This window comes from Serratia sp. H402Y (assembly GCF_051172415.1).
Taxonomy (GTDB): Bacteria; Pseudomonadota; Gammaproteobacteria; order Enterobacterales; family Enterobacteriaceae; genus Serratia; species Serratia ureilytica.
The window spans coordinates 226,164-276,960 of the sequence record NZ_JBPIYZ010000004.1 but is presented as its reverse complement, the minus strand read 5'-3'; the positions used below and the strand labels follow the sequence as shown (position 1 = coordinate 276,960).

The window sequence follows — 50,797 nt, the reverse complement described above, 5'->3', positions numbered from 1 at the left end:
GGCGATCTGCAACGCGTGCTGCCCGGCCTGATCGATCTGCGCCAGCGTCAGCATGCCGGCGCCTTGCAATAGGCAGCCGGCGATCAGCAGCGGCCGCGGGCCGAGGCGATTAAAGCTTTTGCCGGTCAACGTGATGGCCAGGAACGACGCCAGCGCCCAGGGCAGCATCAGGCCGCCGACCTGCGCGGCGGGCATCCCCAGCTGGTTTTGCAAATACAGCATCGCCACCAGGCTGACGCCGATGAACAGGCCGGGAATGCACAAATAAACCGCCATGGCGTTGCGCAGCAGCGGATCGCCGACCAGCCGCAGGTTCAGCAGCGGCTGCGGGGTGCGCAGGCTATGGCGCAGATAATAGGCCAGCACCAGCAGCCCGGCGGCCAGCAGCGCCGCGCCGGAAACCTGATGACCGGCTTCGCTCAGCCGGGTCAGGCCGAGCAGCAGCAGCGTCAGCGCCGCGCAGGCGCTCAGTAATCCTGTCGCGTCGAGCGGTTTGCACGCCGCCGTCGGCGTTTCCGCACGTAGCCACAGCGCCGCCAGCGCCAGGGCCAGGGCCGCCAGCGGCAGGTTGGCGAAAAACACCCAGCGCCAGTCCAACCGATCGACGAGCCAGCCGCCCAGCGCCGGTGACAGCGCCGGCGCCAGCAGCCCCACCAACATGATGGCGGCCGACAGCCCGGCGCGTTCATGGCTGCGGTACAGCTGATAGGTCAGGGTCTGGCCGATGGGGATCAGCAAACCGCCGCCCATGCCCTGCAGGGTGCGCCAGCCGATCAGCGCGCCGATGCTGTCGGCGTTGCCCGCGCCGAGGGTGGCCAGCATGAACAGCGCCAGCGAGAGCAGAAACACCCGCCGCCCGCCGATGCGTTGCGCCAGCCAGGCGCTGAGCGGGATCACCAGCGTCAGGCCGAGAATATAGCCGTTGCTGACCCACGCCAGCTGGCTGACCGACGCCGCCATCGCCTGGCCGATGGCGGGGTAGGCGACGTTGGCGATAAACATATTGATCAGATCGACGAAAAAGCCGAGCAGATAGACGATTGCCACTTTGCTGCGATAAGACATGGTGCCTCCGGTTGAAGGCGAGCAGTGTATCGGGGGGAAAAGTGCGGATAAATCGGCGGCGGGCGATTACACTGTCAAAATGATTTTGACAATAAGGGCGGCGAAATGCTGAATTTGCAGCGTCTGGCGATCTTCGCGGCGGTGGTGGAAGCGGGCAGCTTTACCGCGGCGGCGGCGGCGCTGGGGCAAACCAAGGCGGTGGTGAGCTTTAACGTCAAGCAGCTGGAGAATGAGCTGGGGGTGTCACTGCTGGCGCGCAGCACCCGCCGATTGTCGCTGACCGATGCCGGCGAACGCTTCTACCAGCGCAGCCTGCAGCTGTTGCAGGAGGCCGAGAACGTGCTCGACGACGTGCGACGCGATCATCACGGGCTGAGCGGCGTGCTGCGCATCACCAGCACGCCTGAGTATGGCGCGCAGGTCGTGGTGCCGGCGCTGGCGGCGTTTTCGCGGCAGCATCCGCGCCTGCGCATCCAGCATGTGTCTTCCTCTTATCATGCCGATCTGATCTCTGAGCGCTTCGACGTGGCGATCCGCCTGGGCCAGCTGGCGGATTCCAGCCACCGCGCGGCGCTGATCGACAGCTTCGCCATCTTTCCGGTGGCGGCGCCGAATTATCTGGCCGAGCGGCCGATTCATTCGCTGACGGATCTGGCGCAGGCGCAGTGGATCGCCCACAGCCGGCTCAGTTCGCCCCTCAGCTGGCAGGTGGTCACGCCGCAGCGCGACGCGGTGCTGTTCAAGGTCGCGGATGCGGCGACGCTCACCGGCGACAGCGCCGCGGCATTGCTGGCGTTCGCCCTGCATGGCGCCGGGGTGGCGCTGCTGCCGGCGTGGCTGGCGCAGCCCGACATCGACGCCGGCAGGCTGCAACGGTTGCTGCCGGATCACCGTTTCCCCGAGCAGAGTATCTATGCGCTCTACCCGAACACCCGCCACGTGCCGGAGAAGGTGCGGGCGTTTATCGATTTTCTGCGTGCGCGGGTGGCGGCAAACCGTTAGCGAAATAATAATTCGTTATCACTCTCTCATTTATCATCAAATCTCGTCGGGGTATGCTGGAGGGCTTCGTCTACCCCGTCCGATGCGAGCCGCCTTCGATGACCGCAGAAAATAACCTCCAACTGAACCGACGTATTTTGTCCGTGGTGATGTTCACCTTCGTCTGCTACCTGACCATCGGCCTGCCGCTGGCGGTGTTGCCGGGGTTTGTGCATGACCACCTGGGCTACAACTCGGTGCTGGCGGGCCTTATCATCAGCGCGCAGTACTTCGCCACGCTGTTCAGCCGCCCGCATGCCGGGCGTTACGCCGATCAGTTGGGGCCGAAGAAGGTGGTGCTGTTCGGCCTGGCCTGCTGCGGCGCCAGCGGCCTGTTTTACGCGCTGGCGTTCGGCGTTGACGGTTGGCCGTGGCTCAGCCTGCTGCTGCTGTGCGTGGGACGGGTGTTTCTCGGCGTCGGCGAAAGCTTCGCCAGCACCGGCTCCACGCTGTGGGGCATCGGCCGGGTTGGGGCGATGCACACCGCGCGGGTGATCTCCTGGAACGGCGTCGCCACCTACGGCGCGATGGCGGCCGGCGCGCCGCTCGGCGTGTATCTGAATCAGCAGTGGGGCTTGGCCGGGGTGGCGGCGCTGATCGTGCTGGCGGTTGCGGTGGCGCTGTTGTTGGCGAGCGGCAAGCCGGACGTCTCGATCGCCGCCGGGCAACGCATCGCCTTTCGCGCGGTGTTCGGCCGCATTTGGGCCTATGGTCTCGGGCTGGCGATGGGCACCGTCGGCTTCGGCGTGATCGCCACGTTCATCACCCTTTACTACGCCGACAAAGGCTGGAGCGGCGCGGCGTTTTCGCTGACGCTGTTCAGCTGCGCCTTCGTCGGCATTCGCCTGATCTTCAGCAATGTCATCAACCGCCACGGCGGGTTGAAGGTGACGCTGGCGTCGTTTCTGGTTGAGATCGTCGGGCTGCTGTTGATTTGGCAGGCCGGCGAGCCCTGGATGGTGCAAACCGGCGCATTGCTGGCCGGCGCCGGTTTTTCGCTGGTGTTCCCGGCGCTGGGCGTTGAGGCGGTGAAACAGGTGCCGCCGCAGAATCAGGGCACGGCGCTCGGCACCTATTCGGCGTTCCTCGACCTGGCGTTGGGCATCACCGGCCCGCTGGCCGGGCTGCTGATTGGGCAGGCGGGCGTGCCGTCGATTTATCTGGCGGCGGCGCTGCTGGTGGCGCTCGGGGTGTTGCTCACTCTGCGCCTGCTGCAGCGCAGCCGGGCCTGATTCAGGAATAGTCCGAAACCCGGATTCCTCCCCAGAAAATCATTGTTTCGGTGAATGATTACGGTAAGGTCGCTCAGCGGTCCAGAATGAGAGGAGGAATCGATGTATTTACGGCCGGATGAAGTGGCTAAAGTGTTGGAGAATACCGGCTTTGAGCGTGATTATGTCACCGATCAGGCCTATGGTTACCGCAAGGGCGCACACTACGTGTATGTGAATCGCGAAGCGCGGATGGGCAGAACCGCGTTGGTGATCCACCCGGCGTTGAAAGAGAGAAGCGTGCATTTCGCCACGCCGACCTCGCCGGTGCGCACCAGCGAGCAATATCTGGAATTTCCCCTGGATTTAAGCAGCGACGCGCCGAATCAGCGTTACGGCATCGCACACGGCTTCAGCTCGCGCGAAGCGCTGTCGCGTTACCTCTACAGCATGTTCCTGTAAACGGTCCCCCGCCAGGGGGACGCTATCAGCCGTGGGCCAACGCTTCGCGGTTGAAACGCTCGTTGTAGGCGCGGCGGAACTGCGCCAGTTCAAACGCATCGATATCCAACTCGGCGAAGTAAAACAGCGCCGCTTCGGTGTGCTCGGCGTGCAGCTCCGGCGACAGCCCGGCGCGCAGCAGCACGTCGCGCCAATGGCCAATCTGCTCGTCGTCCGCCTGTTTGATGAACGTCAGGTAGATGAACAGCAGGTAAGCGGCCTGGTGCATCTCTTCGGTATAGCCGTTGTTCAGCATGCGGATAAAGGTCTGGCTTTGGCGGCCGCCCATTTCCTGGATCATCGATTCGATCAGCATCGGTTTGACCCTCAGCAGATGGGCCAGCGAATCGATGGCTTTACGGGTGTCGGACGTCAAAATGCGGTAACCGATGATGAATACGACGATCAGGGCGGCGAGGATGATCCAGGTCATTTAGGCTTTATTACACTCTCAATACGCCAGAAGAGGGGCGGGAGGCGCTGTGCGACAGCGCCCGCTATCAATGCTGTTCGCCGCTGAAATTACCGACCGCGCTCTGTTGGCGCAGGTGGTGATTGAAGGTGGCCGCGTCTTTGGCCAGCGCGTCCAGATGGGCGCCGAGCATTTTGATCTGCTTGACCAGCGCATGCTGCTCCGGCACCGAACTGGCGGTGCTCAGTTTGCGCGCCAGTTGTTCATTCTGCGCCCGCAGCGCGGCTTCGCGCTGTTTGGCTTCTTCCAGCAGTTGCTGCAGCGCCTGGTAGCTCCGCTGCCATTCGCGGTGTTGCCGTTCGAAGCTGCTCTGCAACTCATTCATCGCATTTTGAAACTGGATTTCCAGCTCGCGCATTGTCATGGGCTCGATCCTTTGCGGCACTCAATGATGGCTTAGCAGTATAGCGAAAACTGCTCGCAAGCTCACCCGTTGACGACAATTGAGACAAATGCCGCTGACAATTCCCGGCTTGCAACCGCGCCAAGGCGTCTTACAATCGTCCCCATCCCCGGCCGTAAAGGCTGCCGTTCAAGAGAGGTGGAACATGAGCGAGCAGGAAAAAGACTTTTTTGAACAGGCGATGGCAGACGTGGTGCCGCTGGCGAGCAGGCGGCAGACGCTGTACCTCAAGCCGCAGGAGGCGGTGGACAAAAGCGCGCGGCGCGAAGCGCAGCGGCTGCGGCAGGAAAACTTCCTCAGCACCGATTTCCTCGAGGTGATCCCCTGCGATCGGCCGCTGGAGTTCAAAGGGGAAGGCATTCAGCAGGGCGTGCTGGACAAGCTGCGCAATGGGCGTTACCCGCCGCAGGCGTCGCTGAATTTGCTGCGTCAGCCGGTTGAAGCCAGCCGGCAGGCGCTGTTCCGCTTCATTATGCAGGCGGAGGCGCAAAACCTGCGTTCGCTGCTGATCGTGCACGGCCGCGGGCGGCAGAACGAAAGCCATTCGAATATCGTGCGCAGTTACGTCGCCAAATGGCTGGCGCAGTTTGAACAGGTGCAGGCGTTTTGCCGCGCCTTACCGCGCGACGGCGGCGAGGGCGCCTGCTATGTCACGCTGCGTAAATCGGCGCAGGCCAGGGCGGAAAACTTTGAGCGCCACGCCAAGCGCAGCCGGTGAAAGGATAGCCGAAATAAAATGGCCGGCGCATATCGCCGGCCATCGATGAATTATTTATTAAATATTTTATAGTCCAGCGAATAACGGCCGGCGCCGGTCACCGCCAGCAACAGCAAACCACCAATGATGCTGATGTTTTTAAAGAAATTAATTTCGTTGCCCATCATTTCCATACCGGTCATTTTCCAGAACGGATGGCCGATAAACGCGGTGCCCAACACATACAGGGCGAAAATGACCGCGATAGGCCGAGTAAACAGGCCGAGAATAAGCGCGATGCCGAAAATAAACTCCACCACCACGGCGATAATCGCCGCCAAATAAGGCATCGGCGTGCCATAGCCTTCCATCGCCGTGACGGTCGCACCGAAGTTGACCAGTTTCATCCAGCCGAAAATGATAAACAGAACCATCAGTAGAATACGGGACAGCAGAATTACGCCGTCTTTTGAGCTATCACCCATTTCGAACTCCTTAGCCACTGTCGGAATTATCTTGTCTTGCTGAATAAAGATTAGAACAATTTACGTTTTTTTCTAGCGGCGACGGGCGGTTGCGCCACTTTTTTCGTTGGGTGAGACGCGTGGTGAAGCCGACGGCATTGCCTATACTTGAGCCTGGAGCAAAAACAATAAAACAGGCAATGTGAGGCCATGATGGATGAGGAACTGACCGCCGCCGGCTACCGCCGTTATTCCGGCGACAAGATTGACGTTTATTTTAACAGCGCGATATGCCGCCATTCCGCCAACTGCGTGCGTGGCAACGCGGCTATTTTTACCCTGAACCGCCGGCCGTGGATTATGCCGGACAATGCCGACGCGGCCGAAGTGAAACGCGTTATCGATACTTGCCCCAGCGGCGCACTGAAATATAGGGAGAAATAATATGGATCATAAAATACTGGCGGACGAGAAGCGTTTTTATATCAATGACGAGCACGGCAAGCTGATCGCAGAGATCTCTTTCGTGCCGAGCGGCGACAAGCTGACCATTATCGATCACACCTGGGTGGATGAGTCATTGAAGGGGCAGGGCGTCGGCAAAAAGCTGGTGGCGTTGGTGGTGGAGAAAATGCGCGCGGAGCCGCGTAAAATCATTCCGCTGTGCCCGTTCGCCAAGCATGAGTTCGATACCACCCCAGCCTATCAGGACATTCGCGCCTGAGGCGATAACGGGGCGCGGCGCGCCCCGGTCATTCAGCAGACGCCGAAATCGCCGTCTTCGTGGTACAGCGCCACCTCGTTGGCCTGCACTTCCGTGCGCTGCTCTTTACCCAGTTCATTCCAGCTGCAAACCAGGGTTTCGCCGTCGATCGCCACCACGGTCATCTTCGGGCCGCCGGTGGTGCGTTGTACAAAATCACCGATATTGAATGCCATGCGTTCCTCCACAACAGATTAAACCTCATCTATTGATAACACAGAATGGCGCCGCCGTTGGCAGGTGTTTCGTTATGTATTAAATTATACAGCGATTATTACCAGGGAGAGCAAACTAACATGCCGGGATTATTGATGTTTTATGTGGGCGGTACGGCGCCGGGCGCCAATATTGAGTTGCACGACGTGCAGTTCGCGGCGGCGGATCGGCCGGAAGAAGCGTATCCGCTGCTGCGTGAAAAGTGGTTCGGCGATAAGCGTAAGGTGCATGTCGACGGCTATGCGCGCATCGACTGGGCGGACGGTTACGACGTGAGCCTGGAGCCTGCGCCGTTTGCCGGCGAAGAGAGGCTGTTTTTCGTCAACGTGGGCGGCTACCGCAGCGATGAGCTGGCGGAATTGCACCAGTTCGGCCTTTTTGTGGCGCGCTCCGCCGACGAGGCGAAGGAGAAAGCCAAACGGGCGCTGCTGACGGACAGCGCGCAGCAGCACAAGGATGACCTGGCCGAGGTGGACGACTGCCTGCTGCTGCAGGCGCTGCAGGGCTACCACGTTCATCTGCGCGCCAACCCGCACGGCGAACCGGCCCGGCCGCTGTGGCAGGGGTATCTGCCGATCGGCGAACCCGCGTTATAACGCCGCTTCGAACACCCGCGGCAGGTTGAGAGCGAGGCGTTTCAAATCCAGATGCATGATATTCATTGCCTGTTGATGAAAATGCCGTTCATGCAGCATGAGAGGCGCTGTATGCTGGCAAGCACGGCCATCAACTCACACGGGACTTGCCATGACCATTGAGATTTACCCGGCGCAAAAAAGCGACGCCAAACTGATTCTGGATATGATTATCGAGCTGGCGGTGTACGAAAAGGCGCGCGAGCAGGTGCGGGCCAGCGTGGAGGACATCGAACGCAGCCTGTTTGGGCCGGGCGCCTGTTCCGAAGCGCTGATTTGTACGGTGAACGGCGAGCCGGCGGGTTATGCGGTGTTCTTTATGAGTTACTCCACCTGGCTGGGTAAAAACGGCATCTATCTGGAAGACCTGTACGTGGCGCCGAAGCATCGCGGCGCGGGCGCCGGTAAAACGCTGCTGCGGCACATCGCCCAACTGGCGTGCGAGCGGCAGTGCGGCCGCCTGGAGTGGAGCGTGCTGGACTGGAATCAGCCGGCTATCGATTTCTACCTTAGCATCGGCGCGCAGCCGCAGGGCGAGTGGGTGCGTTATCGCATGGAGGGCGAGGCGCTGACGCACTTCGCGGCGCACGGGGCGGCGCTGCCGGTACAATAGCCGTTGGGGGGAGGCGGCCTCCCCAACTGTGGTGGTGTGAACGGTTTACTGCGGATAAATCAGGCGGGTTTGCGGGCGGCGAGAATGAAGATCATCGGGCGTTCCCGCTCTTCGTCCAGCGCCGGGGTAGCGGCGATTTGCTGCGCGCTGGGACCCCATTCGTTCAAATGCTGGATGATAAACCCTTGCTGCGCCAGCGGGTTGATATAGCTGCCGAGCGTGCGGTGCTGCTTGATGACGCCTTCCGCCAGCCAGTTGGAGACGCGCCGGCCTTCCCGTTGGTAGCCGTTGACCGGCCAGGATTTCTGCCCGTTGCCGTCGGTCAGCCAGCCCTGCTGCGCCGGGGCGGTGTAGATCGGGTGCTCGGCGGTGAAGATGAACTGCCCGCCGGGTTTCAGCGCGGCGTACACCGTGGCGAACAGGGCGGCCAGATCCTCGAGGTAGTGCAGCGTCAGCGAGCTGTAGACCAGACCGTAACTTTCCGGCGGCAGCTGCAACTGCGCCAAATCTTGCCGACGGTACTCGATGCCCGCATCGGCGGTCATCTCCCGCGCTTTGGCCAGCATCTTTTCCGAAACGTCCAGCCCCAGCACGCTGGCTGCGCCCTGTTCGCGGGCGCTGCGGCAGAACCAGCCGTAGCCGCAGCCGAGATCGACCACGCTTTTGCCCTGTAAATCCGGCAGGATGCGGCGGATGGCGGGCCATTCCGGCGCGCCGTCCAGGCCGTGCTGCGAGCGGCTGAGCTGCGCATAGCCGTCGAAGAAGGCCTGATTGTCATAGATGTTTTGCGTCATGATGACTCCTTGGGGTGAATGACGGCGGCGGAATGCCGCTGCCATACCGTGCATATTGCTGCATAATTCTACGCTGACAACATGAATAACGGGAATGACGATGGACATGATTTCGGTGCGGCAAGCGCCCGAACTGGCACCGCGCGCCATTGCGTATTTTCAGCAGCACTGGGCCACGGCAGAAACGCTGATGATGTATGAAGACGCCATCAACCGCAGCCTCGGCGCCGCCAACCCGCTGCCGCAGTGGTATCTGTTGATGGCAAATGACCGGATCCTCGGCTGCGCGGGGCTGATTACCAACGACTTTATCAGCCGTGGGGAATTGTATCCCTGGCTGTGTGCGCTCTACGTAGAAGAGACGCAGCGCGGCCGGGGCTACGGCACCAAGCTGATTGAGCATGTGGCGACGGAAACCCGCCGGCTGGGCTTCCCGCAGTTGCACCTGTGCACCGATCTGGAAGGGTACTACGAACGCAGCGGCTTCGTTTATAACGGGCTCGGCTATCACCCCTGGGGCGAAGCCTCGCGGGTCTACTCGCGGGCGCTGTGATCGCCTTCGCCGGGGGCGGGTAAGACAAACCTGACTTTTCTTTCACCTCATCGCGCATCGTGGGTTACACTGGCCGCTTGTTCGCCACCGACCGGGTTAATTCGCCGCCGCGATGAGAGTGCCACGTCAGCTACAGCAACGCTTTACCGCCTGCATCGCCATTATGGCGGTGCTGTTGCTGTTTGTGGCGCCGGTGGTGTCGAAATCGCTGACGCACCACCCGATGATGGGCGGCATGACGCAGTCGGCAGCCGCCATGCCGCACGACATGCACGGGATGGCGATGCCCGCCGCCGAGCATGCCGGCCACCACGGCATGGACCCGGCGGAGATGATTTTCTGCGGCTATTGCGAGCTGCTGATCCACGTGCCGCTGCTGCTGTGGACATTCGTCCCGCTGCTGTGGCTGATGGCGCGTATCGCGCGCCTGCCTTGCGCGCCGCGCATCGTTTCTCCGCCCCTTCGGCGCCTTACTCTGCGGCCGAGCCCGCGCGGGCCGCCCGGCCAGCCGTTTTTCCCTATTGCTTGATCATGGGTAACGCCGTCCGTATCGCTGCGGACGGTTTGCCTGCGCGCACAGTTTGAAAAACGAGAAAGGCCATGTCTTCAATAACCAAAAATCCACCTGCCGCATCGCCGCGTGGCGCGATGCTGAACCTGATCAGACGGCTGCATTTTTATATCGGCCTGCTGGTCGCACCTTTTATTCTGGTCGCTGCACTGTCCGGCACGCTGTATGTGCTGACCCCGCAGCTTGAAGAGGCGCTGTATCGCGATGCGCTTTTCACCGAACCGCACGGGCAGGCGAGATCGCTGGCTGACCAGATCGCCGCCGCCCGCCGTGCGGCGGGTGACGAGGCGCGCATTTACGCCGTGCGTCCGGCTCCCGGCGCAATGGACACCACGCGCGTACAGTTCACGAGTGCCGATCTGGGCGCTTCCGAGTCGCGTGCGCTGTTTGTCGATCCCTATACCCTGGCGATCAAGGGCGATATGACGGTGTACGGCACTTCCGGCGTACTGCCGCTGCGCACCTGGCTGGACAAGCTGCACAGCAGCCTGCTGCTTGGCGATCTGGGCCGTAATTACAGCGAGCTGGCGGCCTCCTGGCTGTGGGTAGCCGCGCTGGGCGGCGTGGCGCTGTGGCTGGCGACGCGGCCGAAGCGCAAGCTGAAAAGGGTGAAAGGGGGCTTCGCCGCTAACCGCCATTGGCATATCACGCTGGGCGTGGCGCTGCTGGCCGGGCTGCTGTTCTTCTCGGCTACCGGGCTGACCTGGTCGCAGTGGGCCGGCGGCAACATCGACGCGCTGCGGGCCAACCTGGGCTGGCTGACGCCGCAGGTCAACACCAGCCTGCAGGCCGATGCGCCGCAGACGCCGACCGATCCGCACGCCGAGCACCGCGGGATGATGCCGGGCATGAAGATGAGCCCTGCCGCGCAAAGCAATGCGCTGAACGGCGATTGGGATCGGGCGCTGCACGCCGCGCGCGCCGCCGGAATAGACGCCGCTAAGGTCGAGCTGCGCCAGCCGAAAGGCGAGGGCAAAGCCTGGACGGTGACCGAAGTAGATCGCAGCTGGCCGACGCAGGTGGACGCGGTTGCCATCGCGCCGCAAAGCTTCGCCGTCGTCGACCAGGTGCGGTTCGACACCTTCCCGCTCATCGCCAAGCTGACCCGCTGGGGCATCGACGCCCACATGGGCATTCTGTTCGGCTTGCCGAATCAGCTGCTGCTGGCGGCGTTCGGCCTCGGGCTGTGCTTAACGATCGTGCTGGGTTACCGCATGTGGTGGAGTCGCCGCCCGGCGGCGGGGACGCAGCATCCGGTGCAGACCCTGGTTGCCGCCTGGCTGGCGCTTTCCCTGCCGGCACGCGCCGTCACGCTGCTGGTAGCAGCGGCGCTGGGTTATTGCCTGCCGGTAATGGGCGTGAGCCTCGCGGCGTTGCTGCTGGTGGACGTAGGGCGCTGGCGCGGCCAGCGGCAAGGGCTTCGAGACGAAACGCCGGAAGCGGCCGCCCGCCGCGCCGAGGTGCGCAAGTTCCGCGCGGCGGTGGCGACAGTGGCGGTGGCGGTCGGCTGCGTGATGGGCCGGGCGATCCTCGGCGGCACCGTCGAACAATTCCAGCTGCCGATCGGTGACTGGAGCGCGCAGATGGTGATCATGCAGAGCCTGATGGTGCTGCTGTATACGCTGGTGTTCACCCTGCTGCTTTCCATTCCGCTGTGGTATTTCTTCCTGGGGGAAAAAGAGGGGCGGTGAGGTATTTTGCGCCGATGTGATGCGTTAAACCCCGCTGCGGCGGGGTTTTTCTTGGCTATATCAGCCGGTGTGCGTGCAGTTTGACGCTTTCCATGATGCTGTCCATCGTCACCTGCACGCGGTGCGGCAACACGCCGCGCCGGCGGTAGATCAGGTAGGCCTGCATATCGATGCCGCGCTCGCGCGCCAGGCAGGGCAGCAGCGTGCCGGCATCGAGCTCGGCGGCGACGGAATAATACGGGGCGTAGACGATGCCCAGGCCCTGTTTGGCCAGCTCGATCGCCGGCAGAATGTTATCGCAGACGCTGGCGCCGTTGATCTCGACCTGCACCAACTCCCCCTGCGCACTGTAGCCGCTCCAGGTATTGCGAATGCCGCCCAGCATGCGCAAGGTAATGCAGCGATGCTGCGACAGTTCATCCAGCTCATTCAGCGGCGAGCGGGCGATGTAATCCGGCGCGGCGAACAGCCCGACGCGAAAACGGGTAAAGGGCCTGGCAATCAGGCTTTCGTTTTGCGGCTGGAAAAAGCTGATCAGCAAATCGCAGTCGCTGTCGAATACTGCGCCATATTTTTTCTCGCGTTCGTCGGGGTTGCGGGTTACCAGATCGACAGTCAGCGCCGGCGCAGCGTGCAGCAGCGGCGGCAGCAAATAGCTGGCCAGGAAAGCGTGGATGCCGATCGGCGCGCCGAGCGTGACCATGCCGTTCAGGCTGCGCTTATAGGTGCCGGCCATATCGAGCAGATCGCTATGCTCGTTCAGCAACTGCGAGGCGCGCCGCAAGAATTGTTCGCCGAACTCGGTCAGTGACAGAGTGCGCGGGCCGCGCAGGAACAGCTCCAGTCCGAGCCGCCGCTCCAGCGCGGTGAGGGCGCGCGACACGTTAGACTGCGGCATATCCAACAGCTGCGCCGCTTTGCTGACGCTCGCCGTTTCGGCAATGACGCGGACAATCCTGAGTTCTTCAATGCGGAAGTCTTTCTCTTTCACTGGCCGGCTCGTATGAGTTTGTATATCAAAAATGATATACACCTTTGGCGGCATTGTCATATGACTTATCACGGGTGGGTGGGTATCATTCGATTTGATTATTTGCTATCCACAAAAATAAAGAGAAACCCGTCAATGAAAGTGACAAGAGCGGTTATTTTACCTGCGCTGTTATTACTGGCCGCGTGCTCTTCCGCCGTGACCGAAAAAGAAAAATACTCGACCTTTCTGACCAATTATAACGATATCAATAAAGGTCAATCCGCGTCCGGCAAAGACGTTTTATATTGGAAGGATAAGAACGTCGATTTTTCCCGTTATCAATATCTGGTGTATCAACCGATGATCTATTTCCCGCGGCCGAAACCGAGCGAGATGGTGAGCCAACGTGCGCTCGACAATATCCTGAATTACACCAACCAGCAGTTTAAGCAGGCGATGGGCACCCATTTTACGCTGGTGGACATGCCGCGCGAGCATACCCTGATTTTCCGCGGCGCCATCACGGCGATCGACACGCAGAAGAAAGGGCTGCAGGTCTATGAAGTCTTGCCAATCACGCTGCTGATCGCCGCGACGCAAAGCGTCACCGGGCACCGTACTATGGAGAGCGCGGTCTATATGGAAGGCGAATTTATCGATGCCGCGACCAATCAGCCGGTCATTAAAGTGGTGCGTAAGGCTTCGGGGGAAAATCTTAATAATGAGAAAGCACAGCTGAAAGTCACCGACGTGAAGAATGCCATCGATACCATCGCCAACGACATCAGACAATATAACACGCTATAGAGATTATTTATTTCCATTATTCTCAACCAGGACTTTACATGTTTCTTAACTATTTTGCTTTAGGCGTACTGATCGCGGTATTCCTGATATTATTCTACGGCGTCATTATTATTCATGACATTCCTTATTTGCTGGCGAAAAAACGCCGCCATCCGCATCAGGATGCGATTCACGTCGCCGGTTGGGTCAGCCTGTTTACGCTGCACGCCATTTGGCCGCTGCTGTGGATCTGGGCGACGCTCTATCGGCCGGAACGCGGCTGGGGCATGAGTGAAAGGCCGGAACCCTCAACGGATCTGCAGGCGCGCATCGCAGTGCTCGAAGCGGAATTACAACGCCTGCAGGAAAAGCCGACGGCGGTTCCCGGCCCCACGGTAAGTTGAGCGTAGCCTATGGATTTGCTCATTATTCTCAGCTACGTGGCGCTGAGCTACGGCGTATTTAAACTGTTCCGCATTCCGGTCAACAAATGGACCGTGCCGACTGCGGTGCTTGGCGGAATATTTATCGTCGGCGCCTTGATTCTGACGATGAACTACAACCATCCGTACAGCGATCGGGCGCAGAAAATTGCCGTGTCGGTGCCGATGGTGCCGCAGGTCTCGGGCATGATCGTTGAGGTGACGGAGAAAACCAACGTGCTGCTGCGCAAAGGCGAGGTGCTGTTCCGGCTCGACGACAGCCGCTACCGCGCGCGGCTCACCAAGCTGGAAGCGGATCTGGCCGGGGCGGAGGCGGAGATCAGAACGCGTCGGGCAGCGCTTAGCGAGTCCGCCGCCAACGTGCAGCGGGCGAACGTGGAGTTTGAGCGCGCCCGTAAAGATTACCAGCGCTACGCGAAAGGGGCGGCCATGCCGGTCAATCCGTTTTCGGAGCAGGACGTCAGCCATGCGCAGCAGCAGTATCAGGCGCAATCCGCCGCGCTGCAGGCGGCGAAAGCCCAGTTTCAACAGGAACAGGCGCGGTTGTCCGGGCGCTATGACGGCGAAGACGCCACGATAGCCAGCCTGAAATCGCAAATAGCCGAAGCGCGTTACAACCTGGAACAAACGGTGGTGCGTGCGCCGAGCGATGGCTATGTCACGCAGGTGCTGGCGCGGCCGGGCACGGCGGCGGTTCGCCTGCCCTTCAAGCCGGTGATGATTTTTATCCCGCAGCAAAAGCGCCAGGTGGTGGCGGTGTTCCGCCAGAACGCCATCCTGCGCTTGGCGCAGGGGGACCAGGCAGAGGTGGTGTTCAACGGCTTGCCGGGGCAGGTTTATGGCGGCATCGTAAGCCGGGTGTTGCCGGCGATACCGGACGGCAGCTACCAGGCCAGCGGCGCACTGCAGGGCCTGAGCGCCACGCCGGGCCGGGAAGGGGTGTACGTGATGATCGATCTGGCGGCCAACCCGGATCTGGATCATCTGCCCGACGGCGTGAGCGCCCAGGCGGCGGTCTATACCGGGCACTTCGAGCACGTCTCCGTGATGCGCAAAGTGCTGCTGCGCATGACCAGCTGGCTGCATTACCTCTATCTGGATCACTAGCCTGCATCGGCCCGGGGAGTCCGGGCCAAGGGGTTTCCCTCTGAATGTGACAAAAACAAAAAAGCCCGCAACCGAAGTTGTGGGCTTTTTCGCTATTATCGCCGGGTCTATCTGGTTCACTGGCGACGTATTTGGTGGAGCTGGGGGGATTTGAACCCCCGTCCGAAATTACTACACCGTCGGCACTACATGCTTAGTCCAATCTTTACATTCGCCGGCCAGCTGCGGATGGACACGCTACTGACAGACTAGCCTGATTGAGTTTAACGCTTCAGCCCCAGGCAGGACATCCACGCGATCTCTTTTGGGTTTGACCTCTCTTGATCCCCGTCCTAAGAGCGGAGGCTAGGGAGAGAGGGCTCTAAGCAGGGTATTAAGCTGCTAAAGCGTAGTTTTCGTCGTTTGCGACTATTTTTTTGCGGCTTTTTACGAGGCCAACCGCCCCTCGGCATGCTCCTAGGGCTTCGCAAATCCCGTCGAATCCAGAATCAGCCCCAAGTAACTTTGTGCAGTATACCAGAAGTTTACCTCGATAAGCCAGCGGCTTAACGATTGGCGTGCTTCATGATACGGGCTTTCGCCGTCTGCCATTCGCGATCTTTGATGTCATCGCGTTTGTCGTGCTCTTTCTTGCCTTTGGCTACGCCGATCTTGATCTTGCTCCAGGCATTTTTCCAATACAGGGACAAGGCCACCACGGTGTAACCGTCGCGGTTGACGCGGCCGAGCAGGGTGTCCAGCTCGCGTCGGTTCAGCAGCAGTTTACGGGTACGCGTCGGATCGCACACCACATGCGACGAAGCCACGTTGAGCGGGGTGATGGTGGCGCCAAACAGGTAGGCTTCACCGTCACGGAACGTCACGTAGCTGTCGCTGAGGTTGGCTTTGCCTGCACGCAGCGATTTAACTTCCCACCCTTGCAGCGACAGGCCCGCCTCGAACTCTTCTTCAATGAAGTATTCGAAACGCGCGCGCTTGTTTTGGGCAATGGTGGCGGAACCGGGTTTGTGTGCTTTTTTCTTTGTCATAGTGCGTTCATTATACTGGATGCTTCAGCGAAAGAAATCCTTTCCCGTTCAGCACCTGCGCAATTTTTCGCATTTTTGGTGCCCTCATCCCTTAGCAGATTTTTTGTTTGCCGCCAGATAAATGGTATTATCTGTACGTTTTATGTCTTACAGGAAATGATATGCCCCAGATCAGTCGGTCTGCATTAGTGCCGTTCAGCGCCGAGCAGATGTATCAGTTGGTTAACGATGTTCATTCTTATCCCGATTTTCTGCCAGGCTGCACCGGCAGCCGGGTGCTTAACGCTACCTCCAACGAGATGACCGCCGCGGTGGACGTCGCCAAGGCCGGTATCAGCAAGACCTTCACCACCCGCAATACGCTGCTGGATAACCAGAGCATCAATATGCAACTGGTCGATGGTCCGTTCCGCAAGCTGATGGGCGGCTGGCAGTTCACGCCGCTGAGCGAAGAGGCCTGCAAGGTGGAGCTGCACCTGGACTTCGAGTTCACCAACAAACTGATTGAGCTGGCGTTCGGCAAGGTGTTCAAAGAGCTGGCGGGCAGCATGGTGCAGGCATTCACCCAGCGGGCGAAAGAGGTCTACAGTGTCTGACATCCAGGTCGAGGTGGTGTACGCCTTGCCGGAGCGGCAGTACCTGCGCAAGGTGAAGCTGGCCGAGGGCAGCAGCGTCGAGCAGGCGATTCAGGCTTCAGGCCTGCTGGAGCTGCGCCAGGATATCGATCTTAAAAGCAACAAAATCGGCATTTACAGCCGCCCGGCCAAGCTGGGCGATACGCTGAACGATGGCGACCGGGTGGAGATTTACCGGCCGCTGATCGCCGATCCGAAAGAGCTGCGCCGGCAACGGGCAGAAAAGGCAAAAAAATAAGGCGCTTATAGCGCCTTATTTTTTATCTGAAACTGATTTTCTCTTCCGCGTTGCAGCCTGCGACTGTCATGAGGAACACCATGCCCCCTCATGGGCCGGAAGAGCGGGCAGCGCCGATTACTTGGTCAGCGCCGGTTTGTTCTGGATGTCGGTCAACACGCCTGCGCTGTCGAAGGTCAGCGTCAGCGTCTGCTGGGTGATATCTTCATGGCCAGGCTGCTGGCGGAACACATAGAACCATGTCTGAGTTCCGAACGGGTCTTGCAGCATTGGGGTACCCAATGTGTAAGCGACCTGTTGTTGGGTCATCCCTTTCTGAATTTTCGCCACGTCGGTCGACGTCAGGTAGTTCCCCTGGTTGATGTCAGGACGATAAACCACCTTTTCAAAAGTAGAACAGCCTGCAGTCAGCATCACAAGAACTACAGCGGCGGCAGTCAGCGTTTTACAGCGCATAGTAATCACATTCCTTTAGGGCATAGGATGCCGATGATAATAGACCTTGCGGCAGTTGGAAACCTTTATACCCTTCATCTTTCACGTTGCGACGCGTTGGCTTTCCTTCAACACCTCAAGCGCTTGGCCAGTTTCAGGCTGTTGAGATGGCTTTGGATCACCGCCGCGCCGCACTTTAGATATCTTTCGGGCCAACAGCGTCAATGTCAGACCGCAGGAAAGTGAAAAAGTTGAGCTTTTTTATGCCGCCAGCAGTTCTTTGGCGTTCGCCAACGTATTGCGGGTGACTTCGCTGCCGCCGAGCAGGCGCGCCAGCTCCTGCAGCCGGGCGCGTTTATCCAGCGGCGCCATCTGGGTTTCGGTGACCGTGCCGTCGGTCTGCTTGCTGACGAACAGGTGCTGATGCCCGCATCCGGCCACCTGCGGCAGGTGGGTGACGCACATCACCTGGGTGGATTCGCCGAGCTGGCGCAGCAGGCGGCCGACGATGGCGGCGGTCGGGCCGCTGATGCCCACGTCCACCTCATCGAAGATCAGCGCCGGGGTTTCCATCTTGCGGGCGGTGATCACCTGAATGGCCAGCGCGATGCGCGACAGCTCACCGCCGGAGGCGACCTTCGCCAGCGGCTGCAGCGGCTGCCCCGGGTTGGTGGAGACGCAGAACTCGGTGCGGCTGGCCCCTTCGGCGCTCAGGTGCTGCGGTTCGAAGCGCACGTCGATGTTGAATTTGCCGTGCGGCATGGAGAGCGCCTGCATGCTGTCGGTGATGAGCGTGGTCAGCTCGGCGGCGTAGTGCAGGCGTTTCTGGTGCAGCTGTTCCGCCAGCGCCAGCGCCTGCTGGTGATGCAGGGTAACCGCCTCGTTCAGGTGCTCATGGTCGCTTTCCTGCTGCATCAGCAGCTGCTGTTCATCCAGCAACTGCTGATGCAGCTGCGGCAGCTCTTCCGGCGCGACCTGGTGTTTGCGCGCCAGGCTGATTTGACGCGACAGGCGCTGTTCCAGCTCGTGCAGGCGATTGGGATCGAGATCCATGCGATCGGCGTAATGGCGCAGTTCGTCGCTGGCTTCGCTGATCTGGATAGAGGCCTCTTCCAGCATGTCCAGCAGACCGCTGAGCTTATCGTCCAGCCCGGCCAGCTCAAGCAGCAGGTGTTTGGCGCTGTAAAGCTGGCTGAGCATGTTGTTCTCGTCGCTGTCGGCCAGCAGCTGCAGCGTTTGCTGGCTGAGGGTCAGCAGCTGGCCGCTGTTGGCCAGGCGCTTGTACTCGGCGTCGGTCTGTTCGAACTCGCCGGCCTGCGGCGCGAATTCGTTCAGCTCTTTCAATTGGTATTGCAGCAGCTGCTTGCGCGCTTCGCGCTCGATGGTCTGCTGCTGATGGTGCGCCAGCTCGCGGCAGCTCTGATGCCAGCGTTGGTAGGCCTGGCTCATCGCCGCCAGCAGGGCGGGTTCGTCGGCGTAGGCGTCGAGCAGCGCTTTTTGGTGCTCCGGCTTGAGCAGCAGCTGATGGGCGTGTTGACCGTGGATTTGGATCAGGCGTTGCCCCAGCTCACGCAGCTGCGACAGCGGCACGGCGGTGCCGTTGATAAAGCCGCGCGAACGGCCGTCGGCGTTGATCACCCGGCGCAGCAGGCATTCGTTGCTGTCGTCCAGCTGGTTTTGCTCCAGCCACGCGCGCGCGGACGGGGTGTCCGCCAGCGAGAAGCGGGCGCAGATGTCGGCGCGGGCGGCTCCCAGGCGCACCACGTTGCCGTCGGCGCGGTTGCCGAGGCACAGCCCCAGCGCATCGATGGCGATGGATTTGCCGGCGCCGGTTTCACCGGTGATCGCCGTCATGCCCGGTTGAAAATCGATTTCCAACTCACGAACGATAGCAAAGTTGCTGATGGTTAATTGCGCCAGCATGGGAACCTTCCTGTGTATAAACACATAACTGTAGTTTCATACAGTATAAACTGGTTTTATATACAGTAAAGTGGCCGATGCAGATTTTAGAACAATTTTTTCGACCAGCCCAACTTGGTGCTTAACGTGTTGAAATAGCTGTAGTCTTTCGGGTGAATCAGGTTCAGATGGAAGTTGCTGCGGCGGATCAGCACTTCTTCGCCTTCCTGGATCGGCAGTGCGATCTGGCTGTCGCAGCTGATCTCCAGATCGCTGCCGATCTGCGAGAATTTCAGGCGGATGGTGCTGTCGCCGTTGATCACCAACGGCCGGGCGGAAAGGGTGTGGGGGAACATCGGCACCAGCGCGATCGCCTCCAGCGACGGGGTGAGGATCGGCCCGCCGGCGGAGAGCGAGTAGGCGGTGGAGCCGGTCGGCGTGGCGATGATCAGGCCGTCCGAGCGCTGCGAGAAGGCGAAGCGATCGTCGATGTACACCTCGAATTCGATCATGTGCGCCACTTTGCCGGGGTGCAGCACCACTTCGTTGATGGCGGTGCTGATGCGGCACTGCTGGTGCTCTTTATGCACGATGGTTTCCAGCAGGAAACGCTGTTCGTCGATGTACTCGCCTTCCAGCACGTCCGCCAGCTGCTGCAGGGCGTTGTCGGGATCGAGATCGGTGAGGAAACCGAGGTTGCCGCGGTTGACTCCGATTACCTTGATGTCGTAGCGCGCCAGCACGCGCGCGGCGCCGAGCATGTTGCCGTCGCCGCCGACCACCACCGCCAGATCGGCGCGCTGGCCGATATCCGCCAGGCTGCCGGTGACGGCGTCTTTCAGCTCCAAATCATGGGCGATTTGGCGTTCGACCATCACCGAATAGCCGCGGGCCACCAGCCAGTGGAACAGCATCTCGTGGGTTGCCAGCGCTGAAGGGTGACGCGGGTGGCCAACAATGCCAATACAGGCGAATTTTTTATTCATTTGTTGTGATTTTCCTCACCGGGACCCGTTTATGCCCCACATTGTGACCGGTTGACTTGAAACCCCGGTTTTGATCCCCATAATAAGCCAAGTTGCGAGATTAATGCTAAAACGCGGAGATATTCATGAGTAGTAAAGAACAGAAGACGCCAAACGAGCAAGTCTCGGAAGAAATGGAACAACACGCTCATCACGAGGATACGCTGCCGGAAGCGGCGGAAGGCGTCGATCTGCGCGATGCGCGTATCGCCGAACTGGAAGCCCAACTGGCGGAAGCTCAGCAGCACGAGCGCGACAGCCTGCTGCGCGCCAAAGCGGAAGCGGAGAACATCCGTCGCCGCGCCGAACTGGACGTCGAGAAAGCGCACAAGTTCGCCCTGGAGAAATTCTCCGGCGATCTGCTGCCGGTGATCGACAACCTGGAGCGCGCGCTGGATCTGGCGGATAAAAACAATCCGGAACTGGCCGCGATGATCGAAGGCATCGAGCTGACGCTGAAATCGCTGCTGGACGTGGTGCGCAAGTACGGTATCGAAATCGTCGGCGACGTCAACGTGCCGTTCAACCCGGAAGTGCATCAGGCGATGAGCATGATGGAATCCGCCGATCACCAGCCGAACCACGTGATGATGGTGATGCAGAAAGGTTATACGCTGAACGGCCGCCTGCTGCGTCCGGCGATGGTCGCGGTCTCCAAAGCCAAGGCGTAATCGCCCCGGCAACGGCATAAAGAAAGGCACCCGAGGGTGCCTTTTTTGTCTCTGGACTACGCTTGCGACAGGCGCGGCATCCAGTCGATCGGCGTGAGCCCTTGCTGCTCCAGCAGCTGATTAGCCTGCGAGAAGTGGCGGCAGCCGAGGAAACCGCGGTGCGCGGAGAGCGGTGACGGGTGCGGCGCTTTCAGCACATGGTGGCGGTTGCGGTCGATAAAGTTGCCTTTCTTCTGCGCGTGCGAGCCCCACAGCAGGAACACCACGCCTTCGCGGTTCTCGTTCAGGGCGGCAATCACCTTATCGGTGAAGGTTTCCCACCCCAGGTTGGCGTGCGAGTGCGCGCGGCCGCCTTCCACCGTCAGCACGGTGTTGAGCAGCAGCACCCCCTGTTCGGCCCAGCTTTGAAGGTAGCCGTGATCAGGGCGTTCGAAACCGGGAATGTCGGTCGCCAGCTCTTTATACATGTTCACCAGCGACGGCGGCGCCGGCACGCCGGGGCGCACCGAGAAAGAGAGGCCGTGCGCCTGATTGGGGCCGTGGTAGGGATCCTGGCCGAGGATGACGACTTTGACGTCCGCCAGCTCGGTAAAGCGGAACGCGTTGAACACGTCTTTCTGCGGTGGATAAATGGTCTTACCGGCCTGGCGCTCAGCGGCAACAAAGGCGAGCGTTTCAACAAAATAGGGCTGCTCTTTCTCTTTGCCGATCACGTCATGCCAGGTGAGGGAGGTGGCCATAAACGCTCTCCTTTGTTTTCTTTAGCAATTCATGGACTATAGCTTACCGTGTCGGCCCGCGCAGCGAAACCCGCTTTTCATTTCTCGCCGCCGTTTGCAATGCAATTATTTTTTAAAATTTACAAAAATAATTGTTTTTTAGCGCGACGGGAAAATTGATATAAAACATAAATTTGCCCCTTCACGCCTTGTGCCTACCCGGTAAAAATTGACTTTAATCAAAGAACTGGCCCGGTCAGACTGGTATACAGAACAACAAGACAACAATGGTTTTACCAAATGGCCGAAACCAGAATTGGGTTTTCTCACGATGTGAATTTTTACGCCCTTGTACGGAGGCAACATAATGATTACCGGTATTCAAATTACCAAAGCGAACGACCAGGCGCTGGTGAATTCTTTCTGGCTGCTGGACGATGAAAAAGCGGAAGCTCGCTGCGTGTGCGCCAAGGCCAACTACGCGGAAGATCAGGTTGTCGCGGTCAGCGATCTGGGCCAGATCGAATACCGTGAAGTGCCGCTGGAAATGCAGCCGACCGTGCGCGTGGAAGGCGGCCAGCACCTGAACGTCAACGTGCTGCGTCGCGAAACCCTGGAAGACGCGGTCAAGCATCCGGAAAAATACCCGCAGCTGACCATCCGCGTGTCCGGCTATGCGGTGCGTTTCAATTCCCTGACGCCGGAACAGCAGCGCGACGTTATCGCCCGCACCTTTACCGAAAGCCTGTAATCGGCGGCGCAGTCAATCAGGGAGCTTCGGCTCCCTTTTTTGCGCTTGATGGCCGAAAACTGAAGGCGGATCACATTCTGCACAAAGATAAGCATTCCTGATACAGAACTCATCCGACCTGCCGATAGCTAAATCAGCACCTATTCAGGTGCTAAATAAAAAAGTCTATCGACAAGGAGTCGGCATGAGTATGCCTTTAAGTTTTACCTCTGCAGTATCCCCGGTGGCCGCGATCCCTACACCTCGCGCCGCTGCCGAAACGGCGACGGCATCGCAGCCTGCGGCAGCGCCGGCAAATCCGGCGCCGGTGGCCACCCCTTCTCAGAATACGCTGAACGCGCAGAACCTGTTGAATACGCTGGTCGGCGATATCTCCGCGGCGGCGCCGACGGCGGTTGCGCCGGGCGTGACCCGGGGACAACAATCTCAGGAAGGCGATTATGCGTTGGCGCTGTTGGCCAAGGACGTTTACTCGCTGAACGGCCAGGGCGCCGCCGGGTTCAACCGTCTGAGCGACAGCGCGTTGCTCGGGTTCGGCATCGATCCCGCCAGCCTGCACGACGCGGGCAGCGGTTTCCAGGCCGGGATTTACAGCAACGACAAGCAGTATGTGTTGGCGTTCGCCGGCACCAACGACTGGCGCGACTGGCTGAGCAACGTGCGGCAGGCGACGGGGTATGACGATGTGCAGTACAATCAGGCGGTTGCCGCCGCCAAAAGCGCCAAGGCGGCCTTCGGCGATGCGCTGGTGATCGCCGGTCATTCGCTCGGCGGTGGTCTGGCGGCCACGGCGGCGCTGGCGACCGGCACCGTCGCGGTCACCTTCAATGCGGCCGGGGTGTCGGATTACACCCTGAATCGCCTGGGTATCGATCCGGCGGCGGCGAAGAAAGACGCCGAAGCCGGCGGCATTCGCCGTTACAGCGAGCAATATGACATGCTGACCAGCACCCAGGAATCGACTTCGCTGATCCCGGACGCCATCGGCCACAACATTACCCTGGCCAACAACGATACCCTGACCGGCATCGATGACTGGCGGCCGAGCAAGCATCTGGATCGCAGCCTGACGGCGCACGGCATCGACAAGGTGATAAGCTCGATGGCGGAACAAAAGCCGTGGGAGGCGAAGGCCAATGCCTGAAGGGCGTCGCTTGCGGCGGGCGCTGGCGATAGCCTTACTGGCGCTGGTCGCGGTGACCGGTTTACTGATGATGGCTAAGGAGCAACAGATGGGGCAGGAGATTTCACCGTTTGACGGCCGCAGCAACCAGGCGCTGGCTCAGGCGGTGGCGCGCGGCGATACGCAGGGCATCGGTGCGCAGGCCACGCAGGATCGCTTGCGCGAACGGGGCGATCGGCAGGTCACGCTGTTGCAGTGGGCGGTGCTTTCGCAACAGCCGGCCAGCGTGCAGACGTTGCTGGAGCTCGGTGCCGACCCGGCGACGGCGGGGCTGGACGGCAACAGCGCGCTGCACACCGCGGCGATGTTGCAAGACGCGCAGTATCTGCGGTTGTTGCTGACCGAAGGGGCGCAGGTGAATGTGCGCAATGCCGTTACCGGCGCCACGCCGCTCGCGGCGGCGGTGCTGGCCGGGCGTGAGGAGCAGCTGCGGCTGCTGTTGGCGGCCGGGGCGGACACCACGTTGAGCGATCGGCTGGGGGATACTCCGCTGCATCTGGCGGCGAAGATCAACGCGCCGCACCTGGCGCTGTTGCTGTTGCAGGCCGGTGCCGATGCCCGGGCGCGCAATCAGCAGGGTTATGCGTTCCAGTTTTATTTCTCGCAAACGCCGGCGCATTTGCAGAATGACGAGCTGAAGGCGCAGTTCCGCGAGCTGGATAAATGGCTGCAGGGGCGCCGCCTGGCCACGCATTACGCGCAGCAGTAAACACCCATAAAAAAACCGCCTGTACAGGCGGTTTTTTCTTAGGCAGCGGCGGTTATTGCGCGTCGCCGGTTGGTTTGGCCTTCGCCTGACGGCGTTTGCCGACGTTTTTGGCGTCGCGATGGCGCACTTTCACCTTGGCCTTTTCTTTGTTCTTCGCCTTGTCTTCCGCGCGCTTGGCCAGCACTTTCTTCGACGGTTTACCGTTGCTCTTCTCGTTCGGCACCTTGGTTTTCGGCCGCAGTTCGTCGATCACGCGCGCTTTCAGCGGCTCGTTCAGGTAACGGCCCACTTTGCCCAGCAGCAGATGGTCGTGCGCTTCCACCAGCGAAATGGCGGTGCCTTTGCGCCCGGCGCGGCCGGTACGGCCGATGCGGTGCAGGTAGGTATCCGCAGTGCGCGGCATGTCGAAGTTGAACACGTGGGTGATATCGAGGATATCCAGGCCGCGCGCGGCAACGTCGGTGGCTACCAGCACGTTAACCCGGCCATCCATCATGCGTTTGACCGCTTCGTTGCGTTTGGCCTGCACCATTTCGCCTTCGAGATAGCAGGTGTTGATGCCCGCTTCGCGCAGCCAAGTGGCCAGTTCGTGCACGCGCTCGCGCTTGCGCACGAAGATCACCGATTTCTGCACGTCCGGCTGCTTCAGCAGGTGGATCAGCAGCGCGGTTTTGTGCTGCACGTCATCGGCGCGATAGTACCATTGCAGGATCTTTTTGCGTTCGCGGCGCGACGGATCGGCTTCCACTTCCACCGGCTCTTTCAGGATGCGCTCGGCGAATTCGCGGATCGCTTCGCCTTCCAGCGTGGCGGAGAACAGCAGCGTCTGGTTGCGCCAGCGGGTTTCGGCGGAGATGGTTTCGATGTCCTGCGCGAAGCCCATGTCGAGCATGCGGTCGGCTTCGTCGAGGATCAGGGTTTCCACCGCGCGGCAGTCGAAGTTCTCTTCTTTAATGTATTGCAGCAAGCGGCCGGTGGTGGCGACCACCACGTCCTGGTTTTCGCTGAACACTTCCGCGTGGTTCATGTAAGCGACGCCGCCGGTGATGGTGGCGATATCCAGCGAGGTATGAGCAGCCAATTCACGCGCCTGGTCGGCGACCTGCATCGCCAGTTCACGCGTTGGCGTCAGGATCAGCACGCGCGGCGGGCCGGATTTCTTGCGTGGAAAGTCCAGCAGGTGCTGCAACACGGGCAGCAGGAAGGCGGCGGTTTTGCCGGTGCCGGTCGGAGCCGAACCTAAGACGTCGCGCCCGTCCATCGCCGGCGGGATCGCAGCGGCCTGAATGGCGGTGGGGCGATCGTAGCCTTTGTCGCGCAGCGCGTCGATCAGGCGATCATCGAGTTCGAGTTCGGAAAAAGTGGTTGCTGTCATGGTCTACCTCTACTTGGGGCGCCGATTATAGACGGGTTGGCCGCGATCTTCACCTATTTAAGCGGAAAGCCGCTCTTTTCCCGCCGATCAGATTGCCTTATGCTACGCCAGTTTTATAGCCAGGTGGTGAGTGTGAGCAAGCGATCGAAAGCCGATTTTACCCCGCGCCGCGGGGGTTTTACCTTTAAACAATTCTTTGTCGCCCACGATCGTTGCGCCATGAAAGTGGGCACCGACGGGGTGCTGCTCGGCGCCTGGGCGCCGCTGGGGCAGGCGCGCCGGGTGCTGGACATCGGCAGCGGCAGCGGGCTGATCGCGCTGATGCTGGCGCAGCGCAGCGGCGACGAAGTGACCATCGACGCGGTGGAGCTGGATGACGCCGCCGCCGGCCAGGCGCGCGAAAACGCGGTGGAATCGCCGTGGCCGCAGCGCATCCGCGTGCATGCGCAGGATATTCACCATTATGCGCAGCAGCATGCCGCTGAGTATGATCTGATCGTCAGCAATCCGCCTTATTTTGAGCCGGCGGTGGCCTGCCGCGATCAGGCGCGCCACAACGCGCGCTACACCGAAACCCTGACGCACGAGGCGCTGTTAGCCTGTGCAGTACAGCTGCTGGCGGAACAGGGTACGTTCTGCGTGGTGCTGCCGCACGACATCGGCGCCGAATTCGAACGCCTGGCGCAGCAAAGCGGTTGGCACACGGCGGCGAAAGTGAACGTCAGCGATCGGGCCGATACGCCGCTGCACCGGGTGTTGCTGGCGTTGACGCGCCGGGAAACGCCGCTGCGGGAGCAGGCGCTGGCGATCAAACAGGCCGACGGCAGCTATACCGACGATTTCCGCCGGTTGATCGCCGACTTCTACCTGTTCTACTGAAAAGAAAAGGGCGCCGATAAGGCGCCCTGTCGCAGAGTTTAAGGCTGCAAAATGGTCGGCAGCGCTTCCGGCAGCAAATCCGGGTAGTCCAGCGTGTAGTGCAGGCCGCGGCTCTCTTTGCGCGCCATGGCGCTGCGCACGATAAGCTCGGCCACCTGCACCAGATTGCGCAGCTCCAGCAGGTTGTTGGAGATGCGGAAGTGAGCGTAGTACTCGTCGATTTCCGCCTGCAGCGTGTTGATGCGGCGCAGGGCGCGCTCAAGGCGCTTGGTGGTGCGCACGATGCCGACGTAATCCCACATGAACAGCCGCAGCTCGTGCCAGTTGTGTTGAATCACCACCCGTTCGTCCGCATCGTCCACCCGACTTTCATCCCAGTGCGGCACCTGTTTGGCCTGCTGGATGAACGGCAGGCGCTGCAGAATGTCTTCCGCCGCCGACCAACCGTAAACCAGGCACTCCAGCAGCGAATTCGACGCCATGCGATTGGCGCCGTGCAGGCCGGTGTAGCTGACCTCGCCGATGGCGTACAGCCCGTCGAGATCGGTGCGGCCGTGCTGATCGACCATCACGCCGCCGCAGGTGTAGTGCGCCGCCGGGACGATGGGGATCGGTTGCCGAGTCAGATCGAAGCCCAGCGTCAGCAGCTTTTCGTGGATCATCGGGAAATGCTGGGTGATGAACTCCGCCGGCTTGTGGCTGATGTCCAGGTACATGCAGTCGGCGCCCAGGCGCTTCATTTCATGGTCGATGGCGCGGGCGACGATATCGCGCGGGGCCAGTTCGCCGCGCGGGTCGAAATCCGGCATAAAGCGGCTGCCGTCCGGACGCTTCAGGTAAGCGCCTTCGCCGCGCAGCGCTTCGGTCAGCAGGAAGTTGCGCGCCTGCGGGTGGAACAGGCAGGTCGGGTGGAACTGGTTGAACTCCAGGTTGGCGACCCGGCAGCCGGCGCGCCAGGCCATGGCGATGCCGTCGCCGGAGGAGATGTCCGGGTTGGTGGTGTATTGGTATACCTTGGCCGCGCCGCCGGTGGCCAGCACCACCGTTTTGGCGCGGTAGGTTTCCACCCGCTCGAGCTCGCGGTTCCAGACGTAAGCGCCCACGACTCGGCGGGTGCCCGGCAGGCCGATTTTGTTCGAGGTAATAAGGTCAACCGCGTTGCGGCGTTCCATCACGCAAATATTGGGGTGAGCGCTTGCTTTCCCCACCAGCGTGGTCTCTACTTCCTTACCGGTAGCGTCCGCGGCGTGCAGGATGCGGCGATGGCTGTGGCCGCCTTCACGCGTGAGGTGATAATGCGCCTCGCCCTGCGCGTTGACCTCGGTGTCGAACAGCACGCCCTGATCGATCAGCCACTGCACGCAGTGGCGCGCGTTGCCGGCGATGAATTCGACGGCCTCTTTGTCGCACAGGCCGGCGCCGGCAATCAAAGTGTCATCAACGTGTGAGGCAATGCTGTCCGTCTCATCGAACACCGCGGCGATCCCGCCTTGGGCATAAAAGGTGGCCCCCTCGCTGAGCGGCCCCTTGCTGAGAACGGTAACCTTGCAATGCTGCGCCAGGCGCAGCGCCAGTGACAGGCCCGCAGCGCCGCTGCCGACGATCAGTACATCGCTAACATGTTCAGATGATGGTTGCATAACGTATGATGTGTGCAGAAGAAGAGTGAATTTCATGTTAGCCTAACTGTCCGGGCAAAAGCCACGGATAGGGTGACATCAACAGAAAAAACAATGGCGATATGGAACTTCGTGTTCTATATGAACTCCAAGCGAGTGCTTGCTCAGGAAAATAATGTATGGCTGGCAGTACAATTTTACGCGTGGAGACGGATTTGGGGAGAGTTTACCTCGGATGAGCGAGCAGTTAACGGATCAAGTTCTGGTTGAGCGGGTCCAAAAGGGCGACCAGAAATCGTTTAACCTACTGGTAGTGCGCTATCAGCATAAGGTGGCGAGTCTCGTTTCCCGCTATGTGCCGCAGGGCGATGTGCCCGATGTGGTGCAGGAGTCGTTTATCAAGGCCTATCGCGCACTGGAATCGTTCCGTGGCGACAGCGCTTTTTATACCTGGTTGTATCGAATCGCCGTGAACACGGCAAAGAATTATCTGGTTGCTCAGGGGCGCCGTCCGCCATCCAGTGATGTGGACGCCAACGATGCGGAAAATTACGAAAGTGCGGGCGCACTGAAAGAAATTTCGAACCCTGAGAACTTAATGTTGTCAGAAGAGCTGAGACAGATAGTTTTCCGTACCATTGAGTCTCTCCCTGAGGATCTTCGCATGGCGATTACCCTGCGGGAGTTGGATGGTCTAAGCTACGAAGAGATAGCCGCCATCATGGATTGCCCGGTCGGAACCGTACGTTCGCGTATTTTCCGCGCCCGGGAAGCTATCGATAATAAAGTTCAACCGCTGATCCAGCGTTAGCAATGGCGGGCACAGGAAGGGTACTTAGGCATGCAGAAAGAAAAGCTTTCCGCTCTGATGGATGGTGAATCGTTCGACAGCGAGCTGTTGAGTTCTCTGTCGCAAGATCGAACGCTTCAGCAAAGCTGGCAGAGCTATCACCTGATACGTGACGCACTGCGGGGTGATATCGGACAAGTGATGCATTTCGATATCGCCGATCGCGTCGCCGCTGCACTTGAGAAAGAACCTGCCCGGCTGGTGCCTTCCGCCGTTCAGGAATCTCAGCCGCAGCCTCACACCTGGCAGAAAATGCCGTTCTGGGACAAAGTGCGTCCTTGGGCGAGCCAGATTACGCAAATCGGCATGGCGGCCTGCGTGTCGCTGGCGGTCATCGTCGGCGTGCAGCACTACAACCAGCCTTCTGCGTCATCGAACGCGTCCGAATCGCCGGCCTTCACCACGTTGCCGATCATGGGCCAGGCCTCACCGGTCAGCCTGGGCGTTCCTGCCGACAGTTTCTCCACCGGCAGCGGCCAACAGCAGCAGGTGCAGGAACAGCGTAAGCGTATCAACGCCATGCTGCAGGACTATGAACTGCAACGTCGCCTGCATTCGGATCAGCTGCAGCTTGAGCAAAGCAATCCGCAACAGGCTGCCATTCAGGTTCCCGGAACTCAGTCTTTAGGAATGCAACAGCAGTAATGAAGCAAATCTGGTTCTCCGTTTGTTTATTGACGGGCAGCCTGCTCTATTCCAGCATCGCCCCGGCGCAGCCGACTGCGTCCGGGGCGTTATTGCAACAGATGAGCAGTGCCAGCCGTTCTCTCAATTACGAGCTCGCCTACATCAGCATCAGCAAGCAGGGAATCGAGTCGTTGCGCTATCGCCATGCGGTGATCGGCAACGTGCCGCTCGGCCAGCTGTTGCACATGGACGGCCCGCGCCGCGAAGTGCTGCAGCGCGGCGGCGGGATCAGCTACTTCGAACCCGGCCTGGAGCCGTTCACGCTCACCGGCGATCACATCGTCGATGCGCTGCCGGCGATCGTTTATGCCGATTTCACCCGCCTGGCCAAGTACTACGACTTTATCTCCGTGGGCAGCACCCGCATCGCCGATCGGCCGTGTGAAGTGCTGCGCGTGGTGGCGCGCGACGGTTCCCGCTACAGCTACATCGTCTGGATGGATGAGGACACCAAGCTGCCGCTGCGGGTGGATTTGCTCGATCGCGACGGCGAAACGCTGGAGCAATATCGGGTGATCTCCTTCGCGGTCGGCGCCGACGTGCAGGGCGCGATGCAGGGGCTGCTCAAAGCCAACCTGCCGCCGCTGCTGTCGCTGCCGGCGGTGGAAAACGTCCAGCTGAGCTGGAGCACCGGCTGGCTGCCGGCGGGGGTAGACGAGGTGGCGCGCAACCGCCGCAAATTGCCGAACGTCGCCGTGCCGGTTGAATCCCGCCTTTACAGCGACGGCTTGTTCAGCTTCTCGGTCAACGTCAGCCCGGCGGGCAGCGGAGCCGGGCAGCAGTACTACCGTCAAGGGCGCCGCACCATCCAGACCGAAGTGCGTGCGGGCAACGAAATCACGATTGTGGGCGAATTGCCGCCGGCGACGGCCAAACGCATCGCCGACAGCATTTCTTTCAAGGTATCGCCGTAATGATGAAAGAGTGGGCCACGGTGGTTTCGTGGCAACAGGGCGTAGCGCTGCTGCGCTGTGAACCCAAGGCCGGCTGCGGCAGCTGCACCGCGCGCTCCGGCTGTGGCGCGCGTGCGTTGAACGAGCTGGTGCCGGAAACCGAGCATCAGCTGCAGGTGCATATCGATCAGCCGCTCGAGCCGGGGCAGCGCGTCGAGGTCGGCATTGCGGAAGGCAGCCTGCTGCGCTCCGCCATGCTGGTTTACCTGACGCCGCTGCTGGGCATGATGCTGGGTGGCGCGTTATTGCAATATTGTTTCGGCAGCGACGCCTCGGCGGCAGTCGGCGCCGTACTGGGCGGCGGGGTGGCCTTTATGCTGGCGCGCCGCTTGGCCCGGCGTCTGGGCGAGCAGGCCGACTATCAGCCGGTGGTGCTGCAGATTGGCTTACCGCCTACCGCACTGCGCATGCAGGCGGAAAACTCCCCGCTGATTTAAACCGACGACCGCGTCATCGCCGGGTTGTGATAGGCGGGGATGCGGTTGTGGATCATATGTTCCAGCAGCGCGATGAACAGATCGGCGCTGAGCAGCGAATCATCGTTGATAGCGAACAGCACATTGCCCTGGCCGTCGAATAAACGGATGCCGCGCTGCGGATGATTTTCCAACGCGCGGATCTGCTCGATAGGCACGTTGCCCCGTTCAGTGGTCAGCAGGGTGGCGCTCAGCCGCAGCGTTTCGGTCGGCGTGCCTTGCCGTTTGCCGAGCAGCAACTGCCACAGCCAGCGTGCGTCGCCCTCAACCGTGTGAAACGACACCGTCTCCCCCTGATAGAGCGCGTTCAACGCCAATGGCCCGCGCTGCTGCAGCTGCTGATCGACGATCACGTCCGCCAGTCGCCACGAATGGGCGACATTGCTGAAGACCGTGCACCAGGGCTGATCCGCGCCGGCGCGGAACGCCGTGACGTCAAACAACCCGCCAAAAGCCTTGCCGCCGCGAAAGCGATAGATGTCGCCGATTTTCTCAAACGGAATGAAACGCTCTTTGTGATGGTGGCCGTCAAGGACCCGCACGCCGTGCTCGTAGAGCCGATATGTCAACACCGGGCGCAGGTAATGCCGCAGCGCCAGCAGCGTACAGCCGAGTAAAATTGTGCCCGCGCCGGCCTGCAACAGCGTGATGACGTCGTTCTCATCAATGCTGCTCAGCAGCGGCAGCACCAACAGCGCCGCACCCACGCTGAACAGCAGCGCCGCCGCCGCCAGAATGCCCCAGTTGACCTTCGAAAAATCGTGCCGGCTCAGCATTTGCCCTTTATCGATCATAATGCACCTTCCAATCAACGTACGCAGATATGCTGGTGAACCCCGGTGGGCTGCCGATGTAGTGCCCGGAATATTGTTTTGTCGCGGAGTTCATGCCCTTTCTATCCGAGGGACGGTGGTGGCGTATATGGGGTTTTTCCTAAAGGATGTGGGGCAAAATCGAATTCTAAGAGGTTGATCCAAATATTCTTTTTCGATAATTTCAGAAGGGGTTTATTGCGCTGCGGCCGGTTATGTATTAGCGCCGGAGTTTGACGGCCACGGAGCACCTGCAAGCCTTGGGTTCAGGCCGTATAGCCCGTGTTAACATCTGTTTTCATCAGCCGGGGCGCCCTGTAACATTTAGCTGCGCATAATAGAATGCCTTCACTGCACCGATCGCTAGGTTTTCAGTGGTGTGGCATGTAGAATGCAGCGATTCAGGTGCAAGACGGCCTAACCCATTCACTGTCGCTTTAGGTCCATGCGGGTTTCTATAGGCGAGTAATTCAGAAATACCAAGGCAGAAAAACTTTTATAATGAAGCATATACGAAATTTCTCCATTATTGCCCATATCGATAACTAACTCTCCGACGCCTACCGACAACCCCCGCCAAATTTCACTAAGAACCCACGCAAATTAAGCTCTCCGCAAAAGATAACCACGACAACCTACGACACCTATCGACAATATAAGACATCATTTTTGTGTCCATCCTCGTGTCCATAAACTATGATTCTCATCATGTACCGTGTCCACGATGGACACAGAGCGGGGGAATCAATGGCTATTTCAGACAGTTACCTTAAGGCATGCCTGAACAAAGAAAGGGAAAAAGTAGAGGAGAAGTCCGATCGTGATGGGCTTTGGGTGAGGGTTTCCAAGAAGGGCGCCGTTACTTTCTTCTACCGATACCGGTTTCTCGGCAAGCAAGACAAGATGACTCTGGGCAGCTATCCCGCACTGAGTCTTAAAGCTGCGCGCGAAGAAGTTGAAAAATGGGCTTCTGTGCTGGTGGGCGGAGATAACCCAAAAATTAAACGCGATTTAGAGCGAGGCAAGATCTCCACGCGATACACGTTCGAGGAGTTGTTCAGAGAATGGCATGGCATGGTTTGCATTCAGAAGGGTAACGAAGCCCAGGTGCTACGTTCGTTTGAGATCCACGTTTTTCCACGCCTGGGGAAATACCCGGCAGCAGAAATCACGGTTCACAACTGGCTTACGCTGCTGGATAAGCTCGCAAAGGCATATTCAGAGGTTACCAGACGGATCATCAGCAATGGCAAGCAATGCTATTCCTGGGCTGTGAAGCGGCAGTTGCTGACATCTAATCCGCTTTCAGAGCTTACTGGCCGCGACTTCGGTTTGAAAAAAGGAATGGGGAAGAGGACGCTTTCGAGGGATGAAATTGCATTGTTTTGGAAGGGCTGCGATGAGTGCCGGATGAGCGAGCGAAACAAGATCATGCTCAAACTGTGCTTGTTCTATGGTTGCCGGATATCTGAGCTTCGCTTGGCGAAAAAGCAGCATTTCGATTTCGAGGAAGGGGTGTGGACGGTTCCGCCTGAGAACCATAAAACAGGGGCCAAAACACAACGCGCGATACTTCGTCCGATAATCGCGGAGATCGTTCCAATCTTGAAAAGAGTCATATCTCTTGCTGAAGGTGATTACCTTTTTTCAAGCAAAAAAGATGCGCCAATGGGATCGGGAAACCATCTAAGCTTACCTGCAAATCTGCGGCTGTTTATGATTAAGGCGTATGATGTGAACGTCCCTCATTTCACCGTGCATGATCTGCGACGCACCGCACGAACAAATTTCTCCGACCTCACGGATCCGCACATTGCCGAGATAATGCTCGGCCATATGCTACCGGGAGTGTGGGCGGTGTATGACAAACACACTTATCTGAGTGAAATGAGGGTGGCGTATTCTAAATGGTGGGCAAGGCTGATGAGTATTACTGAGCCAGACGTGGTTGAGTTCAAGCCTCGTTCCGCTGGGTAAATCGGCCTCTATCGCTTCGCGGGTTGTGAAGTGATGCAAATGGCTTGGTACGCTTTATTTTCGTTTCAGCCTCTTGCCAAGCAGCAACCTTGTGGCGATACCACTTATTAGGTGCGCCGGCTGCTGTGATATCAGGCTCCGGGAACGGGTTGTTTTCCGGAGTTCTTTTTCTGTAGCGCTCAAGGGTTCGCGATGACACCTCCAATTCACTGCAAATTGTTGAAGTTGTCATCCAGCTATGATCGTTCATGGTTACCTCGCTACTTCCCCTCCCGCACCCGATGAACCTCACAGCAAAGGCGCAGCCACACCGGCGGAGACTTCGGCCAGTACGGTGCTATCTTCACTGCGTGCTTATCGAGTAACTGACGGAGGGTTAAATTGTTGGAAGGGGAGTCGAAATCTCTTAAAAGCTCTCTGGCTGTACTGCGGAGAAGGTTTTTCTTTGTGGAGTCCATGTCATGCAACGCTTGCCTCCATCGTTATGCCTTTTCCTATGCGAAGGAGTTCGTCTCTGGATACGGTTGAGAACTGGCACCGCGGTTTGATAAATGGTCGCCAAATGAAAAGCAGGCTGCCTTTGCTGTTACCGTTCTTCCCGGGTTTGCCCGTCGCGGAATTAATAAACGCCAGTCTGCCATCGGTGATAAAACGGACTTCATCCACTGACTGCAGCGCCAACGAAAACCAGCCCGTTGATGTGTCCGCCGGCAACAGCATCACGATCGGCTGATTCTGCACGCGGCATTGCTCCGCAGCCTTAAGCACCCACGGGGTGATGTCGCTATAGGGCGGATTGCACCAGATGGCGCCATAACTCACCCAGTCGATTGACAGCGCGTTATCCTGCTCTGTCTGGTAGTGAGCGCATAGCGCGTTGCCATCGTCCGCTGCTGCATCCAGGAAGAAGCCAAACTCAACATCCAGCGCGTTGAAAACTTCGATCGGGGTTTGCCACCGGTCTTTGTGTTCTGGCGGCGTATTGCTGGCAAAAACGGTGCTCAATTCTCACCTCCCCAGCAGCGCGCGGCCGCGTTGATGCAAAACTCTATGCGGATTTTAATCCACGGAACATCGACTGCTCGCGCGAGTTTGAGGGACTTTTCCCAAACTTCAGCGGCCTTTTCATACCATCCGCGTTGTTCACATTCACCCGCAATTCTGGCGATATTTCGGTATGCATCATAGGTGCCCATGTTTAAATCCTGATTTGGTTGTTGTAGCGCTCATGGCTCATTACTTCCCATGAGTTGCCGTTGTCTTTCGAAAGCATTCGCCAGCAGCGGGCCACTGGCAGCGTCAAATACTTATGCTGGTAGGTTCGGTTAGGTTTCTTTTCACCCCTCTTATAGGCGCATAGAACCCCCTCAGCTTTGGCGCTGATTCGTTGCGGAATTCGTGGTTTCATATTTTCGGTGGGTTATTTGGTGATTGGCGCCCAGCACGCGGAACGGATGCCAGGACGGCGGACTTTCTCAACGGCGTTTTCTTTTTCCAGCTTCATCAAGCGCTGGCGGATGGCTCTCCCGGTCATGCCGTTGTAGCCGGCACAGCGGAGGAGGCTTGCGACAGAATCCGGTGTGGAACCGGCTATGCTGAGACGCGAGATGATTTCGTTATCGTCGGGTATCGTGATCATTACCACCATCCGGTGCTGCAGGTAATGGCATCCAGTGGGTTACCGGAAGCGAATATGTTCGCCCCATCCATTTCCACTTTCCTACAGGCTTCTTTAAATGCCTTCCATCGTCATAATGCCCTGCCATAACTCGCCCGTTAGAAGTGAAAGCCACCATCTTTCCATGCTCTGGCATCCGTTCGGCGCATGCTATCCAATCATCCGGCACTGCTGGCGCTGGCGGGGCGGTGAACAGTGGAATCACCGCATCACCCATCGGCTCAGTCCAAGTAACCAGGCTTTTTTCGCCTTCCTTCGCGTATGCTAACGTTTCCTCGCTGGCGTACAGCACCGGCTGCGCCTCCCGGTTAGCCCGCCCCTTCCAGCCCTCCCACATCGCAGCGGCCATTATGAACCATGCATTTCCGCAGCCTTCCCTCTTCTCGTCGAAGAACCAGTTTACGAATTCCAGGCTCATTTCATTTTGCGCAGCAAACTGCTGACGTTCAGTCGTTAGTGTCACGATATCACCTCCAATCCGCTGACATTTCCGTTTTCAATAGCCTGATAAATCGCTGCAATTAGTTCATGCGGCTGATAACCGTCCGGCATTCTCGCTTCTATCGAAACAAGGTCGTCGATAGTCTTTTGCTTCGCCTCTTTATCTCGATCGGCGAGAATATCGTTGCACAGAGAAACGCAATCGCGACAGATACGAATACCGCCAGGCCCACCAATTGTTTGGCTATCAGGCTTTCGAGTGTCGCAAAGTGCGCACGGCGCGCCGTCAGCCAGATCCGTATATTCTGGGCATTTAACGAACTTCAAACCTTCCATTGCGTTCATTGCGTTCATTGCCATCCTAATCATCCCCCTCTACGGTGACGCGCATCCCAGCAGAGGTGATAATCTCCTCAACCTGCTTACGCGAATACGCTGGGTAACTGTGGTCTGCATAAGTGCATGCAGGGCGCGGCAACCGCACCGGCGTAGCCAGCCGCTTTTCTGCGTCGCCAAGCCGCCGGCCTAACCCGGCGTTTGTCTTCTCCAGAGATTCGATTCTGTCCTGCTGCTGATTTATGTGGTCATCCTGCGATGTGTTGGCGCGTTCCAGCTCGGCGATGCGGTTATCCTTCGCTTCCAGCTCTGCCAGCAGGGCGAGAACGGTGGAGGGGTTAGCAGCACGGAAATAACGCTCAGCCGCCACATGGGCATCGCCAATGCCGTAAAAAATCACACCGATAGCGGTGTTGTCGTAATTGCAATAATCAGCGCCAACATCCACCCGACCCTCACCACTACAGCACGGGCATTCCATGCAGCCGTCTTCTGTTTTCTCCTGCGCCCCATCAATTTGCTGTGGAGTAGCGGCCATTGCGGCCGCTTTCAGTTCGCTGAATTTATCCATTGCTCTGCTCCTTCATGACCTTGTCGCGCTGAAATTCGTAGAAGTCGCCACCGGAGTCCATGTGGTACATCAGTTGCTGGTACTCGTTTGCGACAGCTTGAGATGTCCTTAATTCATCACGTAGCGCCATCGCTGAGGCTTGCCATGCGTCACGGTCTGCCAGCAGGGCGGAGACGTACTCTTGCGAGTAGACTGCATCGCCCTTTGCCTGCCCAAAGCTTTCTGCGATAGCCACTACATCCGCGTTCTCTTCGAAGTAGTAACGATCGTGGTGATGTAGTTTCCACGCCACCGGCTTGCTCAGTTCGCTCAGCTTATTGTCCATCACAGCTTCACCGCCTTAATTTCTCTGATGTATTTCAGGCAAAGCGGGCAGGTTATTCCTCCGCGCTCTACAACCTTTGTCTTGGCGACAACGTTTGTGCAGCAGCCAAATGAATAAAATTCACCGGAGCACAACAGCATTGGATCGCCTGATCGCTCTACCGACAGATGCCAGAATCTCTCTCCGAGAGGCGTTTTTTCGCCGTCATCATTGATGAGTATTTTCACCAGCGTGCTCATAATGCTTTCTCCTGGGCCTCGTCAAAGAACTGGAACGGCTCACACGATGATGCGCAGCCGTCGCCGTTGTCGGGGTTGGTTTTAGTCAGATAGATAAGCCGCTGCCGGTCTTCAAGCTGAGCATCGGCGATAAGCTGATCCGTGTTGCGCTTTCTGCGCCACCAGGTGTGGCCACTAACGGCTTTTACCATGCCGTGCTTCTGCTCCATCTCACGATTCCATGCAAACCACTCCGGATGCTCGTGGGCGATCAGATATAGCTTTGCGTCGCTCTTCTTGAAGCACGTCAGACAATTGCCATGATGCGGAGGGATATTCAGCTTGAACGGCATCGCGTCCCAGAAGTCGTTCACGTCCTGCTTGTCGAATCCGCCCCAGTGGCAAAGCGGATAAACGAGGTTGTAGCGCTTAGCTGCGTCTTTGTTAGGATCAGCGCGCTGCGGTTCATCCGCCCGCATGCCGATAGCCGTCTTTGCTGACCAGCCACGTCGAGCCAATCCCACTTCACGCATCCATGAGCGGATCGTTTGAGTTTTCAGATAGTCGCTGCACTTTTGCCGAGAGACGTTTGGGATGCCCTCAACACTGATCAGCTGTTCGAATGGCTCGCCGTTCCGCGCCGCGGTTTCAAAGCTCACCACTTTGTGAGTCATGCCAACGCCAGGAATCGGGCTGGTTACCCCCTCAAGCCAGACCACATTTAGCCCGAAATGCCGGTCGCATCTATCCACAAATTTCAGTGTCTCTTCGTGTTCGCGTCCTGTGTTCGCAAAGACAAAATGAAAATCGAAGCAGTCGGCGTAGTTTTGCAGCAGGAAATCGCACATGAATGCCGACGACTGGCCGCCGGAGAAGCTAACGACCATCGGCTCCTTGGGCTTCGGTTCATTTGCTGGCATCACTGGGCGCTCTTTCATTTGGCCTCCCGAATGTTGGCGGCGAATGCTTGCAACTCGTTAATCTGAGCGCGCAGAGACTCGGCTATAGCGCCAAATGCGTGGGTGTCAGGATGCATGCTGGCAAGCTGTTCCATCTTCAGCTTGATGAGCCTCTCCACTCCCTGCGCCTGGATAGCTGCAAGTGCTGCGTCAGTGGCCGGGGTTTCGGAGTTGAACAGCTCATCATTGGCAATCATCGCCACCACTCCGGCTGGCCCTTTGTCAGTTACGTCCACATGTTCCAAAATGACGGAAAGCGCATGCTTAAAGCCTGCATTCTCCACGGCCAGCCCATTAACTCGATCAGTCAGCTTTTTGATGGATTCAGCCATTGTCAGCTTTACCTGCAGCGTTTGGGCGTTGATCTGCCGGATGCTGGCGAGTTCTGACACCAAGGCTTCATAGTCGGAGAATTTAACGAACTCACCGTGCTCCGCTTCACGGGCGAAAGCCTCAAAGCGAACTGCGTGCATTTTGTAGTCAGGGGTAAAGCGCTTGATGGTTGTCATTCGTCGTCTCCCAACACCCAGCGCAGTGCCTGAGCGTAATCACCGCTCGCACCCTCAAGGGCTTTCGTGATTTCTTTTCGGGACTTCATGCGGGGTTTGGCATCACCGATCACCTGCCGCTGGCGCCGTGCCTTTTCGTGGCCTTTGGTGCCGGCGGTTGCCGCTTCAACCTCTTTCACTTTTTCGCGCTGTTCTTCAGGTGAGAGATTCGCCAGCTGGCGTGCCTGGGTAACGGTAATGTCGCCAGATTCAACCGCATCTTTAACGGCCTGAGTGGCATCGAGCAGGGCGAGTGTGGCGCGGATCGTCTGCACACCGACGCCAAACATCAGCGCTAAATCTTTTTCGTCGTGGCCCCGCGTAAGCGCATCAGCCATTTTCTTGGCGCGGCCCAGTGGCGTGTCTACCTGAAAGATTTCATTGGCACTAATCATCACCTCAGCAACGCTAAACGGCGATCCGCGCCTGACCACTGCCGGCACCAGAAGAGGTTTTTTGCCTTCTTCCCGCAGACGTTTATTTGCTTCGAGGGTGTTTTTAACCCGCTGGCGACCTTCAACTACGCATGAGCGGCCTGTTTCTGGGTCTTTCCAGATAATTATCGGCTCCAGCACCCCCAACTTCATGATGCTAAGCACAGTCGGTTCATGGAGAGGAAGATGGATGCGTTCGTCGTAAAGCGGGTGCGTTTTATCGGATACCAGGTGCAGATTTTCAGGCTCGAACATCAACACGTTGGTTTTACCGCTGGCGCCGTAGGCTTCCTTTGAGTTTTTAGCCATGATTATTCTCGTCCTTATGGTTTTGTTTGTGCCTGATCACACGACGCCCCTCAACAATGACGGCATTTTCCTCAGCTTCTAACGCGTCGAGGTAATACCAACCAGGGCGCTTGACTGGATCGCCTTTTTTCAGGCCTTCGAATTGCTTGATCGCGTTGTTAACGACTTCTTGCGGGCTTTTCCCGCGATTGGATTGATCTGACATGAGAAGTCCTTAGCCCTGCATGACAGGGCTATGTTTTGTAGAGACCAGCTCAGAAGGGAATGTCATCGTCAAAATCAGGTGCGTGTTGTTGCGTGGCGCTTTGTTGCCGCTGCTGGGCGACCTGCTGAAGGCGAGAGGTCGGTTGGTTGTTTTGGTTGCCAAGCATAGAGCGCTGCCCACCGATACCACTCGTTTGAGGTGCCGTGTCATTGGTTAAGCGCTCATCCTTATCCTTCAGGACAGCCAGGAGCTTATCAACGGCCTCGGCCGGCGTTCCGTCGATCGCCTCCTTGTATGTTTTACGCGTGTTGGCGCCAAAAACTTGTTTGATGTCGAATTTGTAACCGTCCCCGCCATCGTTTTTGGTGTAGAGAATTTTCTGCAGAACGAAACCGATCGGCTTTCCTTCAAGCTCTTTGCAGTGAAGTTCGATATCGCCTTCGCTGTTCGTTTGCTCGGTAGCGTTGAGTTGCTTAACTTTCGTCAACCCCATAATGGCATTGATCAGCGCCGAGCCATGCTTAAGCGGCTGTCCCTCGCGGCCTTTGTAATTTATGCGCAGGTAGTTGATTTTGCCCACGTCAGACTCGATGGAAAATTCCATCGCTTCGGATTGTGAGTCGCGCCCGGTGGTAAAAATGGCGCTGCTGATATTGCCTGCATAGGCGCCAGTTTCAGAAGCGCCGGCGGCGCCGGCAGTACGTGCGGATTCATCATCAAAGGTAAACATTGGTTGCATTATGCTGGTGCTCCATCGTTGAGTTCGTAATATTCGCGGATCGCCGTATCAACGGCGTTCAGGTCGTTATCGATTTGGAAGCTGTCAAACAGCCCGATCGGTGACTTAACCGGGTCGGTTCCATCTGATTGCGTGGTGAAGTAGTAGCGGCCATCAGTAACACCAGTGCGTAGGGCGATACTGAACATGCCTTCGACGGTTATTTTTTCGTCAAGCATCTTGCCGATAGTTTTCATCTTGACGCGGCCGGCGGGTGTTTCTTCGGTGTGAGCAAGGAAGTAGACGATCAGGTCATCGGCTGCTGCCTGTGCGGCTCTGATTACGTCCCAGGCGCCACCGCCTATTTCAGTGAATTTTTCGAAAGATTTTTCACTACGCCGGCGCATGAACTGATTGCCCATCACATACTGGAAGTCATCAACAACGACGAATTTTTTACCTGCCCGCCGTGCGAAGTTGATGATCAAGACAATATCCGCCGGTATGTCGGTAAAGAACACGTTGCCGGTTTTGGCCTCGAAATCTCGCGGTTTCCAGCCAGCGGAACGGAATGGCAGGCGTTTGTTTTCCGGGTTGATGAGAAAACCGTCATCAGGGTTAAGCTTCATCATGCTTGCAGATTTGCCAGATCCGGAATCGCCCAGGATAAGGACTGGAATACCCATCAGACGAGCGCCCCCATCGCGTGTTTTATGGTGAACTCCTGGTCTTCATTCAGATCCATATTCGCCAGCGCCCAACGCAAGTAACCAGGATCGTCTGAGGCGATGTCGACGAAGGTTTTCCCCTTATGCTTACCGAACTGCATCGTGTGTAGCAGTGATGGGCGTGCGGTTATGTCGCGCATTTGTGAAATGCTCCAGCGCGCGATGCTGTTCATATAGAGCAGGTTGGTGGCTGTCACATAGCAGTCATACAGCGCACGGTGAGCATAGAGGCCTTCAGGCACATCGGGCTTAAGGCCAAAGCGATAGCGCAGGTACTGATTGCCATGCCGCTCTTCAGGCCATAGCTTGCGCGCCAGCTTCAGCGTGCAAATCCATGGGGCCGTGATTTGCGGAAGCTTCTCACGGTCAAAAGCGGCATTGTGTGCGACGTAGATATCGGCACCGAGGTAACGGTCTATCACATCGTCGATCGGCGGTGCATCAGCGACCATTTCTTCAGTGATGTGATGGATAGCCATTGCTTCAAAACTGATGGGCTCAGGAGGGCATACAAGGTCGCTCATTGGGTTGCAGATAACGCCATCAACGATGTCGACGCTGGCTATTTCAACCACACCGCCTTCAAAGCTGGTGGTTTCAGTGTCAATTACACGAAAGGTAGTGCTCATGATTAATCCCGATGGTTCGTGCATCGGCTATGGCGTCGATTTGTGCCAATCGATGCGCCAGCCGGTCGAGGTCAGCGGCGCCCAGCTTGTTAGCGATGCAGATTGATAGAATGAGGTGTTCAGCTGCGACTTGCTGGCGTGTTGGTGTCTCGATAACCGTCAGATCCATACGGCGCCCATAGCCAGCAGGCATAAAGTCAGAATTGTCAGGGTAAAGATGCTTTTGCCGTAGTTACGCTTGGCGGAAAAGTCACACCCAGATAGGTCATGCTTATGTTGAATACGCGTGTTCAGGCTCACCATGCTGGCCTCCGCTGTATTGTATGCATCCGCCGTTGCAACGATTTGATGTTTTGGCGGGAGTGATAGTAGGAGGCGCAACGATCAGCGCACACCAGGATGTCGACCATCTTGAAACGGCCGTCGGAATAACGCTGAACCTTCACATACTTGCACTTCGACTTTGGCAGCTCTTTTTTACAGTGTTCACATACCGTTAGCGTTGGCAGTGGTGTCATAACATGTCCTCTCGGTAGAAATTCACATGGGTAAGCGCGCCCCACAAGGTGCGCTTATTGATGTGAAAAAAGAGCCCCGGCGAGCGGGGCAAACTGGAAGAAACGAAGGTGTCATGGTGAGTGCCAGGGTGATGCCCGGCTTCAGATGCCTTTACTTTTAAGCCCAATAAAAAACCGCATCCCTCCGGGCTGAATAACTTTATCTGGACAGGTAAAACCCCAGCGCCGACCAAAATGCGACGCAGATGACAACCACGCCCAGCCAGACTTTTTCGTTGAATGTCATGATTGCCTCAGTGCGCCCCGTAGGGCGCTGTGGGTGTTAGCTGGAAAATCCAGTCACTTCGATTCGGCAAATCGGATACGTGTACAGCTTGTTATCCGAGATGATTTTCTGCGCCGCCTCAAAGCTGTCAGCGCTGTTGCAGTACTTGATGTTCTCGCAGTAGCGGCCATCGTCGTCATCAGGCTTTCCAGCCAAAACCGTGAATTCAAGTGCCATCGTGTAACCCTCTGCTGTTAGTTGGCGCACTGGTGCTTTTTGCTGAATACGCGCTGAGCCTGGATTGCTTTGCCTGCATCCGGTGTGCGGTAGAAAACCTCCCGGCATTTGTTGCAGAACAGAACCTTCAGGCCGTGACCATCAGTACCCCAGCCAACGTGCTCATTGATTGCTTTCATCGTGTAGCTCCTCAGTGGTTTTATGCCTACCGCCCCACACTGGCAGCGGCAGGGTAAATCCACTCTTTCCCTAAAGAACGTTACCGGTCGATCCCTCTCGGGGCCGGGGAGTGATTGCATCGCTCACCCCTGGGCGTCTTACCTGTTTGGCTTCCTGCCGGTGACGTTGTTGCTGTCGATGGATTTAATTTATGCGTATAACGCAAATGCGTCAAGCGCAAATATAAGCGTGAATTTGTGTTTTTACGCATATGATTGAAATTTCTGGTTAAATAATTTGCGTGGTGGAGTGGATTTTAGGCACAAAAAAACCGGCCTGAGCCGGTTTGATTGCTTATATGTGGTTTACCAGGTGGATGAAGACCAGAAAACCCGACCAAGAACAACTAGTTGTTCTTTTCTTTGTTGGAGGGTAAGAACTTCGTCTTTAAACTCTTCTCGGTTCATTGATCGGATCACGACACCGCCGTCTGGCTGCTCAATAAGATATTTTACTCTAAGTAGGTCACCATGACGGATGCCATAGGCCTTACCATCCCGGATGCGCGTATCGTCGGTGTTAATGCCTACTACATCACCGTCAGACAATCTTGGCTCCATACTGTTGCCGATCACACGAACAAGCTTGGCCGCAGAAATAGACACTCCCAACTTGTGAAGATAGTAACGCCGGAAAATTAAGGCAAACTCTTCTTTTTCCACAATTTCGACACTGCCATCACCTGCAGCAAAATGAACGTCAATTAGTGGGATTTCCACAAATTCCTCGCTGTCCTGAGCTCCATCCTCCCACACTGAGGCTTTAAGCCTGGTTGGCTGAGCATCAGATTCAGGAGATAAGTTTTCGAAAGGCAAATCAGGCCGGAAAAGGTCGCTAACAGGGCGTTCAAAGAAGTCAGCAATTTTTCTGATCATCTCGTCACTATAACCCTGCTTAGCCCGCTCCAGGCGAGAGATGTTCCCTACGTCGCTATCAACAGCATTCGCAAGGTCAGCAAGATTTAGCCCCTTCTTAACGCGAAGGTGCCGGATGTTACGACCTACAGTAGGGTCGATTTCTTTAGGTAGCTTCTTTTCGGTTTCCATGCCGTCATTTTTCCATTCATGTGCGTCACACGCAAAGCGTCTTGCGCAAAAATGAAATGCGCATTAATATGCGTGTAGCGCAATTAAAAGGGGCCGCTATGCAAACACCACTTAGAAATATGCGTGTAAAGAAAGAGCTCAAGATCACTGACGTAGCCCATGCGGTCAATTGTGACCCTGGATACCTTAGCCGTGTAGAACGTGGCGTGCATACAGCATCGCCTGAGTTGGCTGAAAAGCTATCTCGATTCTACTCCGGTGAGATCACCGAGCTGCAAATTCTTTACCCAAAACGTTATGCGCGAGCCAGCGAAAGCCAGCCGCCAATCATCAACCAATCACTGTAAGACAACGGAAATTGTAAATGGAATCAGTCGCAACAAGTCGCAATTCAGTACGCATCAACTGCAAACCTGAAATGCTGGAGAGCTTCTTTCACAAAGAGGCCATTTTGCGCGGTAACAAGCCGCTTGCGATGGGTATGGGGATCCACCCTTCGGGGTTGAGCCGTGACAAGGTTCGCATCGTGAAGATGGCGGCGCGGATGGTGTTGGAACTTGGATTGCCTGAAGGATGTGTTGCAGCTCCAGGATGCGAGCAAAACGTAGTGCTGACCGGCGATGAGGCAAAAAAGTTGCTTTCGATACTGGAGCACATCCAGGAACCAAAGACGGAATAGGAGAGGGTATGAACCATATCCAGTTCATTGAGAAACATATCAAGCAAAAGCTGATTGAAGCCGGCTATAGCGCTGCTATCGCACAGGGGGGGGGCAAATGAAGGTGTTGACCTCTACAAGCGCAGCTCACAAGCCAGCGCCAAAGGAAGGATGTTTGATGACTGTTATCGGCATGCGCGGTTGTGGGCAGAGAAAAACAGCACAGCCGTTGATAAGCCGATCAAGAAAAAACAAAGCCGAACTGCGCCAACAGCTCGGCCGGGTCTTTTTTAAACCGTCGGAGGTTTGAATCATTATGCGCAAAAACAAACGCACAACGCAAGAGCGCGAAGTTACCCGCGATGACTTTTTGAAGCCGGCAGATCCGATCGGAACGATGTCACCCGTTTTTCATAAACGGTTTGTTGAGGAGTTCCGCAGGGTTAAAGCGCAACAGGAAGGCCGTCATGAGTAACACCGCTGAAATCATCCAATTCCGTGCGCCTGTGGAGCGTGAGGAGCATCGCGTGGCCGATACCGATGATGGGTATGTGCGCCTGGCGAATGAGCTGTATGAGGAGCTGATTGGCGCCAATTTAACGCGCAATCAGGCCAAGGTTGCGCACGCTGTATGTCGCAAAACTTATGGCTACAACAAGAAGGTTGACCGCATCGCTGATAGCCAGCTGGCAGAGATTACCCGTTTGCCAAGGCAGAAAGTTAACAAGGCTAAGAACGAACTGATTTCTATGGGGGTTTTGCTCCGCGAAGGAATGATGATCGGGCCGAATAAGAACCTTTCTGAATGGAAAATTCCAGAGTGTCACCAAGATAGTGACTTTGTCACCAAAACAGTGACAAAAAGTGTCACCAAAACAGTGACAGGGTTGTCACCAAAACAGGGACACACAAAAGACACTATTCAAAAGACATTAAAAACAGATCCCCCTAAAGCCCCCAAGGGGGAATTTTCGGAGGAAGTTCTCTCACAAGCAAAACAAGCCCTGGAGTATTACAACGAACTCACAGGAGGTTCCTGCCGTTCTGCAGAACCATTCGCAGTGCTGCTGACCGAAACCAAAACCCGCAGCGCGTACACCCTGCAAGACCTGCAGTTGGTTTGCCGTTGGGTGGTGCGCACCTGGAAGCAGCGAAATAACACCGTTGCCAAGCCGGCGAACATCTGCCGGGTAAACCGGTTCGATGGCTACCTGTCCGACGCCGAAGCCTGGCAGAAAACCTGCGTAGAAATCGACTGCCAAGCGGTGGTGGATATTTACAACGAAATTACAGCGGGCCGTATGGCGCCTGTAGAGCTCGACAGGGAGCGAGAAATTTCTATCCGTGAACTCACTACCCACCTCGCCACAAAGTCACCGGAGGGCTTTGGCGCGTATTTTTCTGCATTCCTTGAGGACGCCAGAGAGTTTTATTTCGGCGGCCCGACTGGGGAAGGCTGGCATGCTGATTTTGAATACCTGATGAAACCTCAAACACTGCGCAAAGTTCGGGAGGGAACCCTGTGATCAACATCGACATCGAAGCAAGCGTGATTGGCGGCTTGCTGCTAAGCGGGTTGACACCGGATGCCGCTGACGTTGTGGCTACGCTTGACCCAGAAGCATTTTCTGTTCCGTTTTACCGCAACACGTTCAGGGAAATTACTCGCCAGGCCAATAACCGCGGCCTGATTGACAGTTTGCTGATCGCTGAGGCAATGGGGGATCAGCACTTTGGTGATGTCATGGAAACCTGCCGGAAATGTCCAAGCGCTGCGAACCTCAAAGGCTATGCCCGCCTTGTGGGGGAGTATTACCAGATCCGCCAGTTCACAAAGCTGATGGAATCCAGCTACGACCTGATCGCCGGCGCCCAGAACCATGAGCGGGCACTCGTAGGCATTCAGGAGTTTTCAAGCAAGATTTTCTCTATTGCCAAGCCACACGACGAGCATCGCCCCGTTCACATCGACGAGCTGCTGGAGTCTTACGCTGAGCTGTTACAGCACCGCATGGACAACGGCGAAGAGTCAGACACGCTGAAAACCGGCATCCCAGAGCTCGACGCAATTACCGGCGGTCTTAACCCTGTCGATCTCGTTGTCGTGGCCGCACGTCCTGGCATGGGCAAGACCGAGTTTGCGCTCAAAGTGGCCGAAGGCGTGGCAACGTCGACCGTTCGAATCGGCAATGCCGAGATGCCGCGCGGCGTTCTCATTTTCAGCATGGAGATGAGCGCACACCAGGTTATCGAGCGCCAGCTTGCCAATGCATCAAACATGCCTGTTTCTGCTCTACGCAATCCCGCACAGAAAATGGGCGATGAAGAGTGGGCGCGAGTTTCTGCCGGCATCAGTCGCCTGCAAGGGCTTCAGGTTTGGATTGTCGACGCCTCAAAGCTCAACATCGAACAGATCCGCGCGATTGCAGAGCGACTGAAGCGTGAGCACCCGAACCTTTCGTTGATCCTCGCTGATTACCTTGGGCTCATTGAAAAGCCACGCGCAGAACGAAACGACCTGGCTATTGCGCATATCTCTGGTGGACTGAAGCGCATGGCGAAAGATTTAAAAACGCCGGTGATGTCACTCAGCCAGCTTTCCCGAGACGTTGAAAAGCGCGCACCTGGTCAGCGCCGGCCGACAAACGCCGATTTGCGCGATAGCGGAAGCATTGAGCAGGACGCAGACAGCATCATCATGCTGTACCGCGAGGCGGTTTATCAGGAAGACAGTCCGGCGGCGCCATATGCCGAAATCATCGTAACGAAAAACCGCTTCGGCTCGCTCGGAACGGTTTACCAGGAATTTCGTAATGGTCACTTCATGCCGACCGATCAAGCGGCTGCATCGCAGATCTGCCGTGCCAAGCCTCAGCAAAAACAAGAGCGTCGATACGCCAGCAAGAGGGATATCTGATGAACGATTTTTGCCTGCATGAAACCACCAAGGCCCAGCTTTGGCCTGTCCTAAAAGAGCTGGTGGCTACCGGTAAGCGTTACCGCGTGAGCATCGTTGAATGGCGAGAAAAAAGGTCTCTGAGTCAAAACGCGTTGCTCTGGAAGTGGAATGGAGAGGTAGCGGCTCAACTTACCAGAACCGGCAAAGGCAAGTTTGATCAGGACTACGTTCACGAATATCTAAAAGACCTGTACTGCCCTCCTAAGCCGATCACAGTGATGGGGGAAACGCGTTACGTGAAATCGACCAAGTTACTCGACACCGGGGAAATGACTCGCTACCTGGAGCAAATCGACATGTGGGCACATCAGCGCGGACTTCGTCTGACGATCCCAGCGCAGTGTGAATATCGCCAACTGATGGAGGCGCAAAACGCGTGAAAACCTACAGCATCATTCCAGTGCCAAAGCCGCGAATGACTCAGCGTGACCGATGGGCGTTACGTCCTCCCGTTTTGCGCTATCGCGCCTTCTGCGATGAGGTGCGACACAACCGCATATCACTGCCCGAAAGCGGCTACCACGTTACCTTCGTTATGCCGATGCCGCCAAGCTGGAGCAAGAAGAAACGCGCTGAGATGGCCGGGAAACCGCATCAGCAGAAGCCAGATGCAGACAACTTACTAAAAGCCCTTATGGACGCAATCTACTCTGAAGATTGTGCCGTTTGGGATGTCCGCGTAACCAAACGCTGGGGAAATGCCGGCGAGATAATCATCAAGGAAATTATATGAGAGATATCCAGTTGGTATTAGAGCGTTGGGGCCAGTGGGCGAAAGACAACAGCGGTGTGGACTACTCTCCGATCGCAGCAGGATTTAAGGGGCTTCTGCCGAATACGAGCAAGAGTAAGCCTTCATGCTGCGATAATGATGGCCTGATTGTTGACGGCGCCGTTGGTAGATTGAAGAAGGTACGCGACGAAAGAGAGCTTGGTGTAATCATGCTGCACTACCGATACGGGGTATCAAAATCGGAGATAGCCCGTAGATGGAAGGTTTCAGAAGGGAACATAAGGCAGAAGCTGATGATGGCAGAAAGCTTTATAGAGGGCTGTTTAGCTATGACTGGGGCGACGCTTGAGATGGACGCTTGGACAAGCAGATCGGAAATTTCGGCTGTCGCGTAAATTTCCGCTTTTCGTTACGAATTTTACTAGCTATTGTGATAAGAGTGGTTACGCAGTGACGTAGCTTATCAACTTTCAAAACCTCGCTCCGGCGGGGTTTTTTATTTCTGGTTTGTGGAGTGGGCGGCGGAGAGGGTATCGGTGAACTTCACTAGTAGTTGTCGGCGATGTAGGATACTCTCCGGTTGTGGTGAATTGCAGTCCTCCGAGACAAGCCGAAGATAAGCGCCGGCCGCCACTCAACATTTCATCCTCGCCTCGGCTATTTAGCTCAGTTGGTTAGAGCAGTCGGCTCATAACTGATTGGTCGCTGGTTCAATCCCTGCAAGGGCCACCAAACCGCCATTAGCTCAACGTGGCAAGAGCATTGCTTTGTGACAGGAAGTAAGAGCCGGGGTTCGAGACCTCGATGGCGGACCAATGCGGTCATCGTATAATGGCTATTACCTCAGCCTTCCAAGCTGATGATGCGGGTTCGATTCCCGCTGACCGCTCCAAACATGACGCCGTAATGCAGGTTGCATTTTTTGTTCAGACGCCACCACCTGGACAGCGGACAGCGGACAGCGGACAGCGGACAGCGGACAGCGCAGTAAAGACTATGCTGTCACTTCACTCACTTTCCACCTTTGATATCGAGACTAATATTGGTTATCACCATAAAGCGCTGGTGGCAAATTCGAACGCTTAAGCGTCAATGGAGCGATGATCGGTCGCTGCGTAAGGCGGCTATTAAAAAAGACTGGTTCGGTGTGTTGGAGGTATTTCACTTTGAAAGAAGCTACATGGAAATCAAGCGGGGAGCGCGTCTCATTGCCTTGAGCTGAAAATGAAATTTCTGGTAATCACCAGGCTTTTTTGATCACAACAGGTAAGAGTATTGCCGGTACCAGATGGATTTATTGTCGGCGTCTAAGCAGTGCTCTTTCCGTTGTGGTGTAACTCAATTCCCGCTTGCGGGTTAGATGGGTAGAGTAATGCATTAACCGGTTTATCCGGCAGGGCAGGCATGATGCTAATGCTGAACCTGAGTGCGGGTTCGAGTCCCGCCACCACACAACATTCAAGCCTCGCCATCGTGCGGGGCTTTTGTATTTCAGCCCCAGCCAACGGACGACACACACGGCACCCTCTTACCGGCAGCGTTTACGGCTGGTGGCTGATTCCTGTCCATAACCCGAAACCGGGAAAGAGCCCCGGAAGGGGGAGGTTATGAAAATGCCCTGGAAGAACGAGCCCAACATCCTATCGATGCTGATTGCGTTTGGTATGACCCTGCTGGGCGCTATTGCCAGCTACTCATTCAAGGTTCTGAACGGCGAGGCCTTTAGTTGGCGCACGCTGTTTCTGCAGCTCTTCGTTTCTATCTTCGCCGGGTTAACTATGGTGATGATCGCCCTGCATTATGACTGGCCGTCAGAAGTGATGGGTGGCGTGTGTGGCATGGCTGGCTGGTCGGGGGCGTCACTGATTAAGGCGCTGGAGCGTCGATTCCTGAACAAAGCAGGTGATGGCTATGAAAACCAGTAACAACGGACGCAATTTCATCAAGGGTTTTGAGCAGCTTCGCCTGAAGGCATACCCAGACCCCGGCACCGGCGGCAAACCCTGGACGATTGGCTGGGGTCACACCAAGGGTGTGATGCAGGGCGATCAAATTACCCAGGAGCAGGCAGAGCAATTCTTCTCTGATGACTTGGCCGTGTTTGAGCTGACTGTCAACAGCGCGATTAAACGCCCGATGA

General features: G+C 57.4%; 72 protein-coding genes, 4 tRNA genes and 1 other RNA gene (2 of these 77 only partly in view). 41 read left to right on the top strand and 36 right to left on the bottom strand.

The genetic code is table 11. The features are described from left to right. Positions 1–1,065 carry the 5' portion of an MFS transporter gene (locus ACSBQS_RS19910; protein WP_047025557.1) on the bottom strand. Its footprint begins 318 nt before the window's first position, so 1,065 of the gene's 1,383 nt are visible here — the first part of the coding sequence; it begins with the start codon at positions 1,063–1,065; its stop codon lies off the left edge, out of view. A 105-nt stretch (positions 1,066–1,170) separates the two neighbouring features. Between ACSBQS_RS19910 and ACSBQS_RS19905 the strand changes: the two genes are divergently transcribed. From ACSBQS_RS19905 to ACSBQS_RS19895, 3 genes are all read left to right on the top strand, one after another. Beyond that, positions 1,171–2,067 (top strand): LysR family transcriptional regulator, encoded by an 897-nt coding sequence (locus ACSBQS_RS19905; protein WP_033644145.1) that lies wholly within the window; start codon positions 1,171–1,173, stop codon positions 2,065–2,067. A gap of 98 nt (positions 2,068–2,165) precedes the next feature. Further along, complete coding sequence (locus tag ACSBQS_RS19900; RefSeq protein ID WP_042785238.1) at positions 2,166–3,338, top strand: MFS transporter; 1,173 nt, start codon at positions 2,166–2,168, stop codon at positions 3,336–3,338. 102 nt (positions 3,339–3,440) lie between these two features. After that, on the top strand, positions 3,441–3,779 hold the full coding sequence (locus tag ACSBQS_RS19895; RefSeq protein WP_042785237.1) for a DUF2002 family protein: 339 nt from the start codon (positions 3,441–3,443) through the stop codon (positions 3,777–3,779). A gap of 25 nt (positions 3,780–3,804) precedes the next feature. On the opposite strand, the gene ACSBQS_RS19890 is transcribed toward ACSBQS_RS19895, so the two are convergent. Continuing rightward, positions 3,805–4,251: a DUF1198 family protein gene (locus ACSBQS_RS19890; protein WP_033644142.1), complete on the bottom strand. Its 447-nt coding sequence runs from the start codon at positions 4,249–4,251 to the stop codon at positions 3,805–3,807. Between the two features lie 67 nt (positions 4,252–4,318). After that, positions 4,319–4,654, bottom strand: a complete 336-nt coding sequence (locus ACSBQS_RS19885; protein WP_033644141.1) for an MbeD/MobD family mobilization/exclusion protein — start codon at positions 4,652–4,654, stop codon at positions 4,319–4,321. A 184-nt stretch (positions 4,655–4,838) separates the two neighbouring features. On the opposite strand from ACSBQS_RS19885, the gene smrA reads away from it, so the two are divergent. Further along, positions 4,839–5,411, top strand: a complete 573-nt coding sequence (gene smrA / locus ACSBQS_RS19880; protein ID WP_216474716.1) for a DNA endonuclease SmrA — start codon at positions 4,839–4,841, stop codon at positions 5,409–5,411. Positions 5,412–5,461: 50 nt separating this feature from the next. Here smrA and ACSBQS_RS19875 read toward each other — a convergent pair whose 3' ends face one another. Then, a complete protein-coding gene (locus tag ACSBQS_RS19875; protein ID WP_019452262.1) occupies positions 5,462–5,875 on the bottom strand; it encodes a DoxX family protein in 414 nt (137 codons plus the stop codon). Between the two features lie 192 nt (positions 5,876–6,067). Between ACSBQS_RS19875 and ACSBQS_RS19870 the strand changes: the two genes are divergently transcribed. Together ACSBQS_RS19870 and ACSBQS_RS19865 are read left to right on the top strand one after the other, a co-directional pair. After that, positions 6,068–6,298 carry a (4Fe-4S)-binding protein gene (locus tag ACSBQS_RS19870; RefSeq protein ID WP_016929825.1) on the top strand — a complete coding sequence of 77 codons (231 nt, stop codon included), beginning with the start codon at positions 6,068–6,070 and terminating at the stop codon, positions 6,296–6,298. A 1-nt stretch (position 6,299) separates the two neighbouring features. Then, positions 6,300–6,578 (top strand): GNAT family N-acetyltransferase, encoded by a 279-nt coding sequence (locus tag ACSBQS_RS19865; RefSeq protein ID WP_434991316.1) that lies wholly within the window; start codon positions 6,300–6,302, stop codon positions 6,576–6,578. A gap of 32 nt (positions 6,579–6,610) precedes the next feature. Here ACSBQS_RS19865 and ACSBQS_RS19860 read toward each other — a convergent pair whose 3' ends face one another. Continuing rightward, complete coding sequence (locus ACSBQS_RS19860) at positions 6,611–6,793, bottom strand: YodC family protein (protein WP_016929823.1); 183 nt, start codon at positions 6,791–6,793, stop codon at positions 6,611–6,613. A gap of 120 nt (positions 6,794–6,913) precedes the next feature. Between ACSBQS_RS19860 and ACSBQS_RS19855 the strand changes: the two genes are divergently transcribed. Together ACSBQS_RS19855 and ACSBQS_RS19850 are read left to right on the top strand one after the other, a co-directional pair. Beyond that, positions 6,914–7,429: a DUF1543 domain-containing protein gene (locus ACSBQS_RS19855; protein WP_033644138.1), complete on the top strand. Its 516-nt coding sequence runs from the start codon at positions 6,914–6,916 to the stop codon at positions 7,427–7,429. Between the two features lie 151 nt (positions 7,430–7,580). Beyond that, positions 7,581–8,081 (top strand): GNAT family N-acetyltransferase, encoded by a 501-nt coding sequence (locus tag ACSBQS_RS19850; RefSeq protein ID WP_033651602.1) that lies wholly within the window; start codon positions 7,581–7,583, stop codon positions 8,079–8,081. Positions 8,082–8,140: 59 nt separating this feature from the next. Here ACSBQS_RS19850 and ACSBQS_RS19845 read toward each other — a convergent pair whose 3' ends face one another. Next, complete coding sequence (locus tag ACSBQS_RS19845) at positions 8,141–8,875, bottom strand: class I SAM-dependent methyltransferase (RefSeq protein WP_353440561.1); 735 nt, start codon at positions 8,873–8,875, stop codon at positions 8,141–8,143. A gap of 100 nt (positions 8,876–8,975) precedes the next feature. Between ACSBQS_RS19845 and ACSBQS_RS19840 the strand changes: the two genes are divergently transcribed. The 3 genes from ACSBQS_RS19840 to ACSBQS_RS19830 all read left to right on the top strand — a co-directional run bounded on the left by ACSBQS_RS19840 (position 8,976) and on the right by ACSBQS_RS19830 (position 11,690). Continuing rightward, entirely contained in the window at positions 8,976–9,428 is a 453-nt protein-coding gene (locus ACSBQS_RS19840; protein WP_080376482.1) for a GNAT family N-acetyltransferase, read from the top strand. Between the two features lie 112 nt (positions 9,429–9,540). Further along, a complete protein-coding gene (locus ACSBQS_RS19835; protein WP_206191941.1) occupies positions 9,541–9,957 on the top strand; it encodes a DUF2946 domain-containing protein in 417 nt (138 codons plus the stop codon). Between the two features lie 71 nt (positions 9,958–10,028). Further along, positions 10,029–11,690: a DUF2534 family protein gene (locus ACSBQS_RS19830; RefSeq protein WP_187048308.1), complete on the top strand. Its 1,662-nt coding sequence runs from the start codon at positions 10,029–10,031 to the stop codon at positions 11,688–11,690. Positions 11,691–11,745: 55 nt separating this feature from the next. Here the strand turns inward: ACSBQS_RS19830 and ACSBQS_RS19825 are convergent, their stop codons facing one another. Beyond that, on the bottom strand, positions 11,746–12,681 hold the full coding sequence (locus ACSBQS_RS19825) for a LysR family transcriptional regulator (protein ID WP_025303965.1): 936 nt from the start codon (positions 12,679–12,681) through the stop codon (positions 11,746–11,748). A 135-nt stretch (positions 12,682–12,816) separates the two neighbouring features. On the opposite strand from ACSBQS_RS19825, the gene ACSBQS_RS19820 reads away from it, so the two are divergent. From ACSBQS_RS19820 to ACSBQS_RS19810, 3 genes are read left to right on the top strand one after another with little or no spacing between them, the layout of a single operon-like run. Beyond that, positions 12,817–13,470, top strand: a complete 654-nt coding sequence (locus ACSBQS_RS19820; RefSeq protein WP_025303964.1) for a DUF3313 domain-containing protein — start codon at positions 12,817–12,819, stop codon at positions 13,468–13,470. 38 nt (positions 13,471–13,508) lie between these two features. After that, a complete protein-coding gene (locus ACSBQS_RS19815) occupies positions 13,509–13,853 on the top strand; it encodes a DUF3302 domain-containing protein (RefSeq protein WP_025303963.1) in 345 nt (114 codons plus the stop codon). A gap of 9 nt (positions 13,854–13,862) precedes the next feature. Then, a complete protein-coding gene (locus ACSBQS_RS19810) occupies positions 13,863–14,999 on the top strand; it encodes an HlyD family secretion protein (protein ID WP_197750018.1) in 1,137 nt (378 codons plus the stop codon). A gap of 132 nt (positions 15,000–15,131) precedes the next feature. On the opposite strand, the gene ssrA is transcribed toward ACSBQS_RS19810, so the two are convergent. Continuing rightward, positions 15,132–15,495, bottom strand: a transfer-messenger RNA (tmRNA) gene (ssrA, locus tag ACSBQS_RS19805). Between the two features lie 49 nt (positions 15,496–15,544). Further along, complete coding sequence (smpB, locus tag ACSBQS_RS19800; RefSeq protein ID WP_016929804.1) at positions 15,545–16,027, bottom strand: SsrA-binding protein SmpB; 483 nt, start codon at positions 16,025–16,027, stop codon at positions 15,545–15,547. A gap of 161 nt (positions 16,028–16,188) precedes the next feature. Between smpB and ACSBQS_RS19795 the strand changes: the two genes are divergently transcribed. Beyond that, positions 16,189–16,623 (top strand): type II toxin-antitoxin system RatA family toxin, encoded by a 435-nt coding sequence (locus ACSBQS_RS19795; RefSeq protein ID WP_004929096.1) that lies wholly within the window; start codon positions 16,189–16,191, stop codon positions 16,621–16,623. Further along, positions 16,616–16,900 carry an RnfH family protein gene (locus ACSBQS_RS19790; protein WP_004929098.1) on the top strand — a complete coding sequence of 95 codons (285 nt, stop codon included), beginning with the start codon at positions 16,616–16,618 and terminating at the stop codon, positions 16,898–16,900. Before ACSBQS_RS19795 ends, ACSBQS_RS19790 begins: the two co-directional genes overlap by 8 nt. A gap of 117 nt (positions 16,901–17,017) precedes the next feature. Here the strand turns inward: ACSBQS_RS19790 and bamE are convergent, their stop codons facing one another. The 3 genes from bamE to nadK form a co-directional block, all read right to left on the bottom strand. Continuing rightward, positions 17,018–17,356, bottom strand: coding sequence for an outer membrane protein assembly factor BamE (gene bamE / locus ACSBQS_RS19785; protein WP_004929101.1), 339 nt, complete (start codon positions 17,354–17,356; stop codon positions 17,018–17,020). 240 nt (positions 17,357–17,596) lie between these two features. Beyond that, entirely contained in the window at positions 17,597–19,258 is a 1,662-nt protein-coding gene (gene recN, locus ACSBQS_RS19780) for a DNA repair protein RecN (protein WP_172755857.1), read from the bottom strand. Between the two features lie 86 nt (positions 19,259–19,344). After that, positions 19,345–20,223, bottom strand: coding sequence for an NAD(+) kinase (nadK, locus tag ACSBQS_RS19775; protein WP_197666632.1), 879 nt, complete (start codon positions 20,221–20,223; stop codon positions 19,345–19,347). A 125-nt stretch (positions 20,224–20,348) separates the two neighbouring features. Between nadK and grpE the strand changes: the two genes are divergently transcribed. Beyond that, complete coding sequence (gene grpE / locus ACSBQS_RS19770; RefSeq protein WP_025159545.1) at positions 20,349–20,933, top strand: nucleotide exchange factor GrpE; 585 nt, start codon at positions 20,349–20,351, stop codon at positions 20,931–20,933. A gap of 56 nt (positions 20,934–20,989) precedes the next feature. Here grpE and ung read toward each other — a convergent pair whose 3' ends face one another. Next, the gene (gene ung / locus ACSBQS_RS19765) at positions 20,990–21,673 is read right to left on the bottom strand and encodes a uracil-DNA glycosylase (protein WP_434991315.1); all 684 of its coding nucleotides are present in this window, start codon (positions 21,671–21,673) and stop codon (positions 20,990–20,992) included. Between the two features lie 346 nt (positions 21,674–22,019). Here ung and grcA point away from each other — a divergent pair, with 346 nt between their 5' ends. From grcA to ACSBQS_RS19750, 3 genes are all read left to right on the top strand, one after another. Beyond that, positions 22,020–22,403, top strand: a complete 384-nt coding sequence (gene grcA / locus ACSBQS_RS19760; protein WP_004929114.1) for an autonomous glycyl radical cofactor GrcA — start codon at positions 22,020–22,022, stop codon at positions 22,401–22,403. A gap of 184 nt (positions 22,404–22,587) precedes the next feature. After that, on the top strand, positions 22,588–23,547 hold the full coding sequence (locus ACSBQS_RS19755; RefSeq protein WP_033644128.1) for a DUF2974 domain-containing protein: 960 nt from the start codon (positions 22,588–22,590) through the stop codon (positions 23,545–23,547). Then, positions 23,540–24,295, top strand: a complete 756-nt coding sequence (locus ACSBQS_RS19750) for an ankyrin repeat domain-containing protein (RefSeq protein WP_033651589.1) — start codon at positions 23,540–23,542, stop codon at positions 24,293–24,295. Before ACSBQS_RS19755 ends, ACSBQS_RS19750 begins: the two co-directional genes overlap by 8 nt. Positions 24,296–24,347: 52 nt before the next feature. On the opposite strand, the gene srmB is transcribed toward ACSBQS_RS19750, so the two are convergent. Then, entirely contained in the window at positions 24,348–25,670 is a 1,323-nt protein-coding gene (srmB, locus tag ACSBQS_RS19745; RefSeq protein WP_047025578.1) for an ATP-dependent RNA helicase SrmB, read from the bottom strand. Positions 25,671–25,769: 99 nt separating this feature from the next. Between srmB and trmN the strand changes: the two genes are divergently transcribed. Then, positions 25,770–26,549 carry a tRNA(1)(Val) (adenine(37)-N(6))-methyltransferase TrmN gene (gene trmN / locus ACSBQS_RS19740; protein ID WP_232093959.1) on the top strand — a complete coding sequence of 260 codons (780 nt, stop codon included), beginning with the start codon at positions 25,770–25,772 and terminating at the stop codon, positions 26,547–26,549. A 38-nt stretch (positions 26,550–26,587) separates the two neighbouring features. On the opposite strand, the gene nadB is transcribed toward trmN, so the two are convergent. Continuing rightward, positions 26,588–28,189, bottom strand: a complete 1,602-nt coding sequence (gene nadB / locus ACSBQS_RS19735; protein ID WP_016929796.1) for an L-aspartate oxidase — start codon at positions 28,187–28,189, stop codon at positions 26,588–26,590. Positions 28,190–28,403: 214 nt separating this feature from the next. Between nadB and rpoE the strand changes: the two genes are divergently transcribed. From rpoE to rseC, 4 genes are read left to right on the top strand one after another with little or no spacing between them, the layout of a single operon-like run. Further along, positions 28,404–28,979, top strand: a complete 576-nt coding sequence (rpoE, locus tag ACSBQS_RS19730; protein ID WP_004929136.1) for an RNA polymerase sigma factor RpoE — start codon at positions 28,404–28,406, stop codon at positions 28,977–28,979. Positions 28,980–29,009: 30 nt separating this feature from the next. Continuing rightward, complete coding sequence (rseA, locus tag ACSBQS_RS19725; protein WP_342164789.1) at positions 29,010–29,663, top strand: anti-sigma-E factor RseA; 654 nt, start codon at positions 29,010–29,012, stop codon at positions 29,661–29,663. Continuing rightward, complete coding sequence (rseB, locus tag ACSBQS_RS19720; protein WP_025303948.1) at positions 29,663–30,619, top strand: sigma-E factor regulatory protein RseB; 957 nt, start codon at positions 29,663–29,665, stop codon at positions 30,617–30,619. Before rseA ends, rseB begins: the two co-directional genes overlap by 1 nt. Next, positions 30,619–31,095 (top strand): SoxR-reducing system protein RseC, encoded by a 477-nt coding sequence (gene rseC, locus ACSBQS_RS19715; RefSeq protein ID WP_033644124.1) that lies wholly within the window; start codon positions 30,619–30,621, stop codon positions 31,093–31,095. The genes rseB and rseC overlap by 1 nt, the downstream gene beginning before the upstream one ends. Here rseC and ACSBQS_RS19710 read toward each other — a convergent pair. Continuing rightward, positions 31,092–31,928: a hypothetical protein gene (locus tag ACSBQS_RS19710; RefSeq protein ID WP_434991314.1), complete on the bottom strand. Its 837-nt coding sequence runs from the start codon at positions 31,926–31,928 to the stop codon at positions 31,092–31,094. The genes rseC and ACSBQS_RS19710 overlap by 4 nt on opposite strands. Positions 31,929–32,693: 765 nt before the next feature. Here ACSBQS_RS19710 and ACSBQS_RS19705 point away from each other — a divergent pair. Continuing rightward, complete coding sequence (locus ACSBQS_RS19705; protein ID WP_346420488.1) at positions 32,694–33,923, top strand: tyrosine-type recombinase/integrase; 1,230 nt, start codon at positions 32,694–32,696, stop codon at positions 33,921–33,923. On the opposite strand, the gene xis is transcribed toward ACSBQS_RS19705, so the two are convergent. From xis to ACSBQS_RS19605, 20 genes are all read right to left on the bottom strand, one after another. Beyond that, on the bottom strand, positions 33,901–34,155 hold the full coding sequence (gene xis, locus ACSBQS_RS19700) for an excisionase Xis (protein WP_230200484.1): 255 nt from the start codon (positions 34,153–34,155) through the stop codon (positions 33,901–33,903). The two genes, ACSBQS_RS19705 and xis, sit on opposite strands and share 23 nt — an antisense overlap. Before the next feature lie 227 nt (positions 34,156–34,382). Further along, positions 34,383–34,928 (bottom strand): phage N-6-adenine-methyltransferase, encoded by a 546-nt coding sequence (locus ACSBQS_RS19695; protein WP_434991313.1) that lies wholly within the window; start codon positions 34,926–34,928, stop codon positions 34,383–34,385. Next, positions 34,925–35,119 (bottom strand): ANR family transcriptional regulator, encoded by a 195-nt coding sequence (locus ACSBQS_RS19690; RefSeq protein WP_434991312.1) that lies wholly within the window; start codon positions 35,117–35,119, stop codon positions 34,925–34,927. Before ACSBQS_RS19690 ends, ACSBQS_RS19695 begins: the two co-directional genes overlap by 4 nt. 2 nt (positions 35,120–35,121) lie before the next feature. Beyond that, positions 35,122–35,331 (bottom strand): ParE family toxin-like protein, encoded by a 210-nt coding sequence (locus ACSBQS_RS19685; protein WP_434991311.1) that lies wholly within the window; start codon positions 35,329–35,331, stop codon positions 35,122–35,124. Positions 35,332–35,343: 12 nt separating this feature from the next. Then, positions 35,344–35,562 carry a hypothetical protein gene (locus ACSBQS_RS19680; protein WP_434991310.1) on the bottom strand — a complete coding sequence of 73 codons (219 nt, stop codon included), beginning with the start codon at positions 35,560–35,562 and terminating at the stop codon, positions 35,344–35,346. Next, the gene (locus tag ACSBQS_RS19675; RefSeq protein WP_434991309.1) at positions 35,540–36,064 is read right to left on the bottom strand and encodes a DUF551 domain-containing protein; all 525 of its coding nucleotides are present in this window, start codon (positions 36,062–36,064) and stop codon (positions 35,540–35,542) included. Before ACSBQS_RS19675 ends, ACSBQS_RS19680 begins: the two co-directional genes overlap by 23 nt. Next, complete coding sequence (locus tag ACSBQS_RS19670) at positions 36,061–36,402, bottom strand: ClpX C4-type zinc finger protein (RefSeq protein ID WP_434991308.1); 342 nt, start codon at positions 36,400–36,402, stop codon at positions 36,061–36,063. The genes ACSBQS_RS19675 and ACSBQS_RS19670 overlap by 4 nt, the downstream gene beginning before the upstream one ends. Before the next feature lies 1 nt (position 36,403). Continuing rightward, entirely contained in the window at positions 36,404–36,949 is a 546-nt protein-coding gene (locus ACSBQS_RS19665) for an ead/Ea22-like family protein (RefSeq protein WP_434991307.1), read from the bottom strand. Beyond that, positions 36,942–37,274, bottom strand: a complete 333-nt coding sequence (locus tag ACSBQS_RS19660) for a hypothetical protein (RefSeq protein WP_434991306.1) — start codon at positions 37,272–37,274, stop codon at positions 36,942–36,944. The genes ACSBQS_RS19665 and ACSBQS_RS19660 overlap by 8 nt, the downstream gene beginning before the upstream one ends. Then, entirely contained in the window at positions 37,274–37,513 is a 240-nt protein-coding gene (locus ACSBQS_RS19655; RefSeq protein ID WP_151522963.1) for a hypothetical protein, read from the bottom strand. Before ACSBQS_RS19655 ends, ACSBQS_RS19660 begins: the two co-directional genes overlap by 1 nt. Continuing rightward, positions 37,510–38,430: a phosphoadenosine phosphosulfate reductase family protein gene (locus ACSBQS_RS19650; protein ID WP_434991305.1), complete on the bottom strand. Its 921-nt coding sequence runs from the start codon at positions 38,428–38,430 to the stop codon at positions 37,510–37,512. Before ACSBQS_RS19650 ends, ACSBQS_RS19655 begins: the two co-directional genes overlap by 4 nt. Next, on the bottom strand, positions 38,427–38,960 hold the full coding sequence (locus ACSBQS_RS19645; protein WP_434991304.1) for a hypothetical protein: 534 nt from the start codon (positions 38,958–38,960) through the stop codon (positions 38,427–38,429). Before ACSBQS_RS19645 ends, ACSBQS_RS19650 begins: the two co-directional genes overlap by 4 nt. Then, the gene (locus ACSBQS_RS19640) at positions 38,957–39,742 is read right to left on the bottom strand and encodes a ParB/RepB/Spo0J family partition protein (RefSeq protein WP_434991303.1); all 786 of its coding nucleotides are present in this window, start codon (positions 39,740–39,742) and stop codon (positions 38,957–38,959) included. Before ACSBQS_RS19640 ends, ACSBQS_RS19645 begins: the two co-directional genes overlap by 4 nt. Beyond that, positions 39,735–39,947: a hypothetical protein gene (locus tag ACSBQS_RS19635; RefSeq protein WP_421095782.1), complete on the bottom strand. Its 213-nt coding sequence runs from the start codon at positions 39,945–39,947 to the stop codon at positions 39,735–39,737. The genes ACSBQS_RS19640 and ACSBQS_RS19635 overlap by 8 nt, the downstream gene beginning before the upstream one ends. 49 nt (positions 39,948–39,996) lie before the next feature. Next, a complete protein-coding gene (locus ACSBQS_RS19630) occupies positions 39,997–40,686 on the bottom strand; it encodes a hypothetical protein (protein ID WP_085819283.1) in 690 nt (229 codons plus the stop codon). Then, complete coding sequence (locus tag ACSBQS_RS19625) at positions 40,686–41,351, bottom strand: ATP-binding protein (RefSeq protein WP_085819282.1); 666 nt, start codon at positions 41,349–41,351, stop codon at positions 40,686–40,688. Before ACSBQS_RS19625 ends, ACSBQS_RS19630 begins: the two co-directional genes overlap by 1 nt. Beyond that, positions 41,351–42,022 (bottom strand): exodeoxyribonuclease X, encoded by a 672-nt coding sequence (gene exoX, locus ACSBQS_RS19620; RefSeq protein WP_230118341.1) that lies wholly within the window; start codon positions 42,020–42,022, stop codon positions 41,351–41,353. Before exoX ends, ACSBQS_RS19625 begins: the two co-directional genes overlap by 1 nt. Positions 42,023–42,862: 840 nt before the next feature. Continuing rightward, on the bottom strand, positions 42,863–43,042 hold the full coding sequence (locus ACSBQS_RS19615; RefSeq protein WP_275095821.1) for a hypothetical protein: 180 nt from the start codon (positions 43,040–43,042) through the stop codon (positions 42,863–42,865). Between the two features lie 17 nt (positions 43,043–43,059). After that, a complete protein-coding gene (locus ACSBQS_RS19610) occupies positions 43,060–43,221 on the bottom strand; it encodes a hypothetical protein (protein ID WP_154640411.1) in 162 nt (53 codons plus the stop codon). A 345-nt stretch (positions 43,222–43,566) separates the two neighbouring features. Next, positions 43,567–44,307 (bottom strand): XRE family transcriptional regulator, encoded by a 741-nt coding sequence (locus tag ACSBQS_RS19605; RefSeq protein ID WP_046688405.1) that lies wholly within the window; start codon positions 44,305–44,307, stop codon positions 43,567–43,569. 98 nt (positions 44,308–44,405) lie between these two features. On the opposite strand from ACSBQS_RS19605, the gene ACSBQS_RS19600 reads away from it, so the two are divergent. The 15 genes from ACSBQS_RS19600 to ACSBQS_RS19530 form a co-directional block, all read left to right on the top strand. After that, positions 44,406–44,654, top strand: a complete 249-nt coding sequence (locus ACSBQS_RS19600; RefSeq protein WP_072010281.1) for a helix-turn-helix domain-containing protein — start codon at positions 44,406–44,408, stop codon at positions 44,652–44,654. 17 nt (positions 44,655–44,671) lie between these two features. Continuing rightward, positions 44,672–44,986: a hypothetical protein gene (locus ACSBQS_RS19595; RefSeq protein WP_434991302.1), complete on the top strand. Its 315-nt coding sequence runs from the start codon at positions 44,672–44,674 to the stop codon at positions 44,984–44,986. A 97-nt stretch (positions 44,987–45,083) separates the two neighbouring features. Then, positions 45,084–45,275, top strand: a complete 192-nt coding sequence (locus ACSBQS_RS19590; RefSeq protein WP_158524113.1) for a hypothetical protein — start codon at positions 45,084–45,086, stop codon at positions 45,273–45,275. Between the two features lie 6 nt (positions 45,276–45,281). Then, on the top strand, positions 45,282–45,440 hold the full coding sequence (locus ACSBQS_RS19585) for a hypothetical protein (protein WP_154232795.1): 159 nt from the start codon (positions 45,282–45,284) through the stop codon (positions 45,438–45,440). Then, the gene (locus ACSBQS_RS19580) at positions 45,433–46,491 is read left to right on the top strand and encodes a replication protein (protein ID WP_041033761.1); all 1,059 of its coding nucleotides are present in this window, start codon (positions 45,433–45,435) and stop codon (positions 46,489–46,491) included. Before ACSBQS_RS19585 ends, ACSBQS_RS19580 begins: the two co-directional genes overlap by 8 nt. Next, a complete protein-coding gene (locus tag ACSBQS_RS19575; RefSeq protein ID WP_434991321.1) occupies positions 46,491–47,882 on the top strand; it encodes a replicative DNA helicase in 1,392 nt (463 codons plus the stop codon). Before ACSBQS_RS19580 ends, ACSBQS_RS19575 begins: the two co-directional genes overlap by 1 nt. Beyond that, positions 47,882–48,304: a hypothetical protein gene (locus tag ACSBQS_RS19570; RefSeq protein WP_085819278.1), complete on the top strand. Its 423-nt coding sequence runs from the start codon at positions 47,882–47,884 to the stop codon at positions 48,302–48,304. Before ACSBQS_RS19575 ends, ACSBQS_RS19570 begins: the two co-directional genes overlap by 1 nt. Then, positions 48,301–48,657: a RusA family crossover junction endodeoxyribonuclease gene (locus ACSBQS_RS19565; protein ID WP_434991301.1), complete on the top strand. Its 357-nt coding sequence runs from the start codon at positions 48,301–48,303 to the stop codon at positions 48,655–48,657. Before ACSBQS_RS19570 ends, ACSBQS_RS19565 begins: the two co-directional genes overlap by 4 nt. Beyond that, complete coding sequence (locus ACSBQS_RS19560; protein WP_060706489.1) at positions 48,654–49,052, top strand: antiterminator Q family protein; 399 nt, start codon at positions 48,654–48,656, stop codon at positions 49,050–49,052. Before ACSBQS_RS19565 ends, ACSBQS_RS19560 begins: the two co-directional genes overlap by 4 nt. Positions 49,053–49,312: 260 nt before the next feature. Next, positions 49,313–49,389: transfer RNA gene (locus ACSBQS_RS19555), tRNA-Met, on the top strand. A gap of 2 nt (positions 49,390–49,391) precedes the next feature. Further along, positions 49,392–49,472, top strand: a tRNA-His gene (locus tag ACSBQS_RS19550). Positions 49,473–49,474: 2 nt separating this feature from the next. Beyond that, positions 49,475–49,549 (top strand) — tRNA-Gly (locus ACSBQS_RS19545). Positions 49,550–49,984: 435 nt separating this feature from the next. Continuing rightward, positions 49,985–50,110, top strand: a tRNA-OTHER gene (locus tag ACSBQS_RS19540). 154 nt (positions 50,111–50,264) lie between these two features. Then, complete coding sequence (locus ACSBQS_RS19535) at positions 50,265–50,582, top strand: phage holin family protein (RefSeq protein WP_060441685.1); 318 nt, start codon at positions 50,265–50,267, stop codon at positions 50,580–50,582. Next, a protein-coding gene (locus ACSBQS_RS19530) for a lysozyme (protein WP_434991300.1) crosses the window boundary here: on the top strand, positions 50,569–50,797 show its 5' portion. It continues 206 nt past the right edge of the window; only the first 229 of its 435 coding nucleotides appear in the window; the start codon lies at positions 50,569–50,571; its stop codon lies beyond the right edge, outside the window. The genes ACSBQS_RS19535 and ACSBQS_RS19530 overlap by 14 nt, the downstream gene beginning before the upstream one ends.

Coding starts and splice junctions, on each gene's coding strand:
- ACSBQS_RS19905 (WP_033644145.1), top strand. CDS start 1,171: ATGCTGAATTTGCAGCGTCTGGCGATCTTCGCGGCGGTGGTGGAAGCG.
- ACSBQS_RS19900 (WP_042785238.1), top strand. CDS start 2,166: ATGACCGCAGAAAATAACCTCCAACTGAACCGACGTATTTTGTCCGTG.
- ACSBQS_RS19895 (WP_042785237.1), top strand. CDS start 3,441: ATGTATTTACGGCCGGATGAAGTGGCTAAAGTGTTGGAGAATACCGGC.
- ACSBQS_RS19890 (WP_033644142.1), bottom strand. CDS start 4,251: ATGACCTGGATCATCCTCGCCGCCCTGATCGTCGTATTCATCATCGGT.
- ACSBQS_RS19885 (WP_033644141.1), bottom strand. CDS start 4,654: ATGACAATGCGCGAGCTGGAAATCCAGTTTCAAAATGCGATGAATGAG.
- smrA (WP_216474716.1), top strand. CDS start 4,839: ATGAGCGAGCAGGAAAAAGACTTTTTTGAACAGGCGATGGCAGACGTG.
- ACSBQS_RS19875 (WP_019452262.1), bottom strand. CDS start 5,875: ATGGGTGATAGCTCAAAAGACGGCGTAATTCTGCTGTCCCGTATTCTA.
- ACSBQS_RS19870 (WP_016929825.1), top strand. CDS start 6,068: ATGGATGAGGAACTGACCGCCGCCGGCTACCGCCGTTATTCCGGCGAC.
- ACSBQS_RS19865 (WP_434991316.1), top strand. CDS start 6,300: ATGGATCATAAAATACTGGCGGACGAGAAGCGTTTTTATATCAATGAC.
- ACSBQS_RS19860 (WP_016929823.1), bottom strand. CDS start 6,793: ATGGCATTCAATATCGGTGATTTTGTACAACGCACCACCGGCGGCCCG.
- ACSBQS_RS19855 (WP_033644138.1), top strand. CDS start 6,914: ATGCCGGGATTATTGATGTTTTATGTGGGCGGTACGGCGCCGGGCGCC.
- ACSBQS_RS19850 (WP_033651602.1), top strand. CDS start 7,581: ATGACCATTGAGATTTACCCGGCGCAAAAAAGCGACGCCAAACTGATT.
- ACSBQS_RS19845 (WP_353440561.1), bottom strand. CDS start 8,875: ATGACGCAAAACATCTATGACAATCAGGCCTTCTTCGACGGCTATGCG.
- ACSBQS_RS19840 (WP_080376482.1), top strand. CDS start 8,976: ATGGACATGATTTCGGTGCGGCAAGCGCCCGAACTGGCACCGCGCGCC.
- ACSBQS_RS19835 (WP_206191941.1), top strand. CDS start 9,541: ATGAGAGTGCCACGTCAGCTACAGCAACGCTTTACCGCCTGCATCGCC.
- ACSBQS_RS19830 (WP_187048308.1), top strand. CDS start 10,029: ATGTCTTCAATAACCAAAAATCCACCTGCCGCATCGCCGCGTGGCGCG.
- ACSBQS_RS19820 (WP_025303964.1), top strand. CDS start 12,817: ATGAAAGTGACAAGAGCGGTTATTTTACCTGCGCTGTTATTACTGGCC.
- ACSBQS_RS19815 (WP_025303963.1), top strand. CDS start 13,509: ATGTTTCTTAACTATTTTGCTTTAGGCGTACTGATCGCGGTATTCCTG.
- ACSBQS_RS19810 (WP_197750018.1), top strand. CDS start 13,863: ATGGATTTGCTCATTATTCTCAGCTACGTGGCGCTGAGCTACGGCGTA.
- smpB (WP_016929804.1), bottom strand. CDS start 16,027: ATGACAAAGAAAAAAGCACACAAACCCGGTTCCGCCACCATTGCCCAA.
- ACSBQS_RS19795 (WP_004929096.1), top strand. CDS start 16,189: ATGCCCCAGATCAGTCGGTCTGCATTAGTGCCGTTCAGCGCCGAGCAG.
- bamE (WP_004929101.1), bottom strand. CDS start 17,356: ATGCGCTGTAAAACGCTGACTGCCGCCGCTGTAGTTCTTGTGATGCTG.
- recN (WP_172755857.1), bottom strand. CDS start 19,258: ATGCTGGCGCAATTAACCATCAGCAACTTTGCTATCGTTCGTGAGTTG.
- nadK (WP_197666632.1), bottom strand. CDS start 20,223: ATGAATAAAAAATTCGCCTGTATTGGCATTGTTGGCCACCCGCGTCAC.
- grpE (WP_025159545.1), top strand. CDS start 20,349: ATGAGTAGTAAAGAACAGAAGACGCCAAACGAGCAAGTCTCGGAAGAA.
- ung (WP_434991315.1), bottom strand. CDS start 21,673: ATGGCCACCTCCCTCACCTGGCATGACGTGATCGGCAAAGAGAAAGAG.
- grcA (WP_004929114.1), top strand. CDS start 22,020: ATGATTACCGGTATTCAAATTACCAAAGCGAACGACCAGGCGCTGGTG.
- ACSBQS_RS19755 (WP_033644128.1), top strand. CDS start 22,588: ATGAGTATGCCTTTAAGTTTTACCTCTGCAGTATCCCCGGTGGCCGCG.
- ACSBQS_RS19750 (WP_033651589.1), top strand. CDS start 23,540: ATGCCTGAAGGGCGTCGCTTGCGGCGGGCGCTGGCGATAGCCTTACTG.
- srmB (WP_047025578.1), bottom strand. CDS start 25,670: ATGACAGCAACCACTTTTTCCGAACTCGAACTCGATGATCGCCTGATC.
- trmN (WP_232093959.1), top strand. CDS start 25,770: ATGCTACGCCAGTTTTATAGCCAGGTGGTGAGTGTGAGCAAGCGATCG.
- nadB (WP_016929796.1), bottom strand. CDS start 28,189: ATGCAACCATCATCTGAACATGTTAGCGATGTACTGATCGTCGGCAGC.
- rpoE (WP_004929136.1), top strand. CDS start 28,404: ATGAGCGAGCAGTTAACGGATCAAGTTCTGGTTGAGCGGGTCCAAAAG.
- rseA (WP_342164789.1), top strand. CDS start 29,010: ATGCAGAAAGAAAAGCTTTCCGCTCTGATGGATGGTGAATCGTTCGAC.
- rseB (WP_025303948.1), top strand. CDS start 29,663: ATGAAGCAAATCTGGTTCTCCGTTTGTTTATTGACGGGCAGCCTGCTC.
- rseC (WP_033644124.1), top strand. CDS start 30,619: ATGATGAAAGAGTGGGCCACGGTGGTTTCGTGGCAACAGGGCGTAGCG.
- ACSBQS_RS19710 (WP_434991314.1), bottom strand. CDS start 31,928: ATGATCGATAAAGGGCAAATGCTGAGCCGGCACGATTTTTCGAAGGTC.
- ACSBQS_RS19705 (WP_346420488.1), top strand. CDS start 32,694: ATGGCTATTTCAGACAGTTACCTTAAGGCATGCCTGAACAAAGAAAGG.
- xis (WP_230200484.1), bottom strand. CDS start 34,155: ATGACAACTTCAACAATTTGCAGTGAATTGGAGGTGTCATCGCGAACC.
- ACSBQS_RS19690 (WP_434991312.1), bottom strand. CDS start 35,119: ATGGGCACCTATGATGCATACCGAAATATCGCCAGAATTGCGGGTGAA.
- ACSBQS_RS19685 (WP_434991311.1), bottom strand. CDS start 35,331: ATGAAACCACGAATTCCGCAACGAATCAGCGCCAAAGCTGAGGGGGTT.
- ACSBQS_RS19680 (WP_434991310.1), bottom strand. CDS start 35,562: ATGATCACGATACCCGACGATAACGAAATCATCTCGCGTCTCAGCATA.
- ACSBQS_RS19670 (WP_434991308.1), bottom strand. CDS start 36,402: ATGGCAATGAACGCAATGAACGCAATGGAAGGTTTGAAGTTCGTTAAA.
- ACSBQS_RS19665 (WP_434991307.1), bottom strand. CDS start 36,949: ATGGATAAATTCAGCGAACTGAAAGCGGCCGCAATGGCCGCTACTCCA.
- ACSBQS_RS19660 (WP_434991306.1), bottom strand. CDS start 37,274: ATGGACAATAAGCTGAGCGAACTGAGCAAGCCGGTGGCGTGGAAACTA.
- ACSBQS_RS19655 (WP_151522963.1), bottom strand. CDS start 37,513: ATGAGCACGCTGGTGAAAATACTCATCAATGATGACGGCGAAAAAACG.
- ACSBQS_RS19650 (WP_434991305.1), bottom strand. CDS start 38,430: ATGAAAGAGCGCCCAGTGATGCCAGCAAATGAACCGAAGCCCAAGGAG.
- ACSBQS_RS19645 (WP_434991304.1), bottom strand. CDS start 38,960: ATGACAACCATCAAGCGCTTTACCCCTGACTACAAAATGCACGCAGTT.
- ACSBQS_RS19640 (WP_434991303.1), bottom strand. CDS start 39,742: ATGGCTAAAAACTCAAAGGAAGCCTACGGCGCCAGCGGTAAAACCAAC.
- ACSBQS_RS19635 (WP_421095782.1), bottom strand. CDS start 39,947: ATGTCAGATCAATCCAATCGCGGGAAAAGCCCGCAAGAAGTCGTTAAC.
- ACSBQS_RS19630 (WP_085819283.1), bottom strand. CDS start 40,686: ATGCAACCAATGTTTACCTTTGATGATGAATCCGCACGTACTGCCGGC.
- ACSBQS_RS19625 (WP_085819282.1), bottom strand. CDS start 41,351: ATGGGTATTCCAGTCCTTATCCTGGGCGATTCCGGATCTGGCAAATCT.
- exoX (WP_230118341.1), bottom strand. CDS start 42,022: ATGAGCACTACCTTTCGTGTAATTGACACTGAAACCACCAGCTTTGAA.
- ACSBQS_RS19615 (WP_275095821.1), bottom strand. CDS start 43,042: ATGGCACTTGAATTCACGGTTTTGGCTGGAAAGCCTGATGACGACGAT.
- ACSBQS_RS19610 (WP_154640411.1), bottom strand. CDS start 43,221: ATGAAAGCAATCAATGAGCACGTTGGCTGGGGTACTGATGGTCACGGC.
- ACSBQS_RS19605 (WP_046688405.1), bottom strand. CDS start 44,307: ATGGAAACCGAAAAGAAGCTACCTAAAGAAATCGACCCTACTGTAGGT.
- ACSBQS_RS19600 (WP_072010281.1), top strand. CDS start 44,406: ATGCAAACACCACTTAGAAATATGCGTGTAAAGAAAGAGCTCAAGATC.
- ACSBQS_RS19595 (WP_434991302.1), top strand. CDS start 44,672: ATGGAATCAGTCGCAACAAGTCGCAATTCAGTACGCATCAACTGCAAA.
- ACSBQS_RS19590 (WP_158524113.1), top strand. CDS start 45,084: ATGAAGGTGTTGACCTCTACAAGCGCAGCTCACAAGCCAGCGCCAAAG.
- ACSBQS_RS19585 (WP_154232795.1), top strand. CDS start 45,282: ATGCGCAAAAACAAACGCACAACGCAAGAGCGCGAAGTTACCCGCGAT.
- ACSBQS_RS19580 (WP_041033761.1), top strand. CDS start 45,433: ATGAGTAACACCGCTGAAATCATCCAATTCCGTGCGCCTGTGGAGCGT.
- ACSBQS_RS19570 (WP_085819278.1), top strand. CDS start 47,882: ATGAACGATTTTTGCCTGCATGAAACCACCAAGGCCCAGCTTTGGCCT.
- ACSBQS_RS19560 (WP_060706489.1), top strand. CDS start 48,654: ATGAGAGATATCCAGTTGGTATTAGAGCGTTGGGGCCAGTGGGCGAAA.
- ACSBQS_RS19535 (WP_060441685.1), top strand. CDS start 50,265: ATGAAAATGCCCTGGAAGAACGAGCCCAACATCCTATCGATGCTGATT.